This window comes from Devosia sp. J20-27, from assembly GCF_055808595.1.
Window position 1 is genome coordinate 2,941,271 of the sequence record NZ_CM147875.1, and the last position, 55,553, is coordinate 2,996,823.

The 55,553-nt window shown below is 64.8% G+C and carries 54 protein-coding genes, 2 tRNA genes and 1 pseudogene (2 of these 57 running past the window's edge); 16 read left to right on the top strand and 41 right to left on the bottom strand.

The annotated features are described in order from the left end of the window. The 9 genes from AC0L4C_RS14495 to AC0L4C_RS14535 all read right to left on the bottom strand — a co-directional run. Positions 1 to 172, bottom strand: partial view of a fumarylacetoacetate hydrolase family protein gene (locus AC0L4C_RS14495; protein WP_473400372.1) — the 5' end (the start) only. The gene continues 557 nt to the left of window position 1, outside the view; only the first 172 of its 729 coding nucleotides appear in the window; its start codon is at positions 170 to 172; its stop codon lies beyond the left edge, outside the window. Between the two features lie 201 nt (positions 173 to 373). After that, on the bottom strand, positions 374 to 769 hold the full coding sequence (locus tag AC0L4C_RS14500) for a RidA family protein (RefSeq protein ID WP_473400373.1): 396 nt from the start codon (positions 767 to 769) through the stop codon (positions 374 to 376). 14 nt (positions 770 to 783) lie between these two features. Further along, positions 784 to 1,623: an MBL fold metallo-hydrolase gene (locus AC0L4C_RS14505; protein WP_473400374.1), complete on the bottom strand. Its 840-nt coding sequence runs from the start codon at positions 1,621 to 1,623 to the stop codon at positions 784 to 786. After that, positions 1,623 to 2,399, bottom strand: coding sequence for a TatD family hydrolase (locus AC0L4C_RS14510; RefSeq protein ID WP_473400375.1), 777 nt, complete (start codon positions 2,397 to 2,399; stop codon positions 1,623 to 1,625). The genes AC0L4C_RS14505 and AC0L4C_RS14510 overlap by 1 nt, the downstream gene beginning before the upstream one ends. Before the next feature lie 5 nt (positions 2,400 to 2,404). Then, positions 2,405 to 3,955 (bottom strand): methionine--tRNA ligase, encoded by a 1,551-nt coding sequence (metG, locus tag AC0L4C_RS14515; RefSeq protein WP_473400376.1) that lies wholly within the window; start codon positions 3,953 to 3,955, stop codon positions 2,405 to 2,407. Continuing rightward, positions 3,952 to 4,989, bottom strand: a complete 1,038-nt coding sequence (locus AC0L4C_RS14520) for an AAA family ATPase (RefSeq protein ID WP_473400377.1) — start codon at positions 4,987 to 4,989, stop codon at positions 3,952 to 3,954. Before AC0L4C_RS14520 ends, metG begins: the two co-directional genes overlap by 4 nt. After that, entirely contained in the window at positions 4,986 to 5,675 is a 690-nt protein-coding gene (gene tmk, locus AC0L4C_RS14525) for a dTMP kinase (RefSeq protein ID WP_473400378.1), read from the bottom strand. The genes AC0L4C_RS14520 and tmk overlap by 4 nt, the downstream gene beginning before the upstream one ends. Before the next feature lie 14 nt (positions 5,676 to 5,689). Further along, entirely contained in the window at positions 5,690 to 6,844 is a 1,155-nt protein-coding gene (locus AC0L4C_RS14530) for a D-alanyl-D-alanine carboxypeptidase family protein (RefSeq protein WP_473400379.1), read from the bottom strand. Between the two features lie 43 nt (positions 6,845 to 6,887). Next, positions 6,888 to 8,066 carry a septal ring lytic transglycosylase RlpA family protein gene (locus AC0L4C_RS14535; protein WP_473400380.1) on the bottom strand — a complete coding sequence of 393 codons (1,179 nt, stop codon included), beginning with the start codon at positions 8,064 to 8,066 and terminating at the stop codon, positions 6,888 to 6,890. A 201-nt stretch (positions 8,067 to 8,267) separates the two neighbouring features. Between AC0L4C_RS14535 and metH the strand changes: the two genes are divergently transcribed. Further along, positions 8,268 to 12,023, top strand: coding sequence for a methionine synthase (gene metH, locus AC0L4C_RS14540; RefSeq protein WP_473400381.1), 3,756 nt, complete (start codon positions 8,268 to 8,270; stop codon positions 12,021 to 12,023). Beyond that, the gene (locus tag AC0L4C_RS14545; RefSeq protein ID WP_473400382.1) at positions 12,023 to 12,382 is read left to right on the top strand and encodes a hypothetical protein; all 360 of its coding nucleotides are present in this window, start codon (positions 12,023 to 12,025) and stop codon (positions 12,380 to 12,382) included. Before metH ends, AC0L4C_RS14545 begins: the two co-directional genes overlap by 1 nt. On the opposite strand, the gene AC0L4C_RS14550 is transcribed toward AC0L4C_RS14545, so the two are convergent. The 5 genes from AC0L4C_RS14550 to AC0L4C_RS14570 form a co-directional block, all read right to left on the bottom strand. Continuing rightward, the gene (locus AC0L4C_RS14550; protein WP_473400383.1) at positions 12,383 to 13,429 is read right to left on the bottom strand and encodes a GGDEF domain-containing protein; all 1,047 of its coding nucleotides are present in this window, start codon (positions 13,427 to 13,429) and stop codon (positions 12,383 to 12,385) included. 105 nt (positions 13,430 to 13,534) lie between these two features. Then, the gene (gene folD / locus AC0L4C_RS14555; protein ID WP_473400384.1) at positions 13,535 to 14,437 is read right to left on the bottom strand and encodes a bifunctional methylenetetrahydrofolate dehydrogenase/methenyltetrahydrofolate cyclohydrolase FolD; all 903 of its coding nucleotides are present in this window, start codon (positions 14,435 to 14,437) and stop codon (positions 13,535 to 13,537) included. A 43-nt stretch (positions 14,438 to 14,480) separates the two neighbouring features. Beyond that, complete coding sequence (locus AC0L4C_RS14560) at positions 14,481 to 15,224, bottom strand: LamB/YcsF family protein (RefSeq protein ID WP_473400385.1); 744 nt, start codon at positions 15,222 to 15,224, stop codon at positions 14,481 to 14,483. Next, positions 15,221 to 16,096: a 5-oxoprolinase subunit C family protein gene (locus AC0L4C_RS14565; protein WP_473400387.1), complete on the bottom strand. Its 876-nt coding sequence runs from the start codon at positions 16,094 to 16,096 to the stop codon at positions 15,221 to 15,223. The genes AC0L4C_RS14560 and AC0L4C_RS14565 overlap by 4 nt, the downstream gene beginning before the upstream one ends. After that, positions 16,093 to 16,749 (bottom strand): 5-oxoprolinase subunit B family protein, encoded by a 657-nt coding sequence (locus AC0L4C_RS14570; protein ID WP_473400388.1) that lies wholly within the window; start codon positions 16,747 to 16,749, stop codon positions 16,093 to 16,095. Before AC0L4C_RS14570 ends, AC0L4C_RS14565 begins: the two co-directional genes overlap by 4 nt. A gap of 97 nt (positions 16,750 to 16,846) precedes the next feature. Here AC0L4C_RS14570 and AC0L4C_RS14575 point away from each other — a divergent pair, with 97 nt between their 5' ends. The 3 genes from AC0L4C_RS14575 (at position 16,847) to AC0L4C_RS14585 (ending at position 19,338) form a co-directional block, all read left to right on the top strand. Further along, positions 16,847 to 17,386 carry a dihydrofolate reductase gene (locus AC0L4C_RS14575; protein ID WP_473400389.1) on the top strand — a complete coding sequence of 180 codons (540 nt, stop codon included), beginning with the start codon at positions 16,847 to 16,849 and terminating at the stop codon, positions 17,384 to 17,386. Positions 17,387 to 17,457: 71 nt separating this feature from the next. Then, the gene (locus tag AC0L4C_RS14580) at positions 17,458 to 18,078 is read left to right on the top strand and encodes a YdeI/OmpD-associated family protein (protein WP_473403527.1); all 621 of its coding nucleotides are present in this window, start codon (positions 17,458 to 17,460) and stop codon (positions 18,076 to 18,078) included. Positions 18,079 to 18,420: 342 nt separating this feature from the next. Further along, positions 18,421 to 19,338: a calcium/sodium antiporter gene (locus AC0L4C_RS14585; protein WP_473400390.1), complete on the top strand. Its 918-nt coding sequence runs from the start codon at positions 18,421 to 18,423 to the stop codon at positions 19,336 to 19,338. 483 nt (positions 19,339 to 19,821) lie between these two features. Here the strand turns inward: AC0L4C_RS14585 and AC0L4C_RS14590 are convergent, their stop codons facing one another. From AC0L4C_RS14590 to AC0L4C_RS14605, 4 genes are all read right to left on the bottom strand, one after another. Further along, positions 19,822 to 20,682, bottom strand: a complete 861-nt coding sequence (locus tag AC0L4C_RS14590) for a DUF2971 domain-containing protein (protein ID WP_473400391.1) — start codon at positions 20,680 to 20,682, stop codon at positions 19,822 to 19,824. A 202-nt stretch (positions 20,683 to 20,884) separates the two neighbouring features. After that, positions 20,885 to 20,974, bottom strand: a tRNA-Ser gene (locus tag AC0L4C_RS14595). A 41-nt stretch (positions 20,975 to 21,015) separates the two neighbouring features. Continuing rightward, on the bottom strand, positions 21,016 to 21,987 hold the full coding sequence (locus AC0L4C_RS14600) for a quinone oxidoreductase family protein (RefSeq protein ID WP_473400392.1): 972 nt from the start codon (positions 21,985 to 21,987) through the stop codon (positions 21,016 to 21,018). Next, positions 21,984 to 22,847, bottom strand: coding sequence for a TerC family protein (locus AC0L4C_RS14605; protein ID WP_473400393.1), 864 nt, complete (start codon positions 22,845 to 22,847; stop codon positions 21,984 to 21,986). The genes AC0L4C_RS14600 and AC0L4C_RS14605 overlap by 4 nt, the downstream gene beginning before the upstream one ends. 199 nt (positions 22,848 to 23,046) lie before the next feature. Here AC0L4C_RS14605 and AC0L4C_RS14610 point away from each other — a divergent pair, with 199 nt between their 5' ends. The 3 genes from AC0L4C_RS14610 to AC0L4C_RS14620 are packed head-to-tail and all read left to right on the top strand — an operon-like array spanning position 23,047 to position 25,099. Further along, entirely contained in the window at positions 23,047 to 23,487 is a 441-nt protein-coding gene (locus AC0L4C_RS14610) for a YeeE/YedE family protein (RefSeq protein WP_473400395.1), read from the top strand. Beyond that, positions 23,487 to 23,954: a DUF6691 family protein gene (locus AC0L4C_RS14615; protein ID WP_473400396.1), complete on the top strand. Its 468-nt coding sequence runs from the start codon at positions 23,487 to 23,489 to the stop codon at positions 23,952 to 23,954. The genes AC0L4C_RS14610 and AC0L4C_RS14615 overlap by 1 nt, the downstream gene beginning before the upstream one ends. Next, a complete protein-coding gene (locus AC0L4C_RS14620) occupies positions 23,951 to 25,099 on the top strand; it encodes an FAD-dependent monooxygenase (protein WP_473400397.1) in 1,149 nt (382 codons plus the stop codon). Before AC0L4C_RS14615 ends, AC0L4C_RS14620 begins: the two co-directional genes overlap by 4 nt. 55 nt (positions 25,100 to 25,154) lie before the next feature. Here the strand turns inward: AC0L4C_RS14620 and AC0L4C_RS14625 are convergent, their stop codons facing one another. The 3 genes from AC0L4C_RS14625 to AC0L4C_RS14635 all read right to left on the bottom strand — a co-directional run bounded on the left by AC0L4C_RS14625 (position 25,155) and on the right by AC0L4C_RS14635 (position 29,710). Continuing rightward, complete coding sequence (locus AC0L4C_RS14625) at positions 25,155 to 25,850, bottom strand: invasion associated locus B family protein (RefSeq protein ID WP_473400399.1); 696 nt, start codon at positions 25,848 to 25,850, stop codon at positions 25,155 to 25,157. Positions 25,851 to 25,964: 114 nt separating this feature from the next. Next, on the bottom strand, positions 25,965 to 29,468 hold the full coding sequence (gene mfd / locus AC0L4C_RS14630; RefSeq protein WP_473400400.1) for a transcription-repair coupling factor: 3,504 nt from the start codon (positions 29,466 to 29,468) through the stop codon (positions 25,965 to 25,967). Beyond that, complete coding sequence (locus tag AC0L4C_RS14635) at positions 29,465 to 29,710, bottom strand: FAD assembly factor SdhE (protein ID WP_473400401.1); 246 nt, start codon at positions 29,708 to 29,710, stop codon at positions 29,465 to 29,467. Before AC0L4C_RS14635 ends, mfd begins: the two co-directional genes overlap by 4 nt. 279 nt (positions 29,711 to 29,989) lie before the next feature. Here AC0L4C_RS14635 and AC0L4C_RS14640 point away from each other — a divergent pair, with 279 nt between their 5' ends. Next, positions 29,990 to 30,781 (top strand): phytanoyl-CoA dioxygenase family protein, encoded by a 792-nt coding sequence (locus AC0L4C_RS14640; protein WP_473400402.1) that lies wholly within the window; start codon positions 29,990 to 29,992, stop codon positions 30,779 to 30,781. A 46-nt stretch (positions 30,782 to 30,827) separates the two neighbouring features. On the opposite strand, the gene AC0L4C_RS14645 is transcribed toward AC0L4C_RS14640, so the two are convergent. The 4 genes from AC0L4C_RS14645 to AC0L4C_RS14660 form a co-directional block, all read right to left on the bottom strand. Further along, positions 30,828 to 31,160: an aa3-type cytochrome c oxidase subunit IV gene (locus AC0L4C_RS14645; RefSeq protein WP_473400403.1), complete on the bottom strand. Its 333-nt coding sequence runs from the start codon at positions 31,158 to 31,160 to the stop codon at positions 30,828 to 30,830. A 163-nt stretch (positions 31,161 to 31,323) separates the two neighbouring features. Continuing rightward, on the bottom strand, positions 31,324 to 31,770 hold the full coding sequence (locus tag AC0L4C_RS14650; protein ID WP_473400404.1) for a VOC family protein: 447 nt from the start codon (positions 31,768 to 31,770) through the stop codon (positions 31,324 to 31,326). Between the two features lie 205 nt (positions 31,771 to 31,975). Then, positions 31,976 to 32,770: a glutathione S-transferase family protein gene (locus AC0L4C_RS14655; RefSeq protein ID WP_473400405.1), complete on the bottom strand. Its 795-nt coding sequence runs from the start codon at positions 32,768 to 32,770 to the stop codon at positions 31,976 to 31,978. Between the two features lie 29 nt (positions 32,771 to 32,799). Further along, the gene (locus AC0L4C_RS14660; RefSeq protein ID WP_473400406.1) at positions 32,800 to 33,246 is read right to left on the bottom strand and encodes a cupin domain-containing protein; all 447 of its coding nucleotides are present in this window, start codon (positions 33,244 to 33,246) and stop codon (positions 32,800 to 32,802) included. A 101-nt stretch (positions 33,247 to 33,347) separates the two neighbouring features. Here AC0L4C_RS14660 and AC0L4C_RS14665 point away from each other — a divergent pair, with 101 nt between their 5' ends. Next, on the top strand, positions 33,348 to 34,301 hold the full coding sequence (locus AC0L4C_RS14665) for a LysR family transcriptional regulator (protein ID WP_473400407.1): 954 nt from the start codon (positions 33,348 to 33,350) through the stop codon (positions 34,299 to 34,301). A gap of 69 nt (positions 34,302 to 34,370) precedes the next feature. Here AC0L4C_RS14665 and AC0L4C_RS14670 read toward each other — a convergent pair whose 3' ends face one another. From AC0L4C_RS14670 to AC0L4C_RS14680, 3 genes are all read right to left on the bottom strand, one after another. Then, positions 34,371 to 34,889, bottom strand: a complete 519-nt coding sequence (locus tag AC0L4C_RS14670; RefSeq protein ID WP_473400409.1) for a hypothetical protein — start codon at positions 34,887 to 34,889, stop codon at positions 34,371 to 34,373. A gap of 472 nt (positions 34,890 to 35,361) precedes the next feature. Beyond that, the gene (locus AC0L4C_RS14675; protein ID WP_473400410.1) at positions 35,362 to 36,000 is read right to left on the bottom strand and encodes an MAE_28990/MAE_18760 family HEPN-like nuclease; all 639 of its coding nucleotides are present in this window, start codon (positions 35,998 to 36,000) and stop codon (positions 35,362 to 35,364) included. 11 nt (positions 36,001 to 36,011) lie between these two features. Then, entirely contained in the window at positions 36,012 to 37,118 is a 1,107-nt protein-coding gene (locus tag AC0L4C_RS14680; protein WP_473400411.1) for a DUF262 domain-containing protein, read from the bottom strand. Positions 37,119 to 37,333: 215 nt separating this feature from the next. Between AC0L4C_RS14680 and AC0L4C_RS14685 the strand changes: the two genes are divergently transcribed. After that, complete coding sequence (locus AC0L4C_RS14685; protein ID WP_473400412.1) at positions 37,334 to 37,693, top strand: ArsR/SmtB family transcription factor; 360 nt, start codon at positions 37,334 to 37,336, stop codon at positions 37,691 to 37,693. On the opposite strand, the gene AC0L4C_RS14690 is transcribed toward AC0L4C_RS14685, so the two are convergent. Next, positions 37,672 to 37,893, bottom strand: coding sequence for a hypothetical protein (locus AC0L4C_RS14690; protein ID WP_473403586.1), 222 nt, complete (start codon positions 37,891 to 37,893; stop codon positions 37,672 to 37,674). The genes AC0L4C_RS14685 and AC0L4C_RS14690 overlap by 22 nt on opposite strands. Between AC0L4C_RS14690 and AC0L4C_RS14695 the strand changes: the two are divergent. Beyond that, positions 37,810 to 38,150 (top strand): annotated as a pseudogene (locus AC0L4C_RS14695) (SRPBCC family protein). The gene AC0L4C_RS14690 and the pseudogene AC0L4C_RS14695 sit on opposite strands and share 84 nt — an antisense overlap. 50 nt (positions 38,151 to 38,200) lie before the next feature. After that, positions 38,201 to 40,309, top strand: a complete 2,109-nt coding sequence (gene recG, locus AC0L4C_RS14700) for an ATP-dependent DNA helicase RecG (protein ID WP_473400413.1) — start codon at positions 38,201 to 38,203, stop codon at positions 40,307 to 40,309. Here recG and AC0L4C_RS14705 read toward each other — a convergent pair. From AC0L4C_RS14705 to glmU, 3 genes are read right to left on the bottom strand one after another with little or no spacing between them, the layout of a single operon-like run. Further along, on the bottom strand, positions 40,306 to 40,698 hold the full coding sequence (locus tag AC0L4C_RS14705; RefSeq protein ID WP_473400414.1) for a DUF2237 family protein: 393 nt from the start codon (positions 40,696 to 40,698) through the stop codon (positions 40,306 to 40,308). The two genes, recG and AC0L4C_RS14705, sit on opposite strands and share 4 nt — an antisense overlap. Further along, the gene (gene glmS / locus AC0L4C_RS14710) at positions 40,691 to 42,517 is read right to left on the bottom strand and encodes a glutamine--fructose-6-phosphate transaminase (isomerizing) (protein ID WP_473400415.1); all 1,827 of its coding nucleotides are present in this window, start codon (positions 42,515 to 42,517) and stop codon (positions 40,691 to 40,693) included. The genes AC0L4C_RS14705 and glmS overlap by 8 nt, the downstream gene beginning before the upstream one ends. A gap of 24 nt (positions 42,518 to 42,541) precedes the next feature. Then, positions 42,542 to 43,897, bottom strand: coding sequence for a bifunctional UDP-N-acetylglucosamine diphosphorylase/glucosamine-1-phosphate N-acetyltransferase GlmU (glmU, locus tag AC0L4C_RS14715; protein ID WP_473400416.1), 1,356 nt, complete (start codon positions 43,895 to 43,897; stop codon positions 42,542 to 42,544). 118 nt (positions 43,898 to 44,015) lie between these two features. Here glmU and AC0L4C_RS14720 point away from each other — a divergent pair, with 118 nt between their 5' ends. Both AC0L4C_RS14720 and AC0L4C_RS14725 read left to right on the top strand, forming a co-directional pair. Further along, positions 44,016 to 44,783 carry a hypothetical protein gene (locus AC0L4C_RS14720; RefSeq protein WP_473400417.1) on the top strand — a complete coding sequence of 256 codons (768 nt, stop codon included), beginning with the start codon at positions 44,016 to 44,018 and terminating at the stop codon, positions 44,781 to 44,783. 94 nt (positions 44,784 to 44,877) lie between these two features. Next, a tRNA-Lys gene (locus AC0L4C_RS14725) sits at positions 44,878 to 44,952 on the top strand. A gap of 321 nt (positions 44,953 to 45,273) precedes the next feature. On the opposite strand, the gene AC0L4C_RS14730 is transcribed toward AC0L4C_RS14725, so the two are convergent. From AC0L4C_RS14730 to AC0L4C_RS14755, 6 genes are all read right to left on the bottom strand, one after another. After that, a complete protein-coding gene (locus AC0L4C_RS14730; RefSeq protein ID WP_473400418.1) occupies positions 45,274 to 46,443 on the bottom strand; it encodes an enolase C-terminal domain-like protein in 1,170 nt (389 codons plus the stop codon). Then, positions 46,440 to 47,531: an ABC transporter ATP-binding protein gene (locus AC0L4C_RS14735; RefSeq protein ID WP_473400419.1), complete on the bottom strand. Its 1,092-nt coding sequence runs from the start codon at positions 47,529 to 47,531 to the stop codon at positions 46,440 to 46,442. The genes AC0L4C_RS14730 and AC0L4C_RS14735 overlap by 4 nt, the downstream gene beginning before the upstream one ends. A gap of 6 nt (positions 47,532 to 47,537) precedes the next feature. Then, positions 47,538 to 48,383, bottom strand: coding sequence for a carbohydrate ABC transporter permease (locus tag AC0L4C_RS14740; protein ID WP_473400420.1), 846 nt, complete (start codon positions 48,381 to 48,383; stop codon positions 47,538 to 47,540). A 4-nt stretch (positions 48,384 to 48,387) separates the two neighbouring features. Then, positions 48,388 to 49,347 carry a carbohydrate ABC transporter permease gene (locus AC0L4C_RS14745; RefSeq protein WP_473400421.1) on the bottom strand — a complete coding sequence of 320 codons (960 nt, stop codon included), beginning with the start codon at positions 49,345 to 49,347 and terminating at the stop codon, positions 48,388 to 48,390. 70 nt (positions 49,348 to 49,417) lie between these two features. Beyond that, positions 49,418 to 50,671, bottom strand: coding sequence for an extracellular solute-binding protein (locus AC0L4C_RS14750; protein WP_473400422.1), 1,254 nt, complete (start codon positions 50,669 to 50,671; stop codon positions 49,418 to 49,420). 42 nt (positions 50,672 to 50,713) lie between these two features. Then, positions 50,714 to 51,868, bottom strand: a complete 1,155-nt coding sequence (locus AC0L4C_RS14755) for an enolase C-terminal domain-like protein (protein ID WP_473400424.1) — start codon at positions 51,866 to 51,868, stop codon at positions 50,714 to 50,716. A gap of 194 nt (positions 51,869 to 52,062) precedes the next feature. On the opposite strand from AC0L4C_RS14755, the gene AC0L4C_RS14760 reads away from it, so the two are divergent. Further along, positions 52,063 to 52,722 (top strand): GntR family transcriptional regulator, encoded by a 660-nt coding sequence (locus tag AC0L4C_RS14760; protein ID WP_473400425.1) that lies wholly within the window; start codon positions 52,063 to 52,065, stop codon positions 52,720 to 52,722. Here the strand turns inward: AC0L4C_RS14760 and AC0L4C_RS14765 are convergent. The 3 genes in view from AC0L4C_RS14765 to AC0L4C_RS14775 are tightly spaced (at most 9 nt apart) and all read right to left on the bottom strand, a layout consistent with a single transcriptional unit that may run on beyond the window. Further along, positions 52,719 to 53,990: an L-fuconate dehydratase gene (locus AC0L4C_RS14765; protein WP_473400427.1), complete on the bottom strand. Its 1,272-nt coding sequence runs from the start codon at positions 53,988 to 53,990 to the stop codon at positions 52,719 to 52,721. The two genes, AC0L4C_RS14760 and AC0L4C_RS14765, sit on opposite strands and share 4 nt — an antisense overlap. A gap of 2 nt (positions 53,991 to 53,992) precedes the next feature. Next, positions 53,993 to 54,724, bottom strand: a complete 732-nt coding sequence (locus AC0L4C_RS14770; RefSeq protein WP_473400428.1) for an SDR family oxidoreductase — start codon at positions 54,722 to 54,724, stop codon at positions 53,993 to 53,995. A 9-nt stretch (positions 54,725 to 54,733) separates the two neighbouring features. Beyond that, positions 54,734 to 55,553, bottom strand: partial view of a mandelate racemase/muconate lactonizing enzyme family protein gene (locus AC0L4C_RS14775; RefSeq protein WP_473400429.1) — the 3' portion only. 287 nt of this gene lie beyond the right edge of the window; the window shows 820 of its 1,107 coding nt (coding positions 288-1,107); its start codon lies off the right edge, out of view; the stop codon is at positions 54,734 to 54,736.

A 55,553-nucleotide genomic window follows, 5' to 3' on the forward strand; every position in this document is an offset into this window, starting at 1 on the left:
CCACGGCGGTCTTGTAGAGGCCCGGCGTTTCGCCCAGCGCTGTCATCACGCCGTACTGGACGCGGTTGGCCGCAGCGCGATCGAGGGCCGAATAGGGGGCGGGGTCGACAGTGCGGGTGCCGGTGCGCTGGGCGTTGGCAAGCTGCTCGATCAGGGTGGCTTCAGTGGTCATTGGCTGGCTATCCGTGATTCGCATAAGATATATTATGGAACAATTTGATGTAGAGAGTTGAGCTGCCGTGGTGAGCAACGAGCTCAGGTCTTGAAGTCCCCCGCGGCGCTAAGGCGTTCTCGGGGCCGAGAAATCTCTGTTCCGACGGCGCGACACTAGAGCAATGCCCCACCGGTGTCATTGCGGCGAAGGTCGAGGTCCTCAGGCGGCGCCCTGCGGCTCCGGCAGCATGGCCGTGGCGGCGATCTCGATGCGCAGTCCGGCGGCCAGCAGTTCCTTGACCACTACCGTGGCACGGACCGGAAACGGCCGCTTGAAGACTTCGGCATAGACCTTGTTCATGCCGGCGGCGTCTTCGCTGGCGATGAGGAACACTTGGACCTGGACGATGTCAGCCAGCGTGCCGCCGGCGGCGCGGACGGCCTGGTCGAGATTGGCCAGCGCCTGACGGGTCTGCGGCTCGATGCCGCCGGGCGTGATCTCGCCGGTCTCGGGATCTTCGGCGATGACCACCAGCCAGACCTGGCGACCGACCCGGACGCAGTCGTTGACTGGCGACGTGGATGGCGCAATGCCGGTATCGATGACCTCGAACATGAAAACTCCTGGCGTTAGCGCGGGCTGATGATTTCGCCGTTCAGCACGTCGATCTGCAGCCCGTCATAGGCCGGCCGGACATTGTCGGGCGTCATGATGTCGGTCTGCACGTAATCGAGGTCGATATGGAGGTTGGTCAGCACGGCGTGTCGCGGCTGGCGCAGCGCCACCAGATCGAGCGCTTCCTGCAGGCTCAGATGGCTTGGATGCGGTGCCGGCCGCAGCGCGTCGAGGATCCACACATCGAGATCACTGACGGCAGGCACGGACTCTTGCGGAATGCCGCTGAGGTCGCAGGAATAGGCAAACCTGCCGATGCGGAAGCCGAGCGAGGTGATGTCGCCATGCTCCTGCTCGAAGGCGTGCACCACGATGCTGCCCCCCGGCCCCTCGACCACCAGGTCGTCGCCGGGTTCCAGCAGGTGCTGGTTGAGGATCGGCGGATAGCCCGATCCCGGCGGCGCCGTAAAGCAATAGGCAAAGCTCGGGACGATGCGGTTGGCCGCTTCCTGGCTGAAATAGACGTCGACGCGCTTCCTGGTGTTGAGCGCCAGCACCCGCAGATCGTCGATGCCATGCGTATGGTCGGCATGCTCATGGGTATAGAGCACGGCATCGACCCGATCGACCTCGGCCCGCAGCAACTGCTCGCGCAGGTCGCAGCCGGTGTCGACAATGATGCGGGTGGGCTGTTCGGCACCGTCCGAGAACCCTTCGAGCAGCAGCGAGCAGCGGCTGCGGCGGTTCTTCGGATTGTCCGGATCGCAGACGCCCCAGTGGCCACCAATCCGTGGCACACCGCCCGACGAGCCGCAGCCCATGATCGTGGCAATGATGCGCTGCGCCTCGGCCATCAGCGTCTGGCCTTGGAAAACAGCCGGTAGAAATTGTCGGTCGTTTGCTCCGCCAGCAGCTCGAACGAGGTGCCGCGGACGCTGGCGAGATATTCGGCCGTATGGCGGGTATAAGCCGGCTCGTTGCTTTGCCCGCGGTGCGGGATCGGCGCGAGATAGGGGGCGTCGGTTTCCACCAGATAGCGGTCGGCGGGCACCATGCGGGCGACGTCGCGGATGGATTCGGCGTTCTTGAAGGTGACGATGCCCGAGAACGAGACATAGCCGCCCAGTTCGAGGCCGGTCCGGGCGAGGTCGAGGCCGCCGGTGTAGCAGTGGAGAACAAAGGGAAAGGCCCCCTGCTCCGCCTCTTTCCTGAGGATTGCTGCGGTCTTGTCGTCTGCCGACCGGGCATGAATGACCAGCGGCAGGCCGGTGATGCGGGCGGCCGCGATGTGCCGGCGGAAGCCGGTTTCCTGCGCCTCCTTGGGGGCGTTGTCGTAGAAATAGTCGAGCCCGGCCTCGCCGATGGCGATGCATTTCGGGTGCTGCGACAGCCGCACCAGATCGTCGGTCTGGATGTGCAGTTCCTGATCGGCATTGTGCGGATGCGTGCCGACCGAACACCAGACCTCCGAGTTCTCCTCGGCAATGGCGCGGATCTCTGCGAACTTGTCGACCCAGGTGCAGATCGTCACCATGCGCTCGACGCCGGCCGCCTTGGCACGCGCCAGCACGCCGGCCCGGTCGGCCGCCAGTTCGGGGAAATCGAGATGGCAGTGACTATCGACCAGCATCTGGCTTACGCGGTTTTGGGCAATTCGAACTTCTTGAACACCGGCTGGGGTGGCGGCAGCGCCGTTCCGGCCGGAATGGTGTCGGCGCCGAGGGCATGCGCCAATAGCCGCTGTTCGGCGGGCACGGCCAGCATGTCGAGGAACCTGGCGGCCGAGTCCGGCACGAACGGCAGTGCGGCAATGGCGGCGCGGCGCACGACATCAGCCGTCGTCGCCAGGATCGTCCCCATGCGCGGGAGGTCGGCCTTCAGGCCCCACGGCGCCTGTTCGGCGAAGTAGAGATTGGCGGCGCTGAGCAGTGCGATCAACTCGCCGGTGGCCTCGTGCAACTGCTGCGTCTGCATCGCCTCGTTCATCTTGGCAATGCCGTCGATGACGGTCTGGATGATGGCCCGGTCGGCATCGGTCGGCGATGCCTCGGGCATCTCGCCGGCGAAGTTCTTCTGGATCATCGACAGCGAGCGCTGCGCCAGGTTGCCGAAATTGTTGGCGAGATCGGCATTGTTGCGATTGACGAATTTCTCGCCGCCCCAGTCGCCGTCCTGGCCGAAGCTGACTTCGCGCAGGCAGTAATAGCGCACCGGGTCGGTGCCGTACTCGGCCACGACGCCGAACGGATCGACGACATTGCCGAGGGATTTCGACATCTTCTTGCCCTCGGACGTGAGGAAGCCGTGCGCGAAGACACGCTTCTGCACCGGCAGGCCGGCGCTCATCAGGAAAGCGGGCCAGTAGACGGTATGGAAGCGGATGATGTCCTTGCCGATGACGTGCAGGTTGGCCGGCCAGTATTTCTGGAACTGGGCGCCCTTGTCGTCGGGGAAGCCGACGCCGGTGATGTAGTTGGTGAGCGCGTCGATCCACACATACATGACGTGGCCGGGCGCGCCGGGCACCGGAATGCCCCAGTCGAAGGTGGTGCGGGAAATCGACAGGTCCTGCAGGCCACCTTTGACGAAGGAGATGATCTCGTTGCGGCGTTCCTTGGGGGCGATGAAGTCCGGCTGCTCGTCGTAGAGCTTGAGCAGGCGGTCCTGATAGGCCGAGAGGCGGAAGAAATAGCTCGGCTCCTCGACCCAGTTCACTTCCGCGCCGGTCGGCGCCAGCTTCTTGCCATCCGGGCCGTCGGTCAGCTCGGCCTCATCGAAATAAGCCTCGTCCCGCACCGAATACCAGCCGGTATAGGTGGACTGGTAGATGTCGCCATTGTTGCTGGCGGCCATGCGCTTCCAGATTTCCTGGGCCGAGGCATAGTGCCGCTCGTCGGTGGTGCGGATGAACTCGTCGTTGGAAATATTGAGGTTTTCCGCCATCTCGCGGAAGCGCGCCGAATTGCGGTCGGCCAGCTCGCGCGGCGACACACCCTGCGCCGCGGCCGTCTGCACCATCTTGATGCCGTGCTCGTCGGTACCGGTGAGGAAGAACACATCCTTGCCCTCGAGCCGGGCCCAGCGGGCGATGGCATCGGTGGCAATCATCTCATAGGCGTGGCCGATATGCGGCTCGCCGTTGGGATAGGCGATGGCGGTGGTGACGTAAAAACTGTTGGCGGTCATCTGGACTCGATCGGGGACGCAATGAGGTGCGCATGCTTCCTGATCGCGTCGAAGATCGCGACCAGGGTCTGCCGCGGGTCGAGGTTATACTCGTCGGCCTCGGCAAACATGAGGTCGGCCTTGTCCCATAGCTCGGTAGCAGAGGCAAGACGCCTGCGCGCCGGGGCGCCGGCTTCCGCTGCAATGCGCGCCTCGGTGGCCAGCCAGTCGCGCAGCATTTCGCGGGCGAAGCGCTGCTGGGTGCCATCCTTGTCGGCCGCCAGCACGTCGGCGAGCGCGATGTGGGCCGCGGGCGGCGGCCGGGTGGGATCGGCCAGCCAGTTGCCCAGCGCCGCCAGCGTGCTCTCGTCGCCCACCATCAAAGCCTCGAAGCCGCGACGCGGCCGGCCGCCGGCCAGTGCCACGGCGTGGTCGACTGGCTCGCCGGGCTTGCTCGAAAGCAGCACGGTGCGGACGTGGTCGTCGGCAATGGGCCGCAGGGCCAGGGCGTGGCAGCGCGACTTGATGGTCGGCAGCAGCGATCCGGGGCGATGCGAAACGAGAAAGAAGGTGGTGTCGGGGGGTGGTTCCTCGAGGATCTTCAGCAGCGCATTGGCCGAGGAGGGGTTGCAGTCGTCAATCGGGTCGACAACGACGACGCGGTGCCCCGCCCTGCCCCGGGTCCGGTGCAGGCGCTCGATCATGCCGCGCACTTCATCGACGCGGATGACAGTGTAGTAGCCCTTGCCGGTGTCGCGCGGCGCCTTGCGCAGCACCTGCAGGTTCGGATAGCCGCCCGCGGCAACCTGTTCGGCGATGTGGGCCGGTTCCTCGTCGCCGGTGCGGGCAAAGATGCGGCGCGCCAGGTCGAAAGCCAGCGTTGCCTTGCCGATGCCGCGCGGGCCATGCACCAGAATGCCGCCCGGCAGCCGCCCGGCGTCCAGCAGTGCCAAGATGCCGTCGCGGGCCGCGTCATGGCCGACGACTTCGCGACGCACTTCGGGCAGCGGCACGCCGTCGAGCTGATCCGGCTCGCGCTGTTCGGTCTCGCTCACGCGGCCGACCCGTCGCGGATTTCAGGGAATCGACGGAGCAGCGTGTCCCAGACTTCCTGTTCGAGCGCGTCCTCGGACTGGGCGGCGGGAATGACGACGCACCGCTCGGCATTGGCGGCGGCGATGTCGAGAAAGGCCGTGCGCAGCCGCTTGTGCCACTCCAGGTCTTCCTTCTCGAAGCGGTCGCCGGTCTGTTGCAGAGCGCCTTCCAGCTCGCGCGTGTCGACGCGCCGGAAGGCGATTTCCGGGTCCATGTCGAGCACAATGGTGAGATCGGGCTTGCGGCCGTGCAGCGCCAGCGTTTCGAGGCCGCGGATCAGCTTGTCGTCGACGCCGCCGGTAAGGCCCTGATAGGCCCGGGTGGAGTCGTGGAAGCGGTCAGAGATCACCCACTTGCCGGCGTCGAGGCTGGGGGCGATCAACTGGTCGACATGATTGAGGCGCGCTGCGGCAAACAGCACGGCCTCCGCACCGGGGCCCCAGCTTTCGCAGCGGCCCTGCAGGATGAAGGCGCGGACCGCCTCGGCCTTGGGTGTGCCGCCCGGCTCGCGGGTGCGGATGGCGGGAATGTGGTTCTCGCCCAGATTGGCGAGCAGCCGCTTGACCTGGGTGGATTTCCCCACCCCTTCGCCGCCTTCGAATGTGATGAAGCGGGCCGCGGCCTTGGCTGGCACGTCGTCGAGCATCGGAAACCCCGAGGTTAGAGCCAGCCCAGCAGCAGGTGCTTGACCGCATCTGCGGCCTTGCGGACGATGTCGCCCTCTTCCACGTCGCTGGCCGCGTAGAGCGGGGTCACCTGGACCACGACGTCGTTGCAGATGACGTTGAGCTGGCCGACTTCCTGGCCAGCCCTGACCGGCGGTCGCAGCGGGCCGCGATAGGTGACGGTGGCCGTCGGGCAGTTGTTGGCGCCCTTGGGCAGGAAGAGATCGATGCTGCCTTTGCCGACGAGACCAACCTCCGGCTCCACGCCACCGTAGACCGCGGCATAGGTGACGATCTTGCCTTCGGGATAGACCGGCACGAGCTCGAAGCCGCGGGTGCCCCAGGTCACCAGCTTGCGGGCTTCCTCGGCACGTTCACTCATCGAGTTCATGCCGTGCAGCACCGCGATCAGGCGGCGGCCGCCGGCCGCGGTGGAGACCACCGTGCCGTAGCCGGCCGCTTCGGTGTGGCCGGTCTTCAGGCCATCGACGCCAATGCCCATCTCGACCAGCGAATTGCGGTTCTGCTGCCGGATCTTGTTCCAGGTGAACTCGGGTTCCGAGAAGATCGGGTAGTATTCGGGGAACTGCGCGATGATGAAACGGGCGAGGATCGCCAGATCGCGCGCCGTCGAATACTGGTTGGGATCGGGCAGTCCGGTGGAATTGACGAAATTCGAGTTGGTCATGCCGATCTCGGCCGCCAGCTGGTTCTCCATGGCGGCAAAGGTCGCCTCGCTGCCCGCCAGACCTTCGGCAAGTGCGATGGCAGCATCGTTGCCGGACTGGATGATGACCGAGCGGACGAGGTCGGAGACCTTCACCTTGGAATTGAGTTCGGCGAACATGGTGGAGCCGCCCGAGGCCGCGCCACCGTCGCGCCAGGCATGCTCGGAAATGAAGAACTCGTCGTCCAGCGACAGTCGCTTGCGCTGCAGTTCGTCAAACACCACGGCAATGGTCATGAGCTTGGCCATGCTGGCCGGCTCGAGCGCGCTGTCGGCGTTCTTGTTGAACAACAGCGTGCCGGACTCGTAGTCCATCAGCACTGCAAACTTGGCCTTGGTATCAAACTCCTGGGCCGAGGCGGTGCCTGTCAGCACAGCCAGCGCCACCAGCATTCCCGCAAGACTTTCGACAATTCTCCGCACGTGCATTCCCAATCGTTCGAGCTGCCGCTGCTCTAGCGACAGACTAATAGAGAACTATGTCGGTGAGTCCAAGTTCCTGGGCCAGCGAAAGCACATCGGCGCGAGCGACGCCGGGCTTGAGATGGCTGATGGTCAGTTTGGTGGCGGTGTGATCGCCGATGGCGACGATCTCCTCATCGACGGCCGCCAGTGGGGCGAAGGCGTCGGCAATCCGGACGGCACTTTCGGTGTTGCGGAACACTCCGAGTTGCAGCTTGATGTCGCGTGCATCCTCATCGACCGCCGCGACCCAGTCCTCCAGCGCTCTGGAGCGCGTGGCCATGGCGTTGACGGCGGCGTGCGCGCTGTTGATGGCCGCTTCTTCCTCGGTTGCGGCGTAGCCGAACAGACCGAAGAAATCGTCGGCGAGGTCGGAGGACGAGTAGCCGCCCTTGCTCGAGCCCTTCTGCTGGGACTGGTAGTCGGCGAAATTGATGCGGCCGTTCGACACCGTGACGTCGCCGTCGCGCAGGACGTCCCGGGCCGCCTGCTCCGCCGGCTGCAGCTGCTGCGGCTCGACCATGGCGAAGCGGGTCTGCTGCTCCTCCATGCGGGTCGGACGATTGACGCTGGCGAGCAGCATCTTGGTGTCGTCGCCATTGAGCGGCGCCGGGCCGACATAGCTCACGGCGATATTGCCGGTGCCCTTGTTGACGTAGCCCAGGATGTCGGCGGCCCGATGCGACAGGTCCATGATGCGACCGTGGATATAGGGACCGCGATCATTGACGCGCACCACGACCGACTTGCCGTTGTCGACATTGGTGACCCGCACATAGCTCGGCAACGGCAGCGTCGGATGCGCGCCGGTGATGGCATTGGCCGAGAAGATCTCGCCATTGGCCGTGCGGCGGCCATGGAAATCGGAACCGTACCAGGAGGCCTGCCCGCGATCGGCATAGCCTTGGGGATTTTCCTTGGGGGTGTAAACCTGTCCCCTGACGGTATAGGGCTTGCCCACAAGATAGCGACCGCCACCCTTGGGCGGATTGGGATTGCTGGTGACGCGCGGCGAGACGGCGACGCCATATTCCTTCGAGGTGAACGCAGAGCGCTTGACCTTGGCGCCCAGATTGCTGCTGCCGCCACTGCAGGCGGCCAGCATCGGCGCTGCGAAGGCGGCAATGACGAGAAACGCAACGGCCTTGCGCCAGTTGGCTGGAAAAGACGATTTGAAAAGCATGCACCCGAACCTGTTACAGGGGCAGTTTAGTCAAACGACGGCCTCCCTGCCTCGAAGGTCGCTCAGCATGGTTGCGGCCCGGTTAATTTGCTTCAAATTGACGGCAAATGCGGCGCAATCCCAGAACAAGGCTTTTGGGTCTGGCAATCATATAAAGAAATCTTTATATCCCTCGGATCCGTTTCGCGTGAGGCAAGAGCGATGAATCACATCCAGTCCCCGTCCCCCGCCCTGCCGGATGGCGAAGAAGTGCTGTCCGCGCTCAAGCAGGCGGCACGCGAGCGCATCCTGGTTCTCGACGGCGCCATGGGCACCATGATCCAGGCCCTCAAGCTCGATGAGGCCGGCTATCGCGGCGAGCGTTTCAAGGACTGGCACAAGGATGTCCGCGGCAATAACGACCTGCTCAACCTGACGCAGCCGGACTCGATCCGGGCGATTTATCTCGAGTATTTCCTCGCCGGCGCCGACATGGTCGAGACCAACACGTTCTCGTGTACCTCGATCGTCATGGCCGATTACGGCATGCAGGACCTCGCCTACGAGCTCAACATCGAAGGCGCGCGTCTCGCCCGCGAAGCGGCAGACTTGGCGTTCGAAAAGGACGGGCGGCGGCGCTTCGTCGCCGGTGCCCTCGGCCCGCTCAACAAGACGGCCTCGATGTCGACAGATGTCAGCAATCCCGGCCATCGCGGCGTCACCTTCGACGAGATCGTTGCGGCCTATGCCGAGCAGATCAACGGCCTGCTCGACGGTGGCGCCGACCTGCTGCTGTTCGAGACCATCACCGACACGCTCAACACCAAGGCCGGCATCTTTGCCGCGCAGCGCATCTTCGCGGAGCGCGGCGTCACGCGCCCGATCATGATCTCGGGCACCATCACCGATCTGTCCGGGCGGACGCTGTCGGGGCAGACGCCGACGGCCTTCTGGTACTCGGTGCGGCACGCCAACCCGTTCACCATCGGGCTCAACTGCGCGCTGGGCGCCAACGCCATGCGCGCCCATATCGCCGAGCTCTCCGACGTCGCCGATACCTTCATCTGCGCCTATCCCAATGCCGGACTGCCCAACGAGTTCGGCGGCTATGACGAGACGCCCGAGTTCATGGCGCGGCAGATCGAGGGCTTTGCCCGCGACGGCTTCGTCAACATCGTCGGCGGCTGCTGCGGCTCGACTCCCGACCATATCCGCGCCATCGCGGCGGCAGTCAGCAAGCACAAGCCGCGCCAGGTGCCGGAGAGCGAGCGGCTGCTGCGGCTCTCTGGGCTTGAGCCGTTCACGCTCACCAAGGACATCCCCTTCGTCAATATCGGCGAGCGCACCAACGTCACCGGCTCGGCCCGCTTCCGCAAGCTGATCACCGCCGGCGACTACAATGCGGCGCTCGATGTGGCGCGCGATCAGGTGCAGAACGGCGCCCAGATCATCGACATCAACATGGACGAGGGGCTGATCGACTCCGAGAAGGTGATGGTCGAGTTCCTCAACCTGCTCGCTGCCGAGCCCGATATCGCCCGCGTGCCGCTGATGATCGACTCGTCGAAATTCTCGGTGATCGAGGCCGGCCTCAAATGCGTGCAGGGCAAGGCCCTGGTCAATTCGATCTCGATGAAGGAAGGCGAGGAAAAGTTCCTCGAGTCCGCCCGCCTCGTCCGCGCCTATGGCGCCGCGGTGGTGGTGATGGCATTCGACGAGGCCGGCCAGGCCGACACGGAAGCCCGCAAGGTCGAGATCTGCAGCCGCGCCTACAAGCTGCTGACCGAGGAAGTCGGCTTTCCGCCCGAGGATATTGTCTTTGATCCCAACGTCTTCGCCGTGGCGACGGGCATCGAGGAGCACGCCAATTACGGCAATGACTTCATTGAGGCGACGCAGAAAATTCGCGCCACACTGCCCCATGTCCACATTTCCGGCGGCGTCTCGAACCTGTCGTTCTCGTTCCGCGGCAACGAGCCGGTGCGCGAGGCGATGCATTCGGTGTTCCTCTATCACGCCATCCAGGCGGGCATGGACATGGGCATCGTCAATGCCGGCCAGCTGGCGGTCTACGAGTCGGTCAATCCCGAGTTGCGCGACGCCTGCGAAGACGTGATCCTCAATCGGCGCGAGGACGCGACCGAGCGGTTGCTGGAGCTGGCCGAAAGCTATCGCGGTCAGGCCGGCGGCGAGGCCAAGGCCAAGGACCTGAGCTGGCGCGAGAAGTCGGTCGAGGAGCGGATTTCGCACGCCCTCGTCAACGGCATCACCGAATATATCGACGCCGATACCGAGGAAGCGCGACTCGCGGCCGAACGGCCGCTGCACGTGATCGAGGGCCCGCTGATGGCGGGCATGGGCGTGGTCGGCGACCTCTTTGGTTCGGGCAAGATGTTCCTGCCGCAGGTGGTGAAGTCGGCGCGCGTCATGAAGCAGGCCGTGGCGCTGCTGCTGCCCTATATGGAGGCGGAAAAGACCGCTACCGGCGAGGCGGCGGGCCGCCGCTCGGCCGGCAAGATCCTGATGGCGACGGTCAAGGGCGACGTGCACGACATCGGCAAGAACATCGTCGGCGTGGTTCTGAGCTGCAACAACTACGAGATCATCGATCTCGGCGTGATGGTGCCGACAGCCAAGATCCTGGAGACGGCGCGGGCCGAGAATGTCGATGCCATCGGGCTCTCCGGCCTGATCACGCCGTCGCTCGACGAGATGGTGCATGTGGCCTCCGAGATGGAGCGCGAAGGGTTTGATATTCCGCTGCTGATTGGCGGCGCCACCACCTCGCGGGTGCACACGGCGGTCAAGATCCATCCGCAATACACCAATGGCCAGACGGTGCATGTGCACGATGCCAGCCGGGCAGTGAACGTGGTCTCCGCCCTGCTCTCGCCCGAGCAGCGGCCGGCCTATATCGCCGACGTAAAGGCCGAGTACCAGAAAGTGGCCGCCAAACACGCCCAGAGCGAAGCCGACAAGCAGCGGCTGCCGCTGGAAGCGGCGCGGGCCAACAGCTTCAAGACCGACTGGTCCAAGGTGACGCCGCCCAAGCCGAGCTTCCTGGGCACAAGGGTGTTCGAGAACTACGACCTGACCGAACTGGCCCGGCATATCGACTGGACGCCGTTCTTCCAGACCTGGGAGCTCAAGGGCCGCTTTCCGGCGATCCTCGAAGACAAGACCCAGGGCGAGGCCGCCCGGCAGCTCTATGAAGACGCGCAGAAGATGTTGGCGGAGATCCTGCAGAAGAACTGGTTCCGCCCCAAGGGCATCATCGGCTTCTGGCCGGCCAACACGGTGGGCGACGACATCAGGCTGTTCACCGACGAAAGCCGCAGCGAGGAGCTGGCGACGTTCTACACGCTGCGCCAGCAGCTGTCGAAATCGGGCGACAAGCCGAACATGGCGCTGGCCGATTTCGTCGCGCCGGTCGGCACCCGACCGGACTATGTCGGCGGCTTCGTGGTGACGGCAGGGCTCGAGGAAGTGGCGCTGGCCGAACGCTTCGAGCGCGCCAATGACGATTACTCATCGATCCTCGTCAAGGCCCTGGCAGATCGTTTCGCCGAGGCCTTCGCCGAAGTCCTGCACGCCCGGGTCCGCAAGGAGTTCTGGGGCTATGCGCCCGACGAGAACCTCTCGGCCGACGACCTGCTGCAGGAGACCTATCGGGGCATCCGGCCGGCACCGGGCTATCCGGCGCAGCCCGACCACACGGAAAAGACCACCCTCTTCCACCTGCTGAACGCCAAGCAGCGGATCGGGGTGAGTCTGACCGAAAGCTACGCCATGTGGCCGGGGTCGTCGGTGTCGGGCATGTATCTGAGCCACCCGGACGCCTATTATTTCGGCGTGGCCAAGGTCGAGCGCGACCAGGTCCTCGACTATTCCAAACGCAAGGGCATGCCCGTCCGCGAGGTCGAACGCTGGCTCGGTCCGGTGCTCAACTACACGCCGTCGAGCAAGGACAGCGACTGATGGCCGGCTCACCTTTCGAGCGCGCCGGCGCCAGCATTCCGGTGACGATCGTGACGCAGGGGCCGCTGCCCGAGCGTGACGGGGATACCGCAGTGCTGCGGCTTGACCCGGCCCTGCATGACCACGGTCCGGGCAACGAGTGCGTCGCCTGTGCCGCCTCCGGCGATGTGCGGGCCATGCTGTTTGATCTGCTGACGCAGGCGCGGCAGGAGCAGCGGGTACTGCAGGGAGTGGTGATCGATGCGGTCGGCATTGCCAACGGCAGGACGATCGCCGACCGGCTCGATCCGAAGACGCCTGCTCATGGCCTGCGCGACCACACCGTGCTGCGCAGCTTTCACCTCAGCCAGGTGATCTAGTCAGGCGGCTGCGGTGCGGTCCGGGCGGGTCTCGACATAGACCTGGTTGCGGCCGCGGCTCTTGGCCTCGAACAGGCAGCGATCGGCCCGCTCGTAAAGCGTGGCAATGGTTTCGCCACGCTGGAACTGGGCAATACCGATCGAGGCCGTGACATTGCCCAGCACGCCCTTGCCCAGCAGCTTGCCGAGGTCGCAATCGACGATGTTGCGGCGCACCCGCTCGGCAATGATCCGGGCTCCAGCAATATCTTCGTCGCGGACGACGATGATGAATTCGTCGCCGCCCATGCGCCCGACGATGTCGTTCTCGCGCGTCGCCGAAACGAGGGCGCGGCTGACCATGCGCAGGATCTCGTCACCCATCTGGTGACCGTAGCTGTCATTGAGTTTCTTGAAATGGTCGATGTCGACAATCGCCAGACACATGCGGGCGTTGGACTTTTCGAGCTCGGGCAGCACCTCGACCAGCGCCTGGTCCACGCCCGAGCGATTGGCAACGCCGGTCAGCGGGTCAAGCGCCACGCTGCGGCTGAGGGCGGACAGTTCGTCCTCCGCCGCGGTGATGACGCCGATCGACTGGTCGAGTTCGGAGGACAGCGCCTCGTTGGCATCCTGGAGCGAGCGGTTGGTCGATACCAGACGGTCGATCCATTCGCGCAGTAACGTTGCGTCCAGGTTCGCGCTCTGCAGGCCCTCCGTCGCGTCGGCGAGGTCGATCGCCTGCGACCGGTTGGCTTCCTGCGAGTCGATGATGAGCTGCTCGAGTACGCCGATGCGTTCGAGCATGGTGGCGACGACCTTGCCGACGGTCTCGTCGGACTCATAGGGCGCCACGAAATCTTCGTAGAGCTGCGTGGCGGCCGGTCGGTCCGTCGCAGGCGCCTCGATGATGGCGGCCGCGCGCATGGTGTCCAGGGTGCGCACACCGGCGAGGTAGTCGTAGCAGAGCTTGTAGAACGGCGGCAGTGGAGCGACCTTTGCCCGTTCAAGCAACGCCAATACTGCGTCGCCACGACTGGCGCCAATTCCGGCATCGAGATGCATCATACCGCTCAGGCCCCCTTCGGCAGGCTCGGCCCGTTCTGGACTTTGCCGGCGGGGGAAAGATAGGCGACGAGTTGTTTCCGAATTCCAAACGCTCGCCGCGATTTGTCAGGCTGTCAGGTCTTCCGGCGGCACAAGTCCGTGGATGAGGCAGGCCGTGGTCACCGTGTTGGCGAGCAGGCAGGCAATGGTCATCGGACCGACGCCGCCGGGCACCGGCGTGATCGCTGCGGCGCGCTCGGATGCGGCGGCAAAGTCCACATCGCCGACGAGGCGCGTCTTGCCCTCGCCCCTCTCGGGCGCGTCGATGCGGTTGATGCCGACATCGATCACCGTGGCGCCCGGCTTGATCCAGTCGCCCTTGATCATCTGCGGACGGCCCACGGCAGCAACGACGATATCGGCCTGGCGCACCATGTCGGCGAGGTTGCGGGTACGCGAATGCGCGATGGTCACGGTGCAGTTCTCGCGCAGCAGCAACTGGGCGATGGGCTTGCCCACCAGATTGGAGCGCCCCACCACGACGGCATGCTTGCCCGACAGATCGCCCAGCTGGTCGCGCAGCAGCATCAGGCAGCCCAGCGGCGTGCAGGAGACCGGGCCCGGCAGTCCGATGGTCAGCTTGCCGACGCTGGCCGGGGTGAAGCAGTCGACGTCCTTGGCCGGGTCGATGGTCAGGATGATCTTGTTGGGATCGATATGGGCGGGCACCGGCAACTGCACCAGGATGCCGTGAATGGCCGGATCGGCATTGAGCTTTTCGACCAGCGCCAGCACCTCGGCCTCGCTGACCGTTTCGGGAAGCTCGTATTTCTCCGAGTGCATGCCGACCTCGACGGTCTGCTTGGCCTTCTGGCTGACATAGATCTGGCTGCCCGGATCATGCCCGACAATGACCACGGCAAGGCCGGGGGTGATGGTGTGCTCGGCCTGCAGGCGCTGCACGTGTCCTGCAATGCGGCCGCGCAGGCCCTCGGCATAAGCCTTTCCGTCGATGATCTTGGCGGTCATGGGCTGGCATCCTTTCGGGTCGGGCGGGGTTGGCCGCGATATGTCAGAATGCCGACCGTATCGCAATCCCCGCCGCTTCCAGCGCGGTCCGCACGCGCCCGGCGATCTCGACCGCCTCGGGATTATCTCCGTGAATGCACAAGGACTTGGCGTCCGTCTGGATCACCGTGCCATCGGCGGCAACGATCTCGCCGGCCTCGGCCAGACGTAAGGCCCGCTCGGCAATTGCACCCGCGTCGTGCAGCACCGCCCCCGGCTCGGACCGCGGCATCAGCAGCCCGTTGGGCAGATAGGCGCGATCGGCATAGGCTTCGCGGACGACCGGAAAGCCCACCGCTTCCGCCAGCTCCACCTGGGCGCTGTGGTCGATGGCCAGTATGCCCAGCCCGCGCACCAGGCCCTCGCAGGCGGCGAAGGCGACGGCGGCGATGGCCGGTTCTTCCGCCGCCATGTTGGCGAGCGCGCCGTGCAGTTTGACGTAGCGCAGCAGCACGCCCTCCTCGACCGCCAGTTCGGCGAGATCGCGCACCTGGCGCCGCACCATGTCGGCGAGGTCCTCCGGCGGCAGCACCAGCCGCACGCGGCCGAAATTATCGGGGTCGGCAAAGCCGGGATGCGCGCCGACGGTGACGCCACGCGCCTTGGCCGCGCGCAGCGCCACCACCATGCTGACATGGTCGCCGGCGTGGCCGCCGCAGGCAATATTGGCGGACGAGACAATGTCGAGCATGGCCTCGTCATTGCCGATGCCCTCGCCCAGATCGGCGTTGAGATCGAGCCAGTTCATCGCAGGGCTCCCTGTGCATGGGCGACGGTGACCGGCTGGAAGCGCAGCTCGCTGCTCGGCCGCAGCTGCACGAACCGGTCGAGATCGGCGCTGATGACCGTGGCAATCCTCGGGTAGCCGCCGGTCGGCTGGTGATCGCGCAGCAGCACGATCGGCGTGCCGTCGCCGAGGATCTGGATGTCGCCAGCGACGATGGCGTCGGAGACCAGCGTCAGGCTCTGTGCCCCGGCGAACACGCCGCCGGTATCGGCCAGCCGGGCGCCCATGCGGTCGAGCTGCGGCGAGATCGCGAACGGCCGGGTGATGAAGGCCTGCCGCACCGCCGGCGAGAAGTGGTCGGCATGCAGGCCCCAGACAAAGCGGATCGGCCCCTCACCGGGAGCCGTGCCGCCTGTAACGGTCTCCGTTGCAGCGCCGCCCATCGGCAAGACATCGCCCCGGCGCAGCGCCCTGCCCTGCCAGCCCCCCAGCTGCACGGCAAGATTGGTGGATCGGCTGCCCAGCACCGGCGGTACGGCCAGCTCGCGCTCGAAGCGCAGATAGCCATAGTTGCCGGCAGCTCCGGGGGTGATCTCCAGCGTGTCGCCCCGCTTGAGGGCGGCCTTGCCGGGCCATGGCCGCGACTTGCCGTTGACCTTGCACTGGAACAGGCCGCCGGCAAATCCGACTCGCAGCGGGGCCTCAACCTCGATGGCCAGCCCGGCCGCGGTGAACTCGATGGCCGTTCTGCCCGCCCGCCCCAGACGTGCGCCGGCCTCGGCAAAGGCAGCGCGGTCCATGGGCCCGGAGGCGCTGATACCGGCCGAGAGCATGCCGAAACGGCCTGCGTCCTGCAGCGTGCAGAGCGGCCCGGCGCGAGTGATGCGGATCATCGGATCGCCTCCAGCCGCAGCATGTCGCCGGCCTCGAGGATGGTCGGCGGCGTCGCCACCGGATCGAAATTGGAGAAATCGGTGTGCCCGATCACATGCCAGCCGGTGGGAATCGGCGTTGCGGCAATTGCCGTCTGCCCGGCCGCGAACAGCACCGTCCCCGCCGCGACCTGCGGGCGGACGCGTTGCCGGCGCGCCAGCACGAGTTCGGCCGGGTGAAAGCCGCAATAGACGAAGCCAGGTGCAAAGCCGGTGGCGAGGACGCGCAACGGATTGGCCGTGTGCGCGTCGATGAATGCCGCCCTCTCCAGCCCGAGCAATCCTGCGACCTCATCGAGGTCCTCGCCATCGTAGCGGACGGCAACGTGCCGCTCGGCGGTCGACGTATCGCCGTCCTCGCCGCCGCTGACGCGGAGCCGCACTTCACCAGCCAGTGTCTCGAAGCCGATGCGGCGCGGGTCATATCTGAGCAGCACCGAGACGAGATTGGGCGCCACCTCGGTGACCCCGGCGGGCAGAGCCGTTCGCGTCAGATGCCGGGCAAAGGCGATGGCGCGCCGGTTGGCCGCGTCCGACAGCACGGTGCCGAACCGCACCAGCAGCGCGGCGTCGCCCAGCGGCACGATTGTCGGAGAGGAGAGGTCATCGGGCATGCCCCATCTCTACCATCGGAAACTGATGCGCCAAGCCCGAAATGCTTTCCCTCACCGCCCCGGCGGGTTACCAGAGCGCGCAACCCCGGAGCCGAACATGCGCGCAGCCATCCAGTATGAGGGACATGCCATCGTCTCAAGCGACGGCATGATCGCCGATGCCGCTGGCGGCATGCCGGACGGCCTTCGCAATGATGTCGACTGGCGCAGTTTTCAGGCGGCGCTCGACCGCTCGGTCCTCGTGGTGCTCGGCCGCATCGGGCACGCGCGGCATCCGAATCCAGGGCGGCGCCGACTGGTGCTGACGCGGTCGGTCGAGGGCCTGCAGCGCGACAGCGGCGACCCGCTGGCCATGCTGTGGAACCCCGCCGACCTGCCGATCGCTGCCGTCCTCGACCGCATGGAGATCGCCGCCGGCACTGTTGCTGTCACCGGCGGTGTCGGCACGTTCGACCTTTTCCTGCCGCTCTACGACCGGTTCGTGCTGGCCGAGGTCGAGGGTCTGGTGCTGCCCGGCGGGGTGCCGTGCTTTACGGCCGGACCGCCACGCCGGGTTCTGGCGGACAGCGGTCTCGTGGTCGCCTCTGCCCGGCCCATCGACAGCGGGGTGGTGCAGGAAACATGGGTCCGCAGGTAACCCTCCCCTTGTCCCTCCCCCGCGAATGATGCCACGCTTCAGGTGAGTGAGCCGCAAGTGTCAAAGCCATGATGATCACCGACATCGAGGACTTCTTCACCAAGGGCTGCGGGCGCTGCGAGCGCTTTGCCACACCTGACTGCTCGACGCGTTTGTGGATCGACGGCCTCAATGACCTGCGCCGCATCTGCCGGGACGTCGGCCTCGTCGAGACCGTCAAATGGGCGCACCCGTGCTACATGCATGCGGGCCGCAACATCGCCCTTTTCGGCGCCTTTCGCGGCGACTTCCGCCTGAGCTTCATGAATGCCGCCCTGCTCAAGGACACGGAGGGCGTGCTTGAACGCCAGGGCCCCAACACGCTCCATCCCGACATGATCCGCTTCACCGACAGCGCCGCCGTCACCCGGCTGGAGCCGGTAATCCGGGCCTATCTCACGGAAGCCATGGGTTATGCCGAAGCCGGCATCCTGCCGCCCCGGCAGGAGCGCGAGATCGACCTGCCGGACGAACTGGTCGACGCGATGGATAGCGACCCGGAACTGGCCGAGGCCTTCCACGATCTGACGCCGGGGCGGCAGCGCAGCTATCTGATCAATCTCAACTCCACCCGGACACCTGCCACGCGCGTCGCCCGCATCGAGCGGTTCCGCGACAGGATCCTCGCCGGCAAGGGCGCCACCGAACGGTGAGCTGAGGCCGGCGGCCGGTGCGGAAAAAATAGTGTCGCACCTCTTGCGCAACGCCGCCCCGGCCTCCACCTGAGCGGCTGATCCGGGCCCCGCTGGCGACACTGTGTCGTGATGTCGGATCACACCGACCGGGGCGCGGCACTCTGCATCCCTGTCGGTCAATCGGAAGCTGACCGGATGCTTGCCCGCCTGCCGCCCGACAGTCTGCACCTCAGGGCCTTGTGCTCGCCTCATCTCCAGTTGCGCCGCCTGCCGCAGGCAGCCGGTCCGCCCGCCTGACGCGGACTCTGCGCGGCTTCGCGTCGCGTCTTCCGGGTGTGACGAACTGGTGAGGATTTCGAATTGGACTATTTCTACGTCGCCATCGGCCTTCTCGGCCTCTTCTTCGGCGGTGATGCGCTGGTGCGCGGCGCCGTGGGCGGTGCACGCAAGCTGGCGCTGCCGCCGCTGCTGATCGGCCTGACAGTTGTCGGCTTCGGCACCTCGATGCCGGAACTGCTGGTGTCGGTCGATGCCGCCCTGCGCGGCAGCCCGGACATCGCCATCGGCAACATCATCGGCTCCAATATCAGCAACATCCTGCTGATCGTCGGTGTCTCGGCCCTGGTCTGGCCGATCCGGGTAATGGGGTCCACCCTGCGCCGGGACACGGCCGTCATGATGCTGGCCACGGTGGCGTTGATCGTGCCGTTCTGGCTGGGCAGCATCGACCGGATCACCGGCCTGGTGCTGGTGGCCGGCCTCGTCGCCTATCTTGTCTGGGCCTACAGGAGCTCCAGTGCTGCCGCTGCGGTCGACACCGGTTCGGCCGTGCCGCCGCTCTGGCAATCGCTGCTGTGGCTGGCGGTGGGGCTGGTGGCGCTGATCTTTGGCGCCAATTTCCTGATCGACGGCGCCGTCAGCATCGCCCGCACCTTTGGCGTCTCGGAGGCCTTTATCGGCCTGACAGTGGTCGCCGTGGGCACCTCGCTGCCCGAACTGGCCACTTCGCTGGTGGCGGCGCTGCGGAAGCAGTCGGAGATCGCCATCGGCAATATCGTGGGCTCCAACATCTTCAACATTCTCGGCATCCTGGGTCTGACGGCACTCGTGTCGCCCATCCCGGTCGCCGGCCGCTTCCTCACCCTCGATCTGCCGGTGATGATCGCCGTCACGGCGCTGCTCTCGGCCCTCCTCCTGCTCCGCCCGTCCATCGGCAGAGCGACCGGACTGGGCCTGCTGGCCGTCTATGGCGGCTATCTCTGGCTGGCGCAGGGGTAGCCGTACCCTGCGCCGAGTCACCCGCTGCGCTGAGCAACAGCTCCAATGCCGAAACGCGTTGGATGAGTGAGATCTGCACGACGTTTCTCGCCACCGCCCAGACAACCGGTGATTTGCGCTGGTCGAGGAGACGGCCCGGCACAGCGAGTTCTATCGCGCCATCTCTATCCCAGCGGCCGCCGATCGCAAGCGCTCGAACCACGAAGTCGACTGCAATCAGGTCCTGACCATCGCCGCAGAATACGGCATTGAGTTCATGGGCGAACTGCCAGAGGCCTGAGGGTAAAGCGCCGCACCTCAGCAAACGTCAATTTAGTGGAAATCCGCCTGAAAGCTTGTTGCCGTGAGCGACACATGAGCGTTGCGGCGGCCGCAGTTCGAACGCTCTTGGCTCGCGAGAGAAGTTCCATCATTAGCCCCCAAGGGCAGCCGCCGCCAGAAGCAGACATCGACATCCAAAACGCCCTAGTCGCTCTTGCAGAGCTATGGTCTGAAAGGGACCTCGGATAGCCTTACCTCTACATCGTATCCCTGGGCTTTCATAAAGGTTTCTACACTCCTAGCGGTCAGCTCTTGATCCGTTCCCGGTCCGACACGAATTGAACGGATGGGCAACTTGTTCTCCCCAGCCCCTATCTCGATATACGGCACGATCTTGTTTTGCAGTACTCTGAATTGCATGCCGATCGGAGAAATGTCTTTCTGCACTACATATCGCCACTCCCTCTCATCTTTAAATCCAAGGTGCTTGAATTTTGGGAGCAGGCGGGAGATGCGCGCCAAGATGTCGACCTGCTGCTCCTCCTCGTCTGAGGCACCTAGAGCTTCTTCCAGTTCGGCGATGTCTCGTAGCTCGGCCTCCAACGCATCTCGAAGCTTTGTTGCAGTCGATAGTTTGGCATAGATTACCTGCTGCAGATGGGCCGAATCCTTTTTTAGCCTTTTTGTTAGCGCGGACTGGTCAAATGTGAGTGCGACGCCTTGAACGGCTCCACCGTAGCCGCGCCATTGGCTTAGGTTGTCATCATCACTACAAAAACAGGCAACATAACTTTGTGCTTGGAGACCTTTCTTCAGCTCATCAAAAGCCGTCTCGATGGCTGGCCCCCAAGCCCGAATTGCCTTTTCTGATGAAAGCATCTTGATAGCTTTCCTCGAAGCATTCAGCGCATGCGTCAGTTCAGCTTTATCGTTTAGAAATGAGGCGTTAGAGGCCCATAATCCCTTGGTCCGAACGATACCTTGTAAGCCACTGAGTGTAGTATAATGACTTAGTTTCGTCGGCGGATTTTGGCTTCTTGGCGTCGTTCTTCTAGGCGAGGAACTCGAGACAGTTCTAGCCATTACCCGCTCTCCAATGCCAAGCTGAAATGACTGATATCAAGCGAGACGTCAAAGCGCGATGGCTAGGTTGCTTCGTTTTCTCAGTTACCTAAGCCTTCCATATACCGGCGCGTAGAAGGGGACTTTCTACTTTCCACCCAAATCCCGCCGGCCTTTCACAAAAGGTCGTGCAGAGGCGCAACTTTATGACCATCTGGTGCAATGGCGGGTGGGGAGGGATTCGAACCCCCGGGACGCTTGCACGCCCGCCGGTTTTCAAGACCGGAGCAATCGACCACTCTGCCACCCACCCGTCGGATCAGCGTCTAGCTTTTCAGGACGCGCCTGTCCAGATCAGGGAATGAGGACAGTCTGCCCCGTGGTCTGGCGCGCCTCGAGGGCGCGGTGCGCGGCGACAGCATCGGCGAGGGCGAAGCGCTGGTTGACCGAGACCGACACCTGGCCCGCGAGGATGGCGTCGAACAGCGCCCTGGCGCCGGCGCGCAACTCCTCCCCGGTCGGGAAATAGGCGTTGCTGGTCGGCCGGGTGACAAACAGCGATCCCTTGGCGGCCAGAATACCCAGGTTGGGCACCGAGACCGGGCCCGAGGCATTGCCAAAACTCACCATCAGGCCGCGTGGCCGCAGGCAGTCGAGCGAGGGCTCGAAGGTCGCCTGGCCGACGCCGTCATAGACGACGTCGACGCCGCGCCCGTCGGTCAGTTCGCGCACCCGCGCGGCAAAATCCCCGGTCTTGTAGTTGATGGCGGCGTCGCAGCCGTTTTGCAGCGCCGTCGCGACCTTCTCGTCCGAGCCGGCGGTGCCGATGACGCGGGCGCCGATGGCTTTCGCCCACTGGCAGAGGATCTGGCCGGTGCCGCCGGCGGCGGCATGCACCAGAATGGTCTCGCCGGCCTTCAGCGGGTGGGTCCAGTGCAGCAGATAGAAGGCCGTCGTGCCCTTGAGCAGCGCAGCGGCGGCCACCTCGTCGGAAATGCCGTCGGGCACGGCCACGGCCTTGTCGGCCGGCAGCAGGCGCTCGTCGGCATAGGCGCCGGGCGGGCCGGAATAGGCGACGCGGTCGCCCACCTTCCAGAGCGTCACGCCCGCGCCGACCGCGGTGACGATCCCTGCCCCCTCATTGCCGGCGACGAATGGCAGAGGCAGCTTGTAAAGTCCGGTGCGCTGGTAGACGTCGATGAAGTTGAGCCCGACGGCCTTGTTGGCCACGGTGATCTCGCCCGGTCCCGGCGCCGCCAGCGTCCGCTCGTCGAGGACGAGGTTCTCGGGGCCGCCGAAGGCGCTGACGACGAAGGCGCGGCTCACAACTTCTTCCTCGGTGCCGATTTCGGCCGGCTCTGGGCCCGACGCACCGGCGTGGTTTTCGGTTTGGCCTTGGCCATGGCTTCACCGGCGGAGGTGTGCGGCAGGGCGCCGGCGGGGAGCGGCTCGGGCGCCACGCCGCCATTGCGGGCCAGCCGGCGCTGCTTGGAAATGATGTTGATGGTCTCGACCAGCACCGAGAAGCCCATGGCAGCGTAGATATAGCCCTTCTCGATATGGAAGCCGAGGCCGTCGGCCACCAGCGACACGCCGATCAGCAGCAGGAAGGCAAGCGCTAGCATCTTGGTGGTGGGGTGCTTGGCGACGAAACCGGCGATCGGGCCGGAGGCGACGAACATGATGGCCACCGCGACGATGACGGCGGCGACCATGACTTCGACATGCTGGGCCATGCCCACGGCGGTGATGATCGAATTGACCGAGAACACCATGTCGATGATGATGATCTGCACGATGATGGCGCTGAACGCCGCCTTGGCCGTTTCGCCGAGGCTGGCGGTGTGCGGCTCCTCGATCTCGGCATGCATCTCGTGCGTCGCCTTGTAGATCAGGAACAGGCCGCCGGCGAGCAGGATGATATCCTTCCACGACAGGCTGATGCCAAAGAGCGCGATCACATCGCTGTCGAGCGCAATGATCCAGCTGATCACCAGCAGCAGGGCGATGCGGAAGATCAGCGCCAGCGCCAGGCCGAGGCGGCGGGCGCGATCGGCCTGCTCCTTGGGCAGGCGCGACACCAGCACCGAAATGAACACGATGTTGTCGATGCCCAGCACGATCTCCATGACCGTCAGCGTGGCAAAGGCGACCCACACGGTGGGATCGGACAACAGTTCAAGCATACGGATTTTCCTCGGCGCCCAATGGCGGACGCCAAATCTATGTGCAGGCGCTGCGGGTTGGAAGTCCTAACGATCAGGTTTTTCAGGGTGCGGTTTTTCACCGCGCCCCCCCGCGGCAGGCATGTTCGTTGCCGTGCCGGGCTGGTTCAGGGATCGGAGCAATGGTAGATTTTGCTCTACATTTCAACGGACTTTGAACATGGATAGCTTTACGCCCGTACCTGCGCTGATCGGCGGGCTGCTGATCGGCCTCGCGTCGGCTGTGCTGTGGCTCGGCAACGGCCGCATTGCCGGCATCTCCGGCATCTTCGGCCAGTTGCTGCCCCCTGCCCGCACCATTATCTGGCGCGTCGTCTTTCTCGTGGCGCTGGTCGCCGCCGCGTTCGGCACTGCCCTGCTGCTGCCCGACCTCGGGTCGTCGCCGCAAATGGTCACCGCACCGGCCGAGTCCGGTATTCCGACGCTGGTCTGGCTGGCGATTGCCGGCCTCCTCACCGGCCTTGGCACCAAGATCGGCAATGGCTGCACCTCCGGCCACGGCATTTGCGGGCTGGCCCGCCTGTCGCGGCGGTCGCTGGTCGCCGTGGCGGTGTTCTTCGGCGTCGCCATCCTGACGGTCACGCTGACGGGAGTGGTCTGATGAACGCTGCACTCCGTCCCGGCTACCTGCTGACCGCCGCCGTAAGCGGTGCGCTGTTCGGCGCCGGCCTCTACATCTCGCAGATGGTCGATCCGCAGAAGGTGCTGCGCTTTCTCGATTTCACCGCCATCCCGACCGGCGGCTGGGACCCCAGCCTCGCCTTCGTCATGGGTGGCGGGCTGATCGTCATGTTTGCCGCCGTGCAATACAGCAAGCGCATCGGCCGGCCGCTGTTCGACACGGCCTTCCACCAGCCCGAGTATAACCGCATCGATACGCCGCTGGTGGCCGGTGCGGCCATGTTCGGCATCGGCTGGGGCATGTCGGGCATCTGCCCGGGGCCGGCGATCTCGCTGCTGGCCTTCGTGCCGGAAAACCTCTGGATCTTCCTGATCGCCATGTTCGTCGGCTCGTATCTGGGCACCTACATCATGCGCTGGACCGCGCGGCAGGCGGTGCCTGCGTGACCGAGGCAGTCGTCGTCGGCGGCGGCCTCGCGGGGCTGGCGGCGGCGGTTGCCGTCGCCCGCAGCGGGCTCGAAACCGTCCACCTGGCGCCAAAGGGGCCGCGCGATCAACGTACGTCCGCCCTGATGATGCCGAGCGTCGACTACCTGACCCAGGCGGGCCTGATCGACTTACCGGACGAGGTCGGCCATCCGCTGACGCAGATCCGCATCATCGACGCCACCGACCGATTGATCCGGGCCCCGGAAACGCTGTTCGACAGCGCCGAGGCGGGGCTGCCGGCGTTTGGCTGGAACTTTCCCAACGTCCGGCTGACCGAAGCCTTCGAAGCGGCGGCCTCCGGCCTTGCCAACCTCTCCACCCGTTCGGTTGCGGTTACCGATGCAACGCCCGGCGACAGCGGCACGCAGCTGACCCTCGCCGACGGCACTGCGCTGACGGCGCAACTGCTGGTGGGGGCAGACGGCAAGAAGTCGCTGATCCGCGCCGCCACCGGTTTCCGGGCACGGGAAAACGGCTTTACCCAGTCGGCGCTGGTCTGCGACCTCGAACTGGGCCGGCCGATCGACGGCACATCCATCGAATTCCACTATCCAGAGGGCCCCTTCACTCTGGTCCCTGCGGGCGACAACCGGGCCAATCTGGTCTGGATCGACGATCGCGACGTGCTGCGCGCCGCCCAGGCCGGCGGCAAGGAGCAGCTGCGGACGCTGTTCCTCGAAAAGTCCAAACGCCTCTTCGGCTCCATCGAGCTGCTGACGCCGGCGCATATCTTCCCGCTGTCCTCGATCACCGTTGACACGGCCGGCAGGAACGGCGTCGTGCTGGTCGGGGAGTCGGCGCATGCCTTCCCGCCGATCGGCGCCCAGGGGCTCAATCTGGGGCTGCGCGATGTCGCCGATCTGGCGGCGGCGCTGGCGGCAACCGACCGCTCCAGCGGCTTGGCCCGGCGGGTCAGCGACGACTATGCGGCGCGCCGCTCCGGCGACCTGGCGCGGACCGGCGGCATGGTGGATACGCTGTTCCGGTCGCTGCTGGCCGATTTCCTGCCGGCACAGGCGCTGCGGGCGGGCGGGCTCTGGGCCCTCAAGCTGGTGCCGCCGCTGCGGCGGCAGGCCTTTGCCGTCGGCATGGGCAACCGCTGAGACAATAAAAAGGGCGCCCGACGGGCGCCCTTCGCATTTCTGCATGTCCGGAAGCTTACTGCGCGGCGGGCGCTGCTTCGGTCGGCGTGGCAGCAGCCTCGCCTTCGAGACGGCGGCGCAGCTGCTCGGCGAGGTCGTCGGTGCTCTGCTGCAGCGCGGCACCGCCGCTGCTGTTGTCGTTGAATTCGGAGAAGGTCATGTTGGCCTCGCCATCATAGGCTGCGGTGAAGCCGCCCAGGTTGATGTCGATCACCAGATCCTTGTTCTGCCGGTTCTTGGCGGTCAGCTTGAGCGTCCCGCCCTTCTTGAGGCTGTTCACATATGCCTCGTTGATCACCAGCTGCGTGGCGCAGCTCGACGGATCACACAGCATGAAGGGCACGCGGACCGGCTTGCCGCCATCGATCTGCCAGGTGAGGCCAAACGGCAGCAGCACGCCAAGCGGCACCGCGGCCACGGCGAGCAGGCGGCTCTCCTGGCCCGGGTCGTCGCGCAGCAGGAACGAACCGAGGAACTGGCCGGCGGTGCTCATCACCACCTGGCGCATGACGCAGACCTTCTTGCCGTCTTCGAGCGGGTCGCAGAGCTTGAGCCAGTTGTTGGACGGATCGGCGGGCGCGGCCGGCTTGATCTCCACGGCATCTCCCGACGCTGCGGGGGCTGCCGGTGCCGTCTCCTGAGCGAGCGCCCCGAACGAGGGCAGCATCAGCGCCGAGACGAGTGCGGCAACTGCAATCTTGTTGAGGATCATTGACTTTCCTTGAGGTTCCCTAATGAGACGGAGACTCTCCGGCCCCCTTGCATTTCCAGCCCTTCAACGAGGGAATTCGGGCAATAACATGTCCTGCCCCGCCAATCCAAGGCATTATCCGGCGAGTGTGGCCAGGGTGCTGCTGCTCTCTGCCAGCTTGGCCATCCGCGAGAGGATGGCGGCTGTTCCCTTGAGCCGCATCTCCGGCTTGGGCCAGTCTCTGGCAAACACCAGTTTCTGGTCCGGCTTGATGCGCACGTTGATACCCGGATCCGACAGCATCTTCACCAATGCGGCAGGATTTGGGAACTCGTTGTTGCGCAGCGTGATGACCGCGCCCTTGGGCCCGGCATCGACCTTTTCGACATTGGCGGTGCGGCACAGCGACTTGACCAGAATGACCTTGAGCAGCGCCTCGACCTCCTCGGGCAGCGGCCCGAAGCGGTCGATCAGCTCGGCACCGGTGGCGTCGATCTCGCGCGCATCGGTGAGATCGGCGAGGCGGCGGTAGAGCTGCATGCGCAGCTGCAAGTCCGGCACATAATGCTCGGGGATCATCACCGGCATGCCCAGCGAGATCTGCGGGCTCCACTCGCCCTGGTCCTCGTAGTCCTCCTCGCCGGTGCGCAGCGAGGCCACGGCCTCCTCGAGCATGGCCTGGTAGAGTTCGAAGCCGACCTCGCGGATGTGGCCCGACTGCTCGTCGCCCAGCAGGTTGCCGGCGCCGCGGATGTCGAGATCGTGACTGGCCAGCTGGAAGCCTGCGCCGAGACTTTCCAGCGACTGCAGCACGGTCAGCCGGCGTTCGGCGGTGTCGTTGAGCTTCTGGTTGGCGGGGACGGTAAAGAGCGCATAGGCGCGCTGCTTGGAGCGGCCGATGCGGCCGCGGATCTGGTAGAGCTGCGCCAGGCCGAAATGATCGGCGCGATGCACGATCAGCGTATTGGCATTGGGAATATCGAGCCCGGATTCGACGATGGTGGTGGCCACCAGCACGTCGAACTTGCCGTCGTAGAAATTGTTCATGATGTCGTCGAGCTCGCCCGCCGGCATCTGGCCGTTGGCGACGACATAGGACACTTCCGGCACCTGCTCGCGCAGGAACTCGGCGATCTCGGCCTGGTCCTTGATGCGCGGCACCACATAGAACGCCTGTCCGCCACGATATTTTTCACGCAGCAGCGCCTCGCGGATCGACAGCGGATCGAAGGGCGAGATGAAGGTGCGGATGGCGAGGCGGTTGACCGGCGGCGTCGCCAGCAGGCTCAGGTCGCGGACACCGGTCAGCGCCAGCTGCAGGGTGCGCGGGATTGGCGTGGCGGTCAGCGTCAGCACGTGCACGCTGTCGCGCATTTCCTTGAGCCGTTCCTTGTGTCCGACACCGAAATGCTGTTCCTCGTCGACGATCATCAGGCCTAGGTTCTGGAACTTGACGGCCTTGCCGAGCAGGGCGTGCGTGCCGACGACGATATCGACCTGACCGTCGGCAATGCCCTCCTTGGTGGCCTTGAGTTCCTGCGCCGAGACCAGCCGCGAGGCGGCGGCGACGCGGACCGGCAGGCCGGCAAAGCGCTCCTTGAAGGTCTTGAAATGCTGGCGTGCCAGCAGCGTGGTCGGCACCACCACCGCGACCTGCTGGCCCGACATGGCGACGGCAAAGGCGGCGCGCAGCGCCACTTCGGTCTTGCCGAAGCCGACATCGCCGCAGACCAGCCGGTCCATCACCTTGCCCGAGCCGATATCCTCGAACACCGCCTCGATGGCGGCGAGCTGGTCCTCGGTTTCCTCATAGGGGAAGCGCGCGGCGAATTCCTCGTAGGCGCCCGCCGCGGTGCCATCGATGGGCTTGGCCCGCACCAGCAGGCGCTGCGCCGCGATCTTGATGAGCTGCTCGGCCATGTCGCGGATGCGCTTCTTGAGCCGGCTCTTCTTGGCCTGCCAGGCGACGCCGCCGAGCTTGTCGAGTTCGGTGATAGCGTCCGAGCCATAGCGCGACAGCAGCTCGATGTTTTCGACCGGCAGATAGAGCTTGGTATTGCTCGCATATTCGATCTCGACGCAGTCATGCGGGGCACCCTGCACCTCGATGGCGCGCAGGCCGATGAAGCGGCCGATGCCGTGATCGACATGCACCACGAGATCGCCGGCCGCGAGGCTGGCGGCCTCGGTCAGCGCGTCCGAGGCCTTGCGCTTCTTCTGCTGGCGCAGCAGCCGCTCGCCCAGGATATCCTGTTCGGAGAGCACCACGAGGTCGTCGGTTTCAAAACCGGTCTCGAGGCCGATTACCACGAGCACCGAGACGTTGGGCGAAGTGGTTTCGGCGTCGCGCCAGTTCTCGGCGAGGCGCGGATTGGTCAGGCCATGGTCCTTGAGCACCTGGGCCATGCGGTCGCGCGACCCCTCGGTCCAGCAGGCGATGATGGTGCGGCGCCCTGCCCGGCTCTGGCTCTGCAGGTACTTGACCACGGCCTCGAAGAGGTTGACGTCCTGGGCCTGCCGCTCGGCGGCGAAGGTGCGCGCCATGCGGCCGCCGGCATCGCTGGAGCGGCTCTCGTCGGGCGAGGCGAAGGGCGAGAACTGCAGGACCTCTGCGCCCTTGCCGAGCTCATAGGGATGCGCCTCGGTCTCGTAGAGCAGGTTCGGCTCGATCGGTTTGTAGGGTGCACCGGTGGTCGTCGCCTGCTTGACGCTGCGCGCCTGCTCGCGCGCCTCGTAATAGTCGGTGACCTGCTCCTGGCGTTCGGCGAAGGCCTCGCGGGCCTGGTCGTCAAAGATGAACGGCGCGGCACCGGTATAGGCGGCAAGGCCATCCATGTGATCGTAAAACAACGGCAGCCAGTGCTCGATGCCCGGATAGCGCTGGCCCGAACTGACCGCGGCATAGAGCGGATCATCGACGGTATTGCCGCCAAAGGCAGCCGTATAACGCTGGCGGAAGCGCTTGATCGACTGCTCGGAGAGCAGCACCTCGCTCATCGGGGCGAGCGCGATGCGCTTCAGCGTCCCGGTGGTGCGCTGCGTGTCCGGATCGAAGGTGCGGATGGATTCGAGCTGCTTGCCGAAGAAATCGAAGCGCAGCGGCGTGTCCATGCTGGCCGGGAACAGGTCGACAAGGCCGCCGCGCACCGCAAACTCGCCGGCCTCGCGCACCGTCGGTACGCGCAGATAGCCGTTGCCGGCGGCCCAGTCGATCAGTCGGTTGCTGTCGACGATCTGGCTGGCTGCTGCCGCAAAGGACATGCCGGCTACCACCTCGACCGGCGGCAGCTTCTGCACCAGTGCGTTGACCGTGGTCAGCACCAGCGCACCCTTGGTGGCGTCGCTGGTGAGCGTCGAGAGCGCCGTCATGCGCGCCGCGATCGTCACGCCGTTGGGCGAGACGCGGTCATATGGCAGGCAGTCCCAGGCCGGCAGCGTGAGGATAGTGTGGCCGGGCAGAAGCTGCTCGAGCACATCGGCCATGCGCTGCAGCCGGCGGCCGTCGCGCGCCACGAACACAGCGGCGACGCGGGCGTCCGGGTCGGCCTTCAGCCGCGCCTCGAGCTGGCGCGCCAGCTCGATGGGCTGCATGCCGTCGGGCACATTGACGAGGACTTTGTCGGCACGCAATTGGGTCATCTGGCAATCCGGAAGGCGATGATGTCGGCAAGCAGGGCCGCGTCGATCGAGGCGGGTGGCAGTTCCTGCCCCATCACCCATTTTAGGAGGTCGGTATCCTCCTCCTCCATAAGCTGCTCGAGCCGGTCGAGTTCAACGGCGTCGAGATTTTCGAGATGCGCGTCGGCATAGGGCCCCAGCACGAGGTCCATCTCGCGCGTGCCGCGATGCCAGGCGCGATAGCGCATCTTGCGCCGGCGCATGGATATGTCTTCACCGGCGTCTTTTGAGGGGGCCATGAGCGGGTCGTCTCGGGGGATGTGGAGTTTGTACTTAGTCTGTTCCGCGACGATTGTCAGCCCCGTGCTGGCGTCCATCAACGCGCCGGCTTGCCGCGTCACCGGAGTGTCTGGTAGTTTCTGCCCATGATGTTCAAGTCCACATTCTTCCCGCTCGTCTGACGACCCGGATTGTTCGGGGCACCCTGGTGCCAGTCAGAATCAACGGCCGGCCTGCATGGCGGTCGTGCGGAGATGTATTGAATGTCGGAAGCTTCTCATTCCGGTCTGAGCAAGGCTCGGATCGACGATTTCATCGAACACGGTTATCTCAGGCTCGAAGCCGCCTTTGACGCCGATCTCGCGCAACGCGGACGGGACGAACTCTGGCGCGCCATGGCCCTCGCGCCCGACGCGCCGGAGACCTGGACGCGTCCGGTCGTTCGCCTCGGCTTCATGACGGGGCCGACCTTCGTCGCTGCCGCCAACACGCCGCTGCTGCGCGAGGCCTATGACACCCTCGCCGGCGCCGGGCGCTGGTTGCCGCCCAATGGCCTCGGCACCTTTCCGGTGCGCTTTCCGTCACCCGACGATCCGGGCGACGCCGGCTGGCACGTCGATGCCAGTTTCGGGCTGGAAAACCCCGATTTCATGCAGTGGCGGGTCAACGTCAAGAGCCGTGGCCGTGCCTTGCTGATGCTGTTCCTGTTTTCCGACGTGGGGGACGATGATGCGCCCACAAAGGTGCGCAAGGGATCGCATCTGCACATTGCGCGGCAGCTGCTGCCGCATGGCGAAACCGGCCTGACGCTGGCCGAACTGGCGGCTGACGGCTTTGCGTCGACGGCCTCCTGCGAGGAGGAACTGGCCACCGGACCAGCCGGCACGGTCTATCTCTGCCACCCGTTCCTCGTCCACTCGGCCCAGCCGCATCGCGGTATGCAACCACGCTTCATGGCGCAACCGCCGCTGCTGCCCAAAGGGGAGTTCGACCCTGCCCTGCCCCCGTCGCCGGTGCAGCTCGCTATTCGCCAGGCTTGCGGGCTGAGTTTCTAGCCACATCGGCCCGGTGTTTCCGTGCCGCTGCGGCCCCGGGCCGGTTCTAGTGATTGCCTCTGGGCGCCGGTCGTCGCACGACGATCGGCGCCTGTTCGGCGGCTCTGGGGGCCATCAAGGTGCCGATGATGACAACTGCGGTGCCGATGGCCACAAAGGCCGAACCGGCAATCGGGTTGCCCTCGATAATGAAGAAATAGAGCCCGACAAGGTCGAAGGCCATGTGGACGCAGAACCACTTGAGCACATGGGTGAAAGCCGCCCAGGTCGTTTCGTGCTGGCGGTAATCCATCGCTGACTCGTTGGCCGGGATGGTTTCGACCGGCCGCAGATCAGCGCGATCGGTGGCGGGCCGTGGCGGTGTGGGGTCGTTGAACATATCTCGGTCTCACATCAGGACGGGAGGGTGTCGAGCCAACGCCCTACCCAGTCTGCGGTTCCTCCCCGTGTGGAGACGTGAACGCCCGGAGCGACAGCGCTATGTGTCGCCGGAGATGGTCGTTCGCCATGTGCGCCAGCAAACCCGAGCAATAACCCCTGCTCTATTGCGCCCGGCCGAGCTCCTCGGCGAGCCCGATCAGCAGCCCGCCCGGTCCGCGGATGTAGCAGAGCCGATAGACGTCCTGATAGTCGACGACGTCACCCACCAGCTGCGCGCCGCGCTTGCCGAGTCTGGCAAGCGTCGCGTCGAGCTCGTCGACGGTGAACATGACGCGCAAGTAGCCCAGGGCGTTGACCGGAGCGTTGCGGTGATCGGCGACGACCGGCGGCGTCAGGAAGCGCGACAGCTCGAGACGGCTGTGGCCGTCGGGCGTGCGCATCATGGCAATCTCGACCTGCTGGTCCCCCAGCCCGGTCACCCGCCCGGCCCATTCCCCCTCGATCATCGCCCGTCCCTCCAGCGCCAGGCCGAGCTCGGTAAAGAAGTCGATTGCCTCTTCAATATCCTCGACAACGATCCCCACGTTATCCATGCGGCTGATGGCCATGTGTCCAGTCTCCAGAGTGTCGCTTAGCGGGCATACCCCGTCGCCGCAGCCTATTGTCCGGCTTTAATCATGTCGCGGATTTTGGTCGCCTTTTCGAAATGATCGAGGGCATGGGTTTTCGCTTACCTTGCGTCAGCACCAGTAAGGCGCTTGCCTCCACCTCACCTTCAAGCGCTAGCTTTTTTCATGCTCCACCCTGGCGCCGCTAGATCAGCCCGAGGGCCGCATCGCTGGCCGACGGTCCGTATTTCTCGGCGGGTGGCCAGGGGCGGGCCTGCCAGTGTGGCTCGAACACGAAACTCGACCGCTGGCGCCCGTCGAGCAGGGCGCCATTCCCGGCCCCCAGCGCATAGTCATAGTAGAGCTTGACCACCTCCGCGCGGGAGGTCTGCCGGGCGGCGGGATGGTCGAGGCACGCCGTCTGCCAGCGCCGCACCCGGTCGTATGCCGGTCCGTCGGGCAGCCTGAAGCCTTCATAATAGTCGAGAAACCAGAAGCGCATGAAGATCGGCGTGAACACGGCCTCCGCCAGCCCGAATTGCGGGAACAGGAAGTCGCTGTCCGGACTGTGCTCGACGAGGAAATCGTTGATCTGGGCGTAGAGCCTCAAAAGTTCATCCGTCAGCGCCTGCCGCCTTTCGCGGTCCTGGTTCATCACCAGTCGGTAGCCGGCAGCGGTCAGCGGCCCTTCGCGCGCGATCAGCATCTCCTCGACCGCATGCTCATAGGGGTCGCTGCGGCGCTGCAGCCCGCCCGCAACGGTTTCATCGAGATAGCTCAGGATGACGAGGCTTTCCTTGAGAATGCGCCCGTCCGCCGTCTCCATCACCGGCAGCGCCGTCGTGCCCCGCGTCTTCTGCAGCAGCTGCGGATCGCGCGGTCTGGTGATGTCGACGACGCGGAACTCCACGGCGTCGGCCCGCCCCTTCAGCGCCAGCAGGATTTCGATCCGCTGGCAGAACGGGCAGACGGGTATGTGGTAGATGATGGGTTTTGGCATGAATTGTCCGTCTTCGAAAGGTCTCGGCGTCAGCGTTGTCCCAGCGGCGGGCCGGTAAAGCGCAGGTTGTGGCGGGCTGCCGCCTCGGAGATGGCCGCCATGTCATCGGGGATGCCGAACTGGCCCGCGGCCATGTCCGCAAAGAAGCCCTCGAAGCCGCCCGGCGTCAAAATCACCAGGTGCCGGCATGGCGCATCGCCCGTCACCCGGAAGGTGTGCTCGCGTCCGCGCGGCACGAACACCGTCTCGCCGGCCCGCCGGATAAAGGTCTCGCCCTCGAGCCAGAACTCGCAGGCGCCGCTCAGCAGCACGAAGGTTTCGTCCTCGCGCTCGTGCACGTGCCGCGGCGGGCCGCTGCCGGCAGGCGACAGACTGTCGACGATCGACATGGCGCCGTCCGTCTCCTCCGGCTTCAGGATCGTCCGATAGCTTACGCCCAGCCACTCGACAGCACCGGGCCCGGTCAACGCGTCCATGAGTCTCTCCTCTCAGATCAGCAAGTGCCCCCTCCTCGTGACTCCTACCCGCGTCTGCGGTATATGAGAAATCGATTGATCTAATAGAGTCTATCAGCTCAGTGAATTTTGGAATATTCGACCTCAACCTGCTGCGCGTCCTCGACGCCCTCCTGCGCGAGGGTTCGACCGTGCGGGCCGGCGACCGGCTGGGCATGTCGCAGCCGGCCGTGTCCGGCGCCTTGGCGCGCCTGCGCCTGGCCCTCGGCGACCCGCTCTTCGTGCGCCAGGGGCAAGGCCTCACCCCCACCGACTATGCGCGATCGCTGGCCATGCCGCTGCATGACGAGCTCGACCGGCTGGAGCGCCTGCTGGCCGGGCCGCCCGCCTTCGATGCGGCAACGGCGACGCTGACCTTCAAGCTGGCCGGCAGCGATTTCTTTGCCGAATGCCTGATGCCCGTGCTGGCCCACCGGCTGCAGAGCCTCGCGCCGGGCATCCGGGTGCAGCTGGTCGATCTGGTGCCGCAAAGCTATATCGACTCGCTGGAGCGCTACGAAGCCGACATGGCGCTGATCCCGGCCGCCGACGTCCCCGACTGGGTCGAGCGCCAGCCCATGTTCTGGTCGAGCTTTGTCACCGTCGCGCGCCGGGGCCATCCGCAGATCGCCGCGGCACGTCTGTCGCCCGGCGCGGCACTGCCCCTCGACCTCTTTTGCGCCCTCGGGCACGTGCTGTTCTCCCCCGAGGGCAAGCTGCGCGCCATGGGCGATGCGGCGCTGGCACGCATCGGCCGGGAGCGCCGGGTCGTCATGACCATGCCGGTGTTTTCGGGCGTCTGCCGCGCCGTCGGCGAAAGCGACCTGATCGCCCTGGTCCCGCGGCAATTTGCCGAAAAGGTCGCCCCTGCCCTCGGGCTCGACATCTTCGCGCTGGCATTCCCGCTCGAGCCGGCGCTCATCGTCGGCACCTGGCACAAGCGCTCCACCGCAAACGCCGCCCACCGCTGGATGCGCGACCTCGTGGCCGCGGTGCTGCTCGATCTCAACACGGGCGAGGCCGGGCTGCCGGAGTGACGGGGCGGCGGCGATGGGCGGTTGCGGGTCCGCATGACGGCGCTGGACCCGAGGTGCCGACGCTCCGGCTCAGGCTGCCGTCAGCCTGCTCTCGTCAACCGAGAACGTGACGCCGTCGTCGGTGCCGCCGCAGAGCGGCGCCAGCGCCGGCCAGACGCGGCTGTCGAGCGAGACCCAGTTCCTCGCCTTGCCCACGGCGCCCGGCGCCTGCGAGGCCTGGCGGTCCACCGTGGCGTCCGCGGGCCAGATTTCGCAATTTTCGTAGGGATGATCGAGGTATCCGGAAAACACGTCCACCCCCTCCAGCCGGGCGGTGACCCGCAGCCAGCCCGAGGGGTCCAGCGCCAATCGCACCACCCCTTCCCGTCCCGCTGCGGCAAAGCCGATTTCGGCAACCTGCCCCGGCTCATGCGCAACCAGATGGATCCTGACTTTGACGCCCGTGGCCTCGATCAGCCAGTTCGGGGCATATTTTGGCATGCCGGCAAAATCATCGATCCACGCCGCCGACTGCTCCATCGGGTCGAGTTCCCTGTCGGCATGCTGGATCGGTTCGCACCAGCTCGGTGCCGTCATCGGCGCAGCCATCGGATGATCCTTGATGTGGTCGGCGGGGTACAAAGGCGGAGGTGCTGGAGAATGCCGTTGCGGCCGCAGGATCGCAATGGACCTCCGAACTGCAGCTTGAGACAAATGCTGCTTTCGACCCCAGCCCGGGCGTGGGCGGTCCACGCTGGCGACGGCAGCTTCTGGCCCGAAATCAGTCATTTCGGAGAACTGTTGGCGCTCGCACGCTCTATGGGCACCAGGCGATCGAAAATCACGCGGCAGCAAAGGTAGGCAAATGCTTGGCATGGGACGCTAAACCGACCAACGCCGATACGCCAGAGTGGCAGAAGCTCCGAGTCAGTTAACAGGACGTGCCCGACGACCTCGTGACGTAGCAGTAGCCCGTGCCGACAGAACGACCTATTGGATTTTGACTAGATCAGCTCCGCAATCGTCATGGTGCTCGAGGGGATCAGTACCTCACCCGATGTCAAAGGATGCGCGCATCAAACTATCGCTTGTAGAGGCCCAGACTGGCCGCGTTCTCTAGGTCGGTCTTGTACCAGCGCATCATCGTGTGCACCTCGCTGGCGAGAGCGATAAATTCGTCTGGCTTCAGCCCGATGTACTCTCCGTGAGCAATCCCGTTACGCCGATTCACCAAGCTCTCGTCGATGAGCGGAAACCGCGCTTCATAGCGGCCAATCGGAACATCGATAGAAAGCGCGATATTTCGGAAGACCGTGGACGTGAGATTGAATTCCGTGCGTATCGCGTTTGACAGCACCATTTTCGCGGGCTTGTCCAATTCAGCCATCACAAAGTCGAGGACGTCGATGTTCGTCTTCGCCTGCTTGCTCTCACCGAGTTGGGATAGTTTGCCTTTCATGCCGAAGACAACGAAGCAGGTCTTCAATTCGCGATAGGTGAGGCCCTGGTTGTTCACGAACTCCAGGTAACCCTCCGATGCCGACTTTATGAACCCCTCCCAATGGGCATAGACGATCGCAACGCCACCTCGAATTAGCGCGTCGCGGTCTACCCGGTCTTCCTTGCTCGCTACTCTAAAAGTCGAAATTTCCCGGACACGCCACGACATATCCTGGTCGAGCATCTCCTGCAGGTGCGAGATGGTTCGGATTTTCGCCAAAGCTCGCGTCCCTACGGCTTGAGCCAATCACCGGCCATAGGCAACAATTTGGCGAGACGTGTAGTGCCACGCACACCTGCGCCAGAGTTGGCGGTGAAAGTGTTCTCCTGCCAGAGCTCTTTGGCCTTGGTCTGGATGAACGTCTTCCGGCCGTCTGCACCTAGCGCCTCAAGATCGGCGATATTTTTCGACACGCCGGTGGCCATCACCTCATAAACCGATAGCAAGAATTTTCCAGTAAAGTCCTGGCCATTCCACCTTCTGAATGCCTTGTCCCCCAGTGCGTCGTTCAAGAAACCAAATGTCTTGTCGAACACGACAGTCTCATCGTTTAAATTCATGGCCGCGTTCGTCGCCAACTGAAAGAGTGCGTCGTCGAGGTACTCATGCACGTCGAGCCCGTGGACGTATGGCACTAACCGGAAGGCGAGGAAGCGAAGGACCAGTTCGACATCGAGCTGCGACTCCATCGCCTTGTCAGTCTGCTGCGTCGTGTTCTTGAAATCTTTTGATTGTGAGCGCGCTTGCAGCCAATCATAGAATTGAGGGTTGATGGATACCGCAATGCTGTTACGGACCTCTTGCTCGGTAAGCGCGACACCGCCAGTGTTCAGACGCTGGAAAAGCTCGTACTTTGCAGTGGCATCGCTTTCGAATTTAAGGATCTCGACACGTATCCTCGCCCGTTTGATCTCGATCTGGAGAGGTTGCCCGATACCATCCTCGACTTCGGGCCCAGATGGTGTCCATCGCTTGCCATTGAGACTTGGAAGAAACTTCGTGCCGTTGAGCACCAAAGGCGCCACAGAATTCCCATCTGTGTCCACCAGATCTCCAGTTAACTGGAGGATCGTACTCAGGCGCTGCAGGCCATCGATGAGCTCCCACACGCCCGTTTCGCCCTGAAAAACGAAAATCGGGGGAATAGGGATGCCAAGCAGCAAGGACTCAATGAATCGGGTTTTTCGTTCGTCTTCCCACCTGAAAAGGCGCTGAAAGACCGGGTCGATCTTTAGCTCGCCGTCCTTATAGAGGTTGATGACCTCACCAATGGACATTTCATATCCATCAGTGACCACCTTCTTGCGGGCCGCTTTTACTTCATCCTGTAGCGTCACGTCTGTGTTCCCCGTGTGCTGAGGGACATTACTGCCTGCGCTTCGGAGCGCAAGGCAAACGTGTCGTCTTTTCAGAAGCGCGACTCGCCCGCGCCCGAGTGGCTCCGGCGTCGACACGCCTGAGTTCTCCCCTCCTCCTCTCGCATCCCCCCGTTGACATCCAATAAGCCTCCGCTTATGCATTAACCCATAAGCCACGTCTTATGGAAATGCCGATGTCCAGCACGCACTTGCCCACTCCTCCGCCTGGTTCCGTCCCCATCGATGTCGTGATGCGCACGCTGGGGGATCCGACGCGGCGCGGGCTCTACGAAGCCATCGTCAATCGCGGCGAGACGACAGTGGTCGATCTCACGCGCGACGGCGCGATTTCTCAGCCGGCCGTCTCACAGCATCTCAAGGCGCTGCGGCTGGCCGGACTTGTGGTCGAGCGCCGCGCCGGGCGCAATGCGTTCTACCGCTCTGAGCCCGCCGGCCTCGCGCCGCTTGTCGACTGGCTCGACCACTATGCCATGTTCTGGCGTGACCGCCTCGACGGCCTCAAAACCCTGCTTCAGGAGATCGATCCGAAATGACCCAGCTTGCCCAAAAACCGGAAACCCGCGCCATCGTCGTCGAGGATTTCCTGCCGCACAGCCCCGAAAAGGTCTGGGAGGCGCTGACCAGCCGGCGCTATCTCGACCGCTGGCTGATGAAGAACGACTTCTTGCCGGTCGTCGGCCACAAGTTCACCTTCCAGGCGCGGCCGATGGGCGACTGGAACGGCATCGTTCATTGCGAGGTGCTGGAGTGCGATCCGCCCAAAAGCTGGTCTACACCTGGGTGGGCGGCGCGGCCAGCAATGCCAGCCATGGCTCGGTACTCGACTCGGTGCTCAGCCTTACGCTGACGCCCGCCGAGGGTGGCACGCGGCTCCGGCTGGTGCATGACGGCTTTGTCTCGCCGCAGAACGATGCCGGGTTCACCGCCATGAGCGGCGGCTGGGGCAGCATCATCAAACGCATTTCGGCGCTGCTCGACGAAACCGCCTGATCGTCATTCACGCCCTGTTTCGCCACGGCGGGCATAGCCTATAAAGGGCCATGTCCCGTCCGCAGTCACTCGATCCGCTGTTCCGCTCGCTGCACTCCATCAAGGGGGTCGGCGACAAGCTGGCGGCCTTGCTGACGCGGTTTTTCGGGGCGCCCGAGGGGCAGGAGGCGATTGCGCTCGATCTCCTGATGCACATGCCCTCGGGCATGGTCGACCGGCGCCGCATGGATGGCGTGGCCAACACCTATGTCGGCCATATCGCCACCCTGAAGCTGCATATCGACCGACACCAGCCGCCGCCCCGGGGCAAGCCGCATATCCCGCACCGGGTGTTCGCCCATGACGAGACCGGCGACATCCAGCTGGTCTATTTCCGCGCCCAGGGCGGCTGGGTGGAGCGGGCCCTGCCGGTCGGTGAAACGCGCTATGTGTCCGGCACCATCGGCTTTTTTAACGGCGACAAGCAGATCACTCATCCCGACTATGTGGTCGAGGTGGAAAAGTTCGACAGCCTGCCGCTGGTCGAGCCGGTCTATCCGCTGACCAATGGCCTTTCGGCCCGGGCGCTGACCAAGCTCACCCGTAACGTTCTCGATACGCTTCCCTCGCTGCCCGAATGGGTGCCGGCCGAACATCTGGAGCGGTTCAATTGGCCTGATTTTGGTACGGCGATGCGCGCCGTGCACACGCCGGTCAGCCCGGAACAGGGCGAGCTCTGGGGCCCGGCCCGCATGCGGCTCGCCTATGACGAATATCTGGCCGGCCAGCTGGCGCTGATGATCGTCCGCTCGCAGCTGGTGGCCGCCCGCGGCGTGTCGCGGCAGTTCACCGGCGAGATCACCGCGCGAGTGCTGGCCGCCCTGCCCTATACGCTGACCGACGGGCAGCAGGGCGCAGTCGAGGACATCCGCACGGACCTCGCCTCGCCCGAGCGCATGTCGCGGCTGATCCAGGGCGATGTCGGCGCCGGCAAGACCGTGGTGGCGCTGATGGCGATGGCGGCCATCGCCGAGTCCGGCGCCCAGTCCTCGCTGATGGCGCCCACCGAACTGCTGGCGGCGCAGCACTTCAAGACCCTGAAGCCGATCTGCGACGCGGCCGGGCTGGGCATCGTGCTGCTCACCGGCAAGATGTCGGCGGCCGAGCGCCGCGCCGCGCTGGCCGGCATCGCCTCGGGCGACACCAGCATTGTCGTCGGCACGCATGCGCTGTTCCAGTCCGGCGTCGACTTCCGCGATCTGGGCCTCACCGTCGTCGACGAACAGCACCGCTTTGGCGTGCACCAGCGGCTGGCGCTGTCGGAAAAGGGCGCGCATACCGACCTGCTGGTGATGACGGCAACGCCGATCCCGCGCACCCTGGTGCTCACCCATTTCGGCGACATGGCGGTCTCGATCCTGCGCGAGAAGCCGCGCGGCCGGCAGCCCATCGACACCGCCGTGCTCTCGATCAAGGATTATCCCCGGGTCATCGAGCGGCTGCACACTCGCGTCGCCGAAGGGGCCCAGGTGTTCTGGGTCTGCCCACTTGTCGAAGAGAGCGAAAACCTCGACATTGTCAGTGCCGAAGACCGGTTTAATGAGCTAAAACAAGAGTTTGGCGACAAAGTAGGGCTTGTTCATGGACGGTTATCTTCCGTTCAGAAACAAGGCGAAATGGCGGCATTCGCCGCCGGCGAGCGTCGCATCCTCGTCGCCACGACGGTGATCGAGGTCGGCGTCGACGTGCCCAATGCCAACATCATGATCATCGAGCATGCCGAACGGTTCGGGCTGGCGCAGCTGCACCAGCTGCGCGGCCGGGTCGGTCGCGGCAGCCAGCGCTCGGCCTGCCTGCTGCTCTACAAGGAGCCGCTGAGTGAAACCGCCAAGGCGCGGCTCGAAACCATCAAGTCCACCGAGGACGGTTTCGTCATCGCCGAAAAGGATCTCGAGCTGCGCGGCCAGGGCGATCTGCTCGGCACCCGGCAGTCCGGCATGCCTGGCTATCGCCTCGCGGTGCCGGATGTGCACCGCCACCTGCTGGAATATGCCCATGCCGACGCCCAGGCGGCGCTGACCCGTAACCCCGGGCTTACCGGTTCGGAGGGCGAGGCGCTGCGCACCCTGCTCTATCTCTTCCGCAAGGACCTCGCCATTCCGCTGCTGCGCGCCGGCTAGCTGAGGTCGAGCGCGTAGCGCTTGAGGTCTTCCAGCCTGACGTAGTTGAGCGCCGACTGGTGCGTCGAGAGCAGCACGACCCTGGGGGCCATGCCGGCCTCCAGTGCCTCCTGCCAGCGCGTCGCCACCAGGCACCAGCGGTCGCCGTGATGCAGCCCCGGAAAGGCATATTGCGGCATCGGCGTCGTCAGGTCGTTGCCGCTCGATTTGGAAAAGGCAAGGAAGGCGTCGGTCATCTCGGCGCACACCAGATGCCGGCCGACATCATCCGGCCCGGTCAGGCAGCCGCCATTGCGGTAGAAGCCGGTCATCGGGTCGGTCGAGCACGGCTGCAGCGGTTCGCCCAGCACGTTGAGCTCGGGCTCGCCCTCGACAAAACGCCTATTCAACGGTCACCGACTTCGCCAGATTGCGCGGCTGGTCGACGTCCGTGCCCATGAACACCGCCGTGTGGTAGGCCAGCAGCTGCACCGGAATGGTGGCGAGGATCGGCGCCACAAAGCTCGACACCTTGGGCAGCACGATGATGTCGTCGATGCCGTGGCCGGCCGCCCTGGCCCCGTCCTCGTCGGTGATCAGGATGATCTTGCCGCCGCGCGCCGCCACCTCCTGCATGTTCGAGAGGGTTTTTTCCATCAGTTCGTCCGACGGCGCCACGACGATCACCGGCATCAGTTCGTCCACCAGCGCAATCGGCCCGTGCTTGAGTTCGCCGGCCGCATAGCCCTCGGCATGGATGTAGCTGATTTCCTTGAGTTTCAGCGCCCCTTCCATGGCAATCGGGAACATGGCGCCGCGGCCCAGATAGAGCACGTCCTTGGCCTTGGAGAGCCGCTTCGCGATGTCCTGGATCTGCTCCTCGGTGCCCAGCGCGGCCGAGACGGCGCTGGGCAGCGCCACCAGCGCATCGACCAGGTCCTTCTCCTGCGTGCGGCTCAGTGTGCCTCGCGCCACCGCCGCTGCCAGCGCCAGGCTGGCGAGGGCCGTCAATTGCGCGGTGAAGGCCTTGGTCGAGGCGACGCCGATTTCGGGACCGCAAAGCGTCGGGAAGACGACGTGGCTTTCCCGGGCAATGGTCGATTCCGGCACATTGAGCAGCGAGGCGATGTGCTGGCCCTGTCCTGCACAATAGCGCAGCGCCGCCAGCGTGTCGGCCGTCTCGCCGGACTGCGAGATGAACAGCGACAGGCCGTTCTGCTCCAGCGGCGGTTCGCGGTAGCGGAACTCCGAGGCGACATCGACATCGACCGGCAGCCGCGCATAGCGCTCGAACCAGTATTTGGCCACCATGCCGGCAAACGAGGCGGTGCCGCAGGCCGAAATCGTCAGTCGCGTCAGTGCCTTGAAGTCGAACGGCAGCGTTTCGCGCAGGGCCACCGTCTCGGCGCCCATGTCCACATAGTGGCTCAGGGTGTGCGAGATGGTTTCGGGCTGCTCGTAGATTTCCTTGGCCATGAAATGGCGGTGGTTGCCCTTGTCGACCATCAGCGCCGAGGCCTGCGACACCATGGTCTCGCGCCGCACGATGACGTCCGAGCCGTCGCGGATGGTGACGCCGCCGGGGGTGATCACTGCCCAGTCGCCATCGAGCAGATAGCTCAGCCGCGAGGTGAAGGGTGCCAGCGCCATGGCGTCCGAGCCGAGATACATTTCCGTCGTGCCGTAGCCCACGGCCAGCGGCGCCCCGCGGCGGGCGGCGATCAGCAGCTTGTCGTGCCCCTTGAACATGAAGGCCAGGGCGAAGGCGCCGCGCAGCTTCTTGAGCGTCGTGGCGACGGCCATTTCGGGATCGAGGCCACGGTCGAGTTCACGCGTCACCCAGAGTGCCACCGATTCCGTATCGGTCTGGGTTTTCGGCGAATAGCCGTCTGTGGCAAGGTCCTCCAGCAGCTCGCGAAAATTCTCGATGATGCCGTTGTGGACGACAGCCACACGCTCGGTGGCGTGCGGATGGGCATTGCCTTCCGTCGGCGCGCCATGCGTGGCCCAGCGGGTGTGGCCGATGCCGATATTGCCGCCCAGCGGTTCGAAGTCGAGTTTTTGCGCCAGATTGCCGAGCTTGCCTTCGGCCCGCCGGCGGTCGATGCGGTCGCCCTCGAGCGTCGCGACACCCGCACTGTCATAGCCGCGGTACTCGAGACGCCGCAGGGCGTCCACCAGTCGCGGCGCAACCGGCGCGACCCCGATAATCCCAACAATGCCGCACATGCCGGTCCCCTACCCTGTTGGCTGCTATTTCTTGGCCTTCGCCGCCTTGATCGCTTCGGCCCGGGCGCGCAGCTTGGGCGCGTAGCCGGGCTTGTTTTCCTGCCGGGCGCGGCCGATGGCCAGGGCGTCGGCCGGCACGTCCTTGCCGATCACCGAGCCGGAGGCGACATAGGCCCCGGCGCCGATGCTGACCGGCGCCACCAGCGACGAGTTCGAGCCGATGAAGGCCTTCTCGCCGATGATCGTCCTGTCCTTGTTCACCCCGTCATAGTTGCAGGTGATGGTGCCGGCGCCGATATTGGTCGCGGCGCCGATCTCGGCGTCACCCAGATAGCTCAGGTGGCCGGCCTTGACGCCGGCGCCCAGCACCGACTTCTTGACCTCGACGAAATTGCCCAGGTGCACGTTGGCCCCCAGCTCGGCGCCGCCGCGAATGCGCGCAAACGGGCCGATCGAGGCGCCCGAACCGATGGTCACGTCCTCGATGTCGCAGAAGGCGCGGATCTCTACGCCGGAAGCAATCTTCACGCCGGGTCCGAAGACGACGTTGGGATAGATGGTCACGTCTGGGCCGATCTGGGTGTCCCAACTGAAATAGACCGAGGCCGGGTCCTTGAGCGTCACGCCGGCCTTCATGAAGGCCTCGCGCTGCGTCTCCTGGAACAGGGCCTCCGCCTTGGCGAGCTTGCTGCGGTCGTCCAGTCCCATCACTTCGCGTTCGGGCACGATGGTGAACTCAACCAGGCGGGCGTCGGCATTGGCGAGTTCCACGGCATCGGTCAGGTAGTATTCGCCCTTGGCATTGGCGTTGCCGATGCGGTCGATGACCTCGCGTAGCGTCGCTGCCCGGAACCCCATGATGCCGGAATTGCAGAGCCCGACCAGCCGCTCGGCCTCGCTGGCGTCGCGGTGTTCGCGAATGGCCGTGAGGCGTTGCCCGTCGGTCAGCAACCGGCCGTAACCGGTCGGGTCGGCCGGCTCGAAGCCGACAACGACGATCTCGGCGCCGCCATCGAGGCGCGCCGTGACATCGGCAATGGTGGCTGCCGAAACGAAGGGCGTATCGCCATAGAGCACCACGACATTGCCCTGGGCCGTCTCGAACGCCGATCGCGCCTGCCGCACGGCATGGCCGGTGCCCAGCCTGTCGGTCTGTTCGATGACCAGCGCATCGCCGGCCAGAGCCAGCAAGGTCGAGCGCACGGCGCCATGATCCGGTCCGATGACGCAAGCCAGCCGGTCCGAGCCGGCCGACAGCGCGGCACGCACGACATGGGACACCATTGGCAGGCCGCCGACCGGATGCAGAACCTTGGGTGTCGACGAATGCATGCGGGTGCCTTCACCCGCGGCCAGAACAATCGACAGCAAATCAGTCATGGGGGCCCTCTTCCCGGCAGATTTCCAATGATTTTATGGCAGCAAGTTGTTGGGAAACCCATAACTGACGCGCGCACTGGTAAACTGCACAGATAGGCTTGATTCGACAGGTTTCACATTGGCCAAGGCCGCAGATCACTTTCGTCCGTCCGACGTCACCCTCTGGGGCATTGTCGCACTGTGCTGCTGGGGAGCGGCAGTGCTGCTCGCCAACGCCTCCGCCCTCGTGCCGAGCGGCGTCTTTGCCAGCCTGCACGCCTCGCGGCTCGAAGGGGCGACGGTGGCGCAGTTGCGCACGCAACTGGCAACGCTGAGCGACGAATCCCGCCGCATGCGCAACGAGAACAACCTGCTGCTGCAGCGCTTTGACCGCGCCGAGGCGGCAACACGTGACGCCGTCCAGCGGATCGGCACGCTCGAGGTCATCCTTCCCGGCGCCGTCGAAAATCAGCGCAGCGGCGCGGCAATCGACATGATGCCCACGGCATCGATCGGCGTCGACAGGTCGATCAGCTTTGACGCCGATGGCGGATCGGTGAGCGTGGTGCAAAAACCGCTGCTGGTCGACGGACCGGCCGGCGAGGTCGAATTGCCCCAGTCTCTGGCGACTGTCGAAACGGCGACCTACGGACTGGCGCTGGGTTTTCCGGTGGCCGAGGACGAGGCCGAGGCGCAATGGCAGAGCCTTGCCGCCAAGGTCGGCACCTTGCTGCTGGGTCTCGCGCCGCTGCTCCAGGATGTCGACGGCGACGACAGAAAACAGATCGTGGCCGGTCCGGTAACCGACCGGGCTCAGGCCGAACAGCTCTGTACGCGCATGGATCGCGTCGGCATTCCATGCGTGCCGCAGACGTTCTCCGGCGAGCCCCTGCCGCTGCTCAACTGAACCATTCTGCCGGGAGCCCTTGCGGGCGGGCGAATCCCGGTTGACACTAGGGGTCCGATGGCTATGTTCCGCGCCGACCCCAAAGGTCGCGCAGGCGCCCGTAGCTCAGTGGTAGAGCATCCGACTTTTAATCGGATGGTCGATGGTTCGAATCCATCCGGGCGTACCACTTTCCTGCCAGGCGTGAGGCTGACTGGCGACTGCGTCGCGCGGCTCGACGCCGGCCTTCCAGGTCAATCAGACATGCGCCGTGCCCGAGGCCGGTCAGGCGTGAGGATGTCGACGAACTCCAATCGTTCCAGAGCCGCGGAAGCGGCCTGAAAACCCTGCTCAAGCCCGAGGTGCTCGACCTGATCTCGCAGATCAGCTAAGTCGAGCGGACCAGCTACCTGTTTTTTGACGCATGACGATCGGGACGCCGCCACCTGCCGCCGGCAGGTTCGCATCGCTGCCGGCGTCGTAGCCGACGCCCCATAGTGCGCCTGCTGCGCTACTCGTAGACGACCTTGCCTGTCTCGACTGTCTTCAGCCAGTCCCAGTTGATGGCGGCCCCCAGTCCCGGGCCTTCCGGAACCGGGACGCAGCCATCGGCATCGACGGCGTCGAGGTCGTCGGAATAGTCGTCGGCGTGGATGCGGTTCTGCGATTTCCAGCCCGGGACCTTGGGGTGTACGAGGCCGAGTTCGTAGTAGTTGGTGTTGCGGATCGCCGCCATGCAGTGGCGTGGCGCATGGCCGGGGGCATGGATCTCGCAATCGACGCCGAACCCCTCGGCGACGTGTGCCAGCTTCATCACTCCGGTGATGCCACCGTCATAGTCGACGTCGGCGCGGACATAGTCTGTCCCCTCGGCGATCAACTGGTCGACCCGCAATTCGATGCCGCGCACATGCTCGCCGAGCAGGATCGGCGTCTTGATGAAGCTCTTGAGCTTCTTGTGCGCGTAGGCGGACAGGCCACCGTCCTTGTAGGGGTCCTCGTACCAGAAGTAGTTCGCCTCGTCGCAGGCCCGGCCAACCTTGAGAGCGTCGCCCCAGTTCTGGTACTCGCAGCCCGGATCGATCATCAGGTCCATGCTGTCGCCGACAGCCTTGCGGGTCGCCAGCACGGCGGCAACTTCACGCTGGATGGGGCCATTGCCCCAGCCGTGGATCTTGTAGCCGGGGTAACCCATCTCGCGGCACTGCAGCGCGAAGTCGCCGAACGCCTCGGGGCTGTCGAGGCCACCGTTCTCGTCGCCATGGAAGGTCGACGCATAGGCCGGCAGTTTCTTGCGATAGCCGCCGAGAAGCTCGTAGACCGGCACGCCATAAGCCTTGCCGGCAATGTCCCAGAGCGCCATGTCGATCGGCCCCATGCCGAACTTGTCGTGCTTGCGCAGCGCGCGCTTGAGATCGTTCCAGATCTTCTCGCGCTCCAGCGCGTTCTTGCCGAGCAGGTACTGCGCCGCCATCCCGACCTGGGCATAGGACACACCCACGCCCCCGACATATTCGCCGGTGATGCCGGCTTCGGTCTCGATGGTGAAGACATAGTCCGTCTGGGGTGCCTTGGCGCCCTTGAGATAGACGTGGTTGAAGCCGTTATAGTCGACGCCCAGATCTTGCCGTTCCCACTTGTACTCACGCACGGTGAGACGCTTGATGCGCAGGTCTTTCATACTTGGTTCCCCTGGATGCGGTTGCCCGTTTCCGGGTCGAACAGATTCACCGCCGTGGTATCGACGACCACGCTCAGCGGCGCGCCGAGCTTGGGGCGGTCGCGCGATCCCAATCGGGCGCTGATCACCTGGCCGCCGACATTGATCAGCACCATGGTGTCCGGACCTGTCGGCTCCACGACGTCCACGGTGCCGCTGAGCGTCGCGTTGCCCGTCCCGGCGCTCAGGCTCTCGGGCCGGATTCCCGCCACCACCTGGCGGCCGACATAGCCCGACACGTCCTGCTCCATCCCGGCGAGCGGCAACGCGCCATCGCCATGCCGCAGCGACAGTGAGTCACCGACCTTTTCCAGAGTGCCGGCGAGGAAATTCATGGTCGGCGAGCCGATGAAGCCCGCGACGAACATGTTCGCCGGGCGTTCGTAGATGGTCTGCGGATCGGCAATCTGCTGGATCACGCCCTCGCGCATTACCGCGACCTGGGTGCCCAGCGTCATCGCCTCCACCTGGTCGTGCGTGACATAAACGACCGACGTGCCGAGCCGGTCGTGCAGCCGCTTGATCTCGGTGCGCATCTCGACGCGCAGCTTCGCGTCGAGGTTGCTGAGCGGCTCGTCAAACAGGAACAGTTCGGGATTGCGCACGATCGCCCGGCCCATGGCGACGCGCTGCCGCTGACCGCCCGACAGCTGCGCCGGCTTGCGGTCGAGCAGGTGCTCGATCTGCAGCAGTTCCGCCGCCTTCTGCACCGCATTCTCGCGCTCCGCCTGCGGCACCTTCCGCATCTCGAGCCCGAACCCGATATTCCGCCGCACCGCCATTGTCGGGTAGAGAGCGTAGCTCTGGAACACCATGGCGATATTGCGGTCCTTGGGATGCACGTCGTTGACGTTGCGATCCCCGATCAGGATGTCGCCGCCCGAGCTCGGCTCCAGCCCGGCAATGATTGAAAGCAGCGTCGATTTTCCGCAGCCAGACGGGCCCAGCAATACCAGGAACCCGCCATCGTCGAGCTCGAGATCGATGTTCTTGAGCACTTCGAGCGAGCCGAAACTCTTGCGCACGCCCTTGATCGACAGAGTGGCCATACGCCCCTACCCCTTGACTGCGCCGGCGGTGATGCCGGCCACCATGACGCGCTGCACGAGTGCGAACAGCACGATCACGGGAATGATGGAAATGATGCCGCCGGCCGCCAGCATGCCCCAGGGCAGCTGGAACTCGCCGACCATCAGCTGCAGCCCCACCGGCCAGGTCCGCGACCCGGTCGACGAGGTCAGCATCAGCGCGAAGAGGTACTCGTTCCACGCTGCGATGGCGACGAACACGCAGGTCGCGACCAATCCGTTCCGAGCAATCGGAATGACGATGCGGAACATCGCCCCGATGCGGGTCGAACCGTCGATCCGCGCCGCGCTTTCGAGCTCCTTCGGCGCCGCATCGAAAAAGCCCTTCAGCATCCAGACGAACAGTGGCAGCAGGAAGCTGGTATAGGCCACCGCCAGCCCCAGACTGGTATCGAACAGCCCGAGGTTACGCATGACGATGAACAGCGGGATGATCATCAGCACCGCCGGGAACATGCGGACCACGAGGTAGCCCAGCATCAGCGGCGTTCGTCCCGGGAACTGGAAGCGCGAGAAGGCGTATGAGGCGATCGTGCCGGTGAAGAGGCAGATCGCAACGGTCGTCGTCGTCGTCACCAGCGAGTTGATCACCAGCACGGGATAGCCCGACTGGTTCCACAGCTTGACGTAGTTCTCCACCGTGAAACGGGTGGGAAAATACACCATCGTGCGGGTGACGATGTCGTCATCGACCTTAAACGAGGTCAGCAGCATCCAGAGCAACGGTCCGATGCTGAGCACCGCCAGAAACGACAGGATGGCGTAGCTGAGGATGTTCCAGATCAAGGTTGAACGGGAGCGGGTCTGAGCCATGGCGCTAGTCCTGGTTGACTTTGCTGAGCCGGATATAGGCCCAGGCGAACAGCATCAGCAGCGCGAACATCACGGTGGAAAGCGCGCCGGCATAGCCAAAATTGAAGTCCGAATAGGCGTTCTGGAACGCATAGAGGCTCAGCACCTGCGTCGATCGTCCCGGGCCGCCCTGGGTCAGGATCAGCAGGAGGTCCGGCGAGTTGACGAGCCCGATGACGCGCAGGATCACCGCCGCTGCGATGATCGTCCGCAGCATCGGCAGGGTGATCAGCCGCAGTTGCGCGAATGCCCCGGCCCCGTCGATATCGGCCGCCTTGTAGAGATCGGACGGAATGCCCTTCAGCCCCGCCATGATCAGCAAGGTGAAGAACGGGAAACTGTGCCAGGCCTCGATGAAGATTGCCGCAGCCATGGCCGTCGTCGGGTCGGCAAACCACGCCTTGTATTCGGTGAGCAGCCCGATCTGCAACAGCAGGTCGTTGATGACCCCGACACGCGAGTCGAGCATCAGAGCCCACATGTTGCCCGCCACCACGTTGGGCAGGAAATACGGGAGCAGGATCAGCACCGCGAAAATCTTGCTGCCAGGCAGGTTTCGGTTGAGCGCCAGCGCGGCAATCAGCCCGACCGCAAACTCGATCAGGGTCGAGAACGTCACCCAGACCGCGGTATTGCGCAGCGACAACCAGAAAATCGGGTCGCCCATCATGCGCGCATAGTGCTTCAGGCCCACCAGCGCGCCGTTACCCGCCGGCCGGTTGAGCCGCATCTCGGTGAACGACAACTGAAAGCCATAAATCGTCGGAAACAGCACGATCGCCGTGATCAGCAGTGCCGAGGGCAACAGCAGCAGGTACATCCAGTACCGCGTCTCGGAGAGTTCACCGAGCAACCGCAACGGGTTGACCGCATCCCAGAGATTTCGGGGCGGCGGCATGGCGGTAATGACGGGGCCGCGGGTCATCAAGGCTCCAGAAAACGCTTTTGACTATCGGGAAAAAGGGCGGCCGGCCTGAACCGGCCACCCTGTGGGTTTAGGCGATGGCCTGAGCCAACCCATCCATGACCTGGTCGGCCGCCTGCTCGGGAGTCGCCTGCCCGATCAGGATCTGCTGCAGCGCCGGCAGGACGACGTTCTGTGCCCAACCTGCCGCGCCCGGGAAGCTCGGCTGCGGAATGCCGAAGCCCAGCGTGTCCGAGGCCGCCTTGTACATCGGGTTGCCGCCGATGCGGTCGTCGGCAGCGGCGACGGTCGAGGCCGGGAAGTAGCCGGTCTTTTCAAGGAAGGCGACGGCCGCGTCGGGCTCGCCCCAGAACTTGATCCACTCCCAGGCCGCATCCGCACCCTCTTCCTTGGTGATGCAGTTATAGGCATAGGCGAGGCGCGCCACCCGCTTTGCCGGGCCGGCCGGCATCGCAAATGTGCCGAACTGCACGCCCGGCTCGAGTTTGGACGCGATGTCCTGGTACGAGCCGGTGTGGTGCCAGATCATGGCGGTCTGCCCGGTCTGGAAGCCCGATATCACCTGCTGGAAACCGTCATTGGCCGCGCTCGGCGGCACGGCCCCGTCCTTGACCAGAAGGCCCGAATACCAATCGAGCGCCTTGACCACGATGTCGCGGTCGAGGCCGATGGTGCCGTCGTCGGCCTTCACCGGCGAGCCGAAGGCCTCGATGACGTTGACCACGAAATTCTGGCCGCCCGGTCCGCCACGCAGGCCAAAGCCGTACCGGCCCTTGGCCGGATCGGTCAGCTTGATCGCCGCATCGCGGAACTCGTCATAGGTGGTCGGCGCGGCAAGACCTGCCTCGTCGAACCAGTCCTTGCGGTAATAGGCCCAGTCGACGAACGCGAAACCGGGGACGCCGTAGAGCTTACCGTCCTTGCTGATCGAGGCGAAGCGGGAGTCATCGAAGTCGGCCCGGCGTTCCCAGTTGGCAATCCGGTCGCTCATGTCGATCAGGGCGCCCATGGCGAGCATGTCCTCGAAGCGCTCGGAGGACACCATCGTCACGTTGGGCCGCGCATCGCCCACCACGGCCGCGGTGATCTTGGCCATGAAGTCGGGGTTGGGGATGTTCTCGGGTGTCACCGCGATATCCGGGTGCGCCGCCTTGAACAGCTCCATCACCGCTTCGAGGCCCGCCGCTTCGGACTGGCTGGTGAAAGTGTGCCAATAGTTGATGCTGGTCGCCTGCGCGAACGCGGGCAACGGCGTCAGGGCGGTGGCTGCCAGAAGGCCGCCACCCATCTTGAGTAGGGTACGCCGGTCAAACCTGTTCGTCATAGTTTCCTCCTCCAATGATCGTTCACGTCACGAACTGCAGTGTCAGTGCCACGGCACCAGATCGGCCGGTGGGGTCAGGCGTTCGGTCACCTCGACCTTGCTGAGGCACGTTTCGTCGAGTGTTTTCCAGTCATACTCGTAGCCAAGGCCGGGCTCGTCGCTGACCGTGAGGTTGCCGTCTACGATGGCCAGCTTGCCCTGCTTGGACAGCCCGTTGATCTGCTCTTCGTTCATGATCAACTGCTCGTAATAGTCGTTGTTCGAGATGGCCGCGCAGATCTGCGCGTTCTCGAGGCTCATGCCGTGCACCTGGGCACGCATGCCGTGGCTTTCGCCGAGGTGGGCTACCTTCATCGAGCCGGTAAAGCCGCCTTTGTAGAAGGCGGAGACGCGCACCATGTCGAGCGCCTTGTTCTCGATCCAGGTCGCCATGTTGCCATGCACGCCGTCCGAAGTTTCGGCTGCGAGGATGGGGATGTCGAGCTTCTCGCAGAGCTTGGTATAGGCCCCGAGGTGGAACTCGCGCATAGGCTCCTCGTACCAGAGGAAGCCGAGGTCCTGGATGGCCTTGCCGAATTCGAGGGCGTTGACATAGTCCCAGCCGGCGGAGCCGTCGAACATCAGGTCGGCGTCGTCACCGACCCATTTGCGCAGGTTGGTGCACAGCTCGATGTCGCGCTTCACCGGCCCGCCCCAGGCGTGCAGCTTGAAGGCCTTGAACCCCAGATCCCGACTCATCTTGATGTAGCGCTCGTACTCGCCCATCGTCGGCCAGGTGACCGTCGAGGCATAGGCCGGCACCACCCGATCGTCGCCGCCGAGCATCTGGTAGATCGGCATCCTGGCATGCTGCGATTTCACGTCCCAGCACAGCACGTCGAGCATGCCGAGCGAGCGCATGTGGATTTCCTCCACGCGGTCGATTTCCCAGATCATCCGCCACATGCGCTCGGTCAGCAGGGGATTTTCGCCGATGAACTGGTGATAGCGCCGCCGCACGAGGTCAACCACGGACTCGCCGCGGCCGATTTCCATGGCGCCATAGATGCCGGCATCGGTTTCCATCCGGATCACTGCCTTGCGCGGCTTGGATCCGCGCGGGATGTCACCATGCGAGCCGGGCAGGCCGTCGCGCCAGATGAATTTCGGCCCCGGCTCGTGTTCGACAAGCCATGCGGTGAACCCCGTGATCTTCATGCAACTCCTCCACAACCGCCAAACCGACGACTTGCCCAAGCGGTGATATCATCATTAAGGCCAAAGGATATATCGCAGCAACCGTTCGACGGACATCATCTGCGGGTTTGATATACGACTTTAGGGTACGAACCGGTTTGATCCGGCACCGCGATGTGCTACCGGAAGGAGAGAAACGGCCTGATCATTCATGGATGAATATGTTCGAAGACCAGCATGCCAATGACGGTTACCGGCGCTTTCGCGAGGCGCTGCAAAGCGGCAAGCTCGAGGCCGGCATGGTCGTCACGCAGAACGAACTATGCGACCTGCTGGGCGTTTCGCTGTCGCCTTTGCGTGAGACGCTGGTGCTGCTTGAAGAGTTCGGGCTGGTCGAGATCAAGCCGCGCACCGGGATTCGGATCGTCTATCCGGAGGTCGGATTCATCCGCGAGAACTACCAGTTCCGCATCATGATCGAAGTCCACGCGCTGCGCTCGTTCGGCGAAACCGTGACCGCCGAATGGCTGACGAGCATGCGCGACCGGCATGACGAGTGCCGCCGGCTGCTCGAGGGGACGGGGCCATTCGAGGACGCGCAGTCGCAGGTCATCATGCTCGACCGCAAGATGCATCGGGATATCGTGGAGGCGCTGGACAACCGGGCGATCCTGACGACGCATGCGCGGCTGCAGGAGAACATCAGCATGGCGCGCCGGGTGCATCAGCGCTCGACCTTCCGTGCCCAGCTCGTCGACACGGTCAATGAGCACATGCTGGTCATTGAGCGTCTGGAGAAGCGCGATGTGGCGGGCGCCATAGCGGCGCTCGAGGCACACTTCCGCGCCTCCACCCATCGGACGTTTGCCGTCTAGGGGCGGAAGGTGTTCGCCGTGATCGAGTCCGGTTTCATCTCGATGGAAAAGCCCGGACGGGTTGGCGGCATATAGGCCGCGTCGCGGATCACGCAGGGGTCGAGGAAGTGCTCGTGCAGGTGGTCGACATACTCGATCACCCTGCCCTGCTTGGTACCCGAGACCACGAGATAGTCGATCATCGAGAGATGCTGCACATATTCGCAGAGCCCGACCCCGCCAGCGTGCGGCCAGACCGGCAACCCGTACTTGGCGGCCAGCAGCAGCACTGACAGCACCTCGTTGAGCCCGCCGATGCGGCAGGCATCGATCTGCACGATGTCGATGGCGCCTTCCTTGATGAACTGCTTGAACACGATGCGGTTCTGGCACATCTCGCCGGTCGCCACCTTGACCGGGGCAATCCCGGCCCGGATGGCCTTGTGGCCCATGATGTCATCGGGGCTGGTCGGCTCCTCGATAAAATAGGGGTTGAAGCGCCTGAGTTCGTTGACCCAGTCGATCGCCTGCTCGACTTCCCACACCTGGTTGGCATCGATCATCAAGAAGCGGTCCGGGCCCATGATCGAGCGCACGATCTCGAGCCGCCGGATATCGTCGGCGCGATCGCGGCCGACCTTCATCTTGATGTGATTGAATCCGGACTCGACCGCTTCGGTCGCCAGCCGCGTCAGCTTTTCATTGGAGTAGCCAAGCCATCCAGCCGATGTGGTGTAGCACTGGTAGCCCTCGGCCTTGAGAATGGCAACCCGTTGGGTCTTCCCTGCCTCCGCCATGCGGAAAATGGCCAGTGCCTCGTCCGGCGTGATGGCATCGGTCAGGTAGCGGAAGTCGATGATCGACACCAACTGCTCTGGACTCATGTCGGCGACGAATTGCCAGACCGGCTTGCCAGCCTCCTTGGCGAGCAGGTCCCAGACGGCATTGACGACGGCGCCGGTCGCCAGGTGCATGGCGCCCTTGTCCGGACCGATCCAGCGCAACTGGCTGTCGCCGGTGATGTGGCGCCAGAACCGACCCGGGTTCTCGAGGATCCAGTCGGTCTCCAGGCCGACGACCAGAGCTGCTAGCGCCTCGATGGCCATGCAGACAATGTCGTTGCCGCGCCCGATGGTGAAGGTCAGGCCGTGGCCCTCATGGGCGCCGTCGGTCGCGAGGACGACATAGGCGGCTGAGTAGTCAGGGTCGGGGTTCATCGCATCCGAGCCGTCGAGCGCACTCGACGTCGGGAAACGCAGGTCGTGCGTCGTCAGGCCAGTGATCTTCATCGTCAGGCCGTCCAGCCGCCGTCGATGATGTGGACCTGGCCGGTGGTGTAGGTGGCGCCGGCGAGATAGACGGCGAGGTCGGCGATCTCGGAGGGCTGGCCGATGCGGCCGATCGGCTGGCGGGCGATGAAGGCCTTCCTGGCCGCCTCGAAATCGCCGGTGGCGTGCCAGCGTTCGTGCAGGCTGGGGCTGTCGACCGTGCCCGGGGCAATGGCGTTCACCCGGATGCCCTTGTCGGTATAGTCGGCGGCCATGGACTTGGTCAGGCCGATGACCGCCGCCTTGGAGATCGAGTAGGCGGCGCGGTTGGGCACGCCGGTCACCGAACTGGCCACGGTCGACATGTTGATGATGGCGCCGTCGCGGCGTTCCAGCATCTGCGGCAGGATGGCCTTGATGGTGCGGATCTGGGCCCAGACGTTGAGGTCGAAGGCGAAGTCGAGGTCCTTGTCGGCCATCTCGAGCACCGAGCCGGAATGGACGACGCCGGCGCAGTTGAAGAGCACGTCGATGCGGCCGATCTCGGCCACGGCCTTGTTGACCTCATCGGCCGACAGCACGTCGAGCACGCGGGTCGTGACATTGGCCAGGCCATCGAGCTCGCTGAGCTTTTCGGCATTGATGTCGGTGGCGATGACCCGGGCCCCGGCCCGCGCGAAAGCCTCCACCGAGGCGCGGCCGATGCCCTGGGCAGCCGCAGTGATGAGCGTGATCTTGCCGGTCAGATCGGCCATGAAATCGTCCTATAGATGGATGGAATGAGAACCCTCGACCGTCATCGCTGCGATGGCGTCAAAGTCCCAGTCGATACCCAGACCGGGCTTGCTGGACGGAATGGCGCGACCGTCGGTGATGGCCATCTTGTCGCCGGTGAGGTCGTCGAGTTGGGGAATGTACTCGACCCAGCGCGCATTGGGCACCGCGGCACAGAGCGCAATATGCAACTCCATGAGAAAGTGCGGACAGACAGCAATGTTGAAACCCTCGGCCATGTGCGCGACCTTGAGCCAGGGCGTGATGCCGCCGATGCGGCCGACGTCGACCTGCACGATCGAGCAGGCGTGGCGCTCCAGATACTCCCGGAAGTGCATGGCACTGTAGAGGCTTTCGCCAATGGCGATGGGGATCGAGGTGCTTTGCGTCAGGCGCGTGTGACCCGAGATATCTTCGGCCGTCAGCGGTTCCTCGAACCAGCCGATGTCGAGCGGTTCATAGGCGCGGGCACGACGAATGGCCTCGTCGACATTGAAGCGCTGGTTGGCGTCGGTGAAGATCTCGAAACCCGGTCCCACCGCCTCGCGCACGGCCGAGATGCGACGCACGTCCTCATGCAGCGGTCGACCGATCTTGAGCTTGCAGCCGCCGAATCCGTCGGCCTTGGCCCGCAGCGCATCGTCGATCAGAGCCTTCTCTTCGAGATGCAGCCAGCCCCCTTCGGTGGTGTAGAGCGGGATCGATTCCTGGGCGCCACCGGCCAGCAGGTGCAATGGCTGGCCCAGCTTGCGCGCCTTGAGGTCCCAGAGCGCCGTATCGATGGCGGCGAGGGCGATCGAGGTGATGGCG

Coding starts and splice junctions, on each gene's coding strand:
- AC0L4C_RS14500 (WP_473400373.1), bottom strand. CDS start 769: ATGTTCGAGGTCATCGATACCGGCATTGCGCCATCCACGTCGCCAGTC.
- AC0L4C_RS14505 (WP_473400374.1), bottom strand. CDS start 1,623: ATGGCCGAGGCGCAGCGCATCATTGCCACGATCATGGGCTGCGGCTCG.
- AC0L4C_RS14510 (WP_473400375.1), bottom strand. CDS start 2,399: ATGCTGGTCGATAGTCACTGCCATCTCGATTTCCCCGAACTGGCGGCC.
- metG (WP_473400376.1), bottom strand. CDS start 3,955: ATGACCGCCAACAGTTTTTACGTCACCACCGCCATCGCCTATCCCAAC.
- tmk (WP_473400378.1), bottom strand. CDS start 5,675: ATGCTCGACGACGTGCCAGCCAAGGCCGCGGCCCGCTTCATCACATTC.
- AC0L4C_RS14535 (WP_473400380.1), bottom strand. CDS start 8,066: ATGCTTTTCAAATCGTCTTTTCCAGCCAACTGGCGCAAGGCCGTTGCG.
- metH (WP_473400381.1), top strand. CDS start 8,268: ATGAATCACATCCAGTCCCCGTCCCCCGCCCTGCCGGATGGCGAAGAA.
- AC0L4C_RS14545 (WP_473400382.1), top strand. CDS start 12,023: ATGGCCGGCTCACCTTTCGAGCGCGCCGGCGCCAGCATTCCGGTGACG.
- AC0L4C_RS14550 (WP_473400383.1), bottom strand. CDS start 13,429: ATGATGCATCTCGATGCCGGAATTGGCGCCAGTCGTGGCGACGCAGTA.
- folD (WP_473400384.1), bottom strand. CDS start 14,437: ATGACCGCCAAGATCATCGACGGAAAGGCTTATGCCGAGGGCCTGCGC.
- AC0L4C_RS14560 (WP_473400385.1), bottom strand. CDS start 15,224: ATGAACTGGCTCGATCTCAACGCCGATCTGGGCGAGGGCATCGGCAAT.
- AC0L4C_RS14565 (WP_473400387.1), bottom strand. CDS start 16,096: ATGATCCGCATCACTCGCGCCGGGCCGCTCTGCACGCTGCAGGACGCA.
- AC0L4C_RS14570 (WP_473400388.1), bottom strand. CDS start 16,749: ATGCCCGATGACCTCTCCTCTCCGACAATCGTGCCGCTGGGCGACGCC.
- AC0L4C_RS14575 (WP_473400389.1), top strand. CDS start 16,847: ATGCGCGCAGCCATCCAGTATGAGGGACATGCCATCGTCTCAAGCGAC.
- AC0L4C_RS14580 (WP_473403527.1), top strand. CDS start 17,458: ATGATCACCGACATCGAGGACTTCTTCACCAAGGGCTGCGGGCGCTGC.
- AC0L4C_RS14590 (WP_473400391.1), bottom strand. CDS start 20,682: ATGGCTAGAACTGTCTCGAGTTCCTCGCCTAGAAGAACGACGCCAAGA.
- AC0L4C_RS14605 (WP_473400393.1), bottom strand. CDS start 22,847: ATGCTTGAACTGTTGTCCGATCCCACCGTGTGGGTCGCCTTTGCCACG.
- AC0L4C_RS14610 (WP_473400395.1), top strand. CDS start 23,047: ATGGATAGCTTTACGCCCGTACCTGCGCTGATCGGCGGGCTGCTGATC.
- AC0L4C_RS14615 (WP_473400396.1), top strand. CDS start 23,487: ATGAACGCTGCACTCCGTCCCGGCTACCTGCTGACCGCCGCCGTAAGC.
- AC0L4C_RS14625 (WP_473400399.1), bottom strand. CDS start 25,850: ATGATCCTCAACAAGATTGCAGTTGCCGCACTCGTCTCGGCGCTGATG.
- mfd (WP_473400400.1), bottom strand. CDS start 29,468: ATGACCCAATTGCGTGCCGACAAAGTCCTCGTCAATGTGCCCGACGGC.
- AC0L4C_RS14635 (WP_473400401.1), bottom strand. CDS start 29,710: ATGCGCCGGCGCAAGATGCGCTATCGCGCCTGGCATCGCGGCACGCGC.
- AC0L4C_RS14640 (WP_473400402.1), top strand. CDS start 29,990: ATGTCGGAAGCTTCTCATTCCGGTCTGAGCAAGGCTCGGATCGACGAT.
- AC0L4C_RS14645 (WP_473400403.1), bottom strand. CDS start 31,160: ATGTTCAACGACCCCACACCGCCACGGCCCGCCACCGATCGCGCTGAT.
- AC0L4C_RS14650 (WP_473400404.1), bottom strand. CDS start 31,770: ATGGCCATCAGCCGCATGGATAACGTGGGGATCGTTGTCGAGGATATT.
- AC0L4C_RS14655 (WP_473400405.1), bottom strand. CDS start 32,770: ATGCCAAAACCCATCATCTACCACATACCCGTCTGCCCGTTCTGCCAG.
- AC0L4C_RS14660 (WP_473400406.1), bottom strand. CDS start 33,246: ATGGACGCGTTGACCGGGCCCGGTGCTGTCGAGTGGCTGGGCGTAAGC.
- AC0L4C_RS14670 (WP_473400409.1), bottom strand. CDS start 34,889: ATGGCTGCGCCGATGACGGCACCGAGCTGGTGCGAACCGATCCAGCAT.
- AC0L4C_RS14685 (WP_473400412.1), top strand. CDS start 37,334: ATGTCCAGCACGCACTTGCCCACTCCTCCGCCTGGTTCCGTCCCCATC.
- AC0L4C_RS14690 (WP_473403586.1), bottom strand. CDS start 37,893: ATGAACGATGCCGTTCCAGTCGCCCATCGGCCGCGCCTGGAAGGTGAA.
- recG (WP_473400413.1), top strand. CDS start 38,201: ATGTCCCGTCCGCAGTCACTCGATCCGCTGTTCCGCTCGCTGCACTCC.
- glmS (WP_473400415.1), bottom strand. CDS start 42,517: ATGTGCGGCATTGTTGGGATTATCGGGGTCGCGCCGGTTGCGCCGCGA.
- glmU (WP_473400416.1), bottom strand. CDS start 43,897: ATGACTGATTTGCTGTCGATTGTTCTGGCCGCGGGTGAAGGCACCCGC.
- AC0L4C_RS14730 (WP_473400418.1), bottom strand. CDS start 46,443: ATGAAAGACCTGCGCATCAAGCGTCTCACCGTGCGTGAGTACAAGTGG.
- AC0L4C_RS14735 (WP_473400419.1), bottom strand. CDS start 47,531: ATGGCCACTCTGTCGATCAAGGGCGTGCGCAAGAGTTTCGGCTCGCTC.
- AC0L4C_RS14740 (WP_473400420.1), bottom strand. CDS start 48,383: ATGGCTCAGACCCGCTCCCGTTCAACCTTGATCTGGAACATCCTCAGC.
- AC0L4C_RS14745 (WP_473400421.1), bottom strand. CDS start 49,347: ATGACCCGCGGCCCCGTCATTACCGCCATGCCGCCGCCCCGAAATCTC.
- AC0L4C_RS14750 (WP_473400422.1), bottom strand. CDS start 50,671: ATGACGAACAGGTTTGACCGGCGTACCCTACTCAAGATGGGTGGCGGC.
- AC0L4C_RS14755 (WP_473400424.1), bottom strand. CDS start 51,868: ATGAAGATCACGGGGTTCACCGCATGGCTTGTCGAACACGAGCCGGGG.
- AC0L4C_RS14760 (WP_473400425.1), top strand. CDS start 52,063: ATGAATATGTTCGAAGACCAGCATGCCAATGACGGTTACCGGCGCTTT.
- AC0L4C_RS14765 (WP_473400427.1), bottom strand. CDS start 53,990: ATGAAGATCACTGGCCTGACGACGCACGACCTGCGTTTCCCGACGTCG.
- AC0L4C_RS14770 (WP_473400428.1), bottom strand. CDS start 54,724: ATGGCCGATCTGACCGGCAAGATCACGCTCATCACTGCGGCTGCCCAG.